57 protein-coding genes and 1 riboswitch (1 of these 58 running past the window's edge) are annotated in these 57,671 nt (G+C 33.2%); of the genes, 14 read left to right on the plus strand and 43 right to left on the minus strand.

Annotation, left to right across the window (positions count from 1 at the left end):
* Positions 1–86 precede the first annotated feature (86 nt).
* The 6 genes from fucO to ACI313_RS00630 all read right to left on the minus strand — a co-directional run bounded on the left by fucO (position 87) and on the right by ACI313_RS00630 (position 10,901).
* Positions 87–1,235: a lactaldehyde reductase gene (gene fucO / locus ACI313_RS00605; protein WP_320608549.1), complete on the minus strand. Its 1,149-nt coding sequence runs from the start codon at positions 1,233–1,235 to the stop codon at positions 87–89.
* A 120-nt stretch (positions 1,236–1,355) separates the two neighbouring features.
* The gene (locus ACI313_RS00610; protein ID WP_320608548.1) at positions 1,356–1,670 is read right to left on the minus strand and encodes a YbjQ family protein; all 315 of its coding nucleotides are present in this window, start codon (positions 1,668–1,670) and stop codon (positions 1,356–1,358) included.
* Complete coding sequence (locus ACI313_RS00615) at positions 1,651–2,289, minus strand: MerR family transcriptional regulator (protein WP_320608547.1); 639 nt, start codon at positions 2,287–2,289, stop codon at positions 1,651–1,653. The genes ACI313_RS00610 and ACI313_RS00615 overlap by 20 nt, the downstream gene beginning before the upstream one ends.
* Before the next feature lie 113 nt (positions 2,290–2,402).
* Positions 2,403–2,840, minus strand: a complete 438-nt coding sequence (locus ACI313_RS00620; RefSeq protein WP_320608546.1) for a GAF domain-containing protein — start codon at positions 2,838–2,840, stop codon at positions 2,403–2,405.
* A gap of 1 nt (position 2,841) precedes the next feature.
* On the minus strand, positions 2,842–3,927 hold the full coding sequence (locus tag ACI313_RS00625; RefSeq protein ID WP_439755039.1) for an ATP-binding protein: 1,086 nt from the start codon (positions 3,925–3,927) through the stop codon (positions 2,842–2,844).
* Between the two features lie 98 nt (positions 3,928–4,025).
* A complete protein-coding gene (locus ACI313_RS00630) occupies positions 4,026–10,901 on the minus strand; it encodes an InlB B-repeat-containing protein (protein ID WP_439755040.1) in 6,876 nt (2,291 codons plus the stop codon).
* Between the two features lie 220 nt (positions 10,902–11,121).
* Here ACI313_RS00630 and ACI313_RS00635 point away from each other — a divergent pair, with 220 nt between their 5' ends.
* Positions 11,122–11,442, plus strand: a complete 321-nt coding sequence (locus tag ACI313_RS00635; RefSeq protein WP_320608759.1) for a hypothetical protein — start codon at positions 11,122–11,124, stop codon at positions 11,440–11,442.
* Here the strand turns inward: ACI313_RS00635 and ACI313_RS00640 are convergent.
* The 6 genes from ACI313_RS00640 to ACI313_RS00665 form a co-directional block, all read right to left on the minus strand.
* On the minus strand, positions 11,439–12,179 hold the full coding sequence (locus ACI313_RS00640; RefSeq protein ID WP_439755041.1) for a sulfite exporter TauE/SafE family protein: 741 nt from the start codon (positions 12,177–12,179) through the stop codon (positions 11,439–11,441). The genes ACI313_RS00635 and ACI313_RS00640 overlap by 4 nt on opposite strands.
* Positions 12,180–12,227: 48 nt before the next feature.
* Positions 12,228–12,917, minus strand: coding sequence for a TatD family hydrolase (locus ACI313_RS00645; protein ID WP_439755042.1), 690 nt, complete (start codon positions 12,915–12,917; stop codon positions 12,228–12,230).
* The gene (locus ACI313_RS00650) at positions 12,910–13,641 is read right to left on the minus strand and encodes an ABC transporter ATP-binding protein (protein WP_439755043.1); all 732 of its coding nucleotides are present in this window, start codon (positions 13,639–13,641) and stop codon (positions 12,910–12,912) included. Before ACI313_RS00650 ends, ACI313_RS00645 begins: the two co-directional genes overlap by 8 nt.
* A 7-nt stretch (positions 13,642–13,648) precedes the next feature.
* A complete protein-coding gene (locus ACI313_RS00655; protein WP_439755044.1) occupies positions 13,649–14,656 on the minus strand; it encodes an ABC transporter substrate-binding protein in 1,008 nt (335 codons plus the stop codon).
* Positions 14,653–15,411 carry an ABC transporter permease gene (locus tag ACI313_RS00660; protein WP_439755045.1) on the minus strand — a complete coding sequence of 253 codons (759 nt, stop codon included), beginning with the start codon at positions 15,409–15,411 and terminating at the stop codon, positions 14,653–14,655. The genes ACI313_RS00655 and ACI313_RS00660 overlap by 4 nt, the downstream gene beginning before the upstream one ends.
* A gap of 43 nt (positions 15,412–15,454) precedes the next feature.
* Positions 15,455–15,551, minus strand: a riboswitch (TPP riboswitch).
* A gap of 61 nt (positions 15,552–15,612) precedes the next feature.
* Entirely contained in the window at positions 15,613–16,545 is a 933-nt protein-coding gene (locus tag ACI313_RS00665) for a DMT family transporter (RefSeq protein WP_320608761.1), read from the minus strand.
* Between the two features lie 90 nt (positions 16,546–16,635).
* Between ACI313_RS00665 and ACI313_RS00670 the strand changes: the two genes are divergently transcribed.
* Complete coding sequence (locus tag ACI313_RS00670) at positions 16,636–17,796, plus strand: iron-containing alcohol dehydrogenase (RefSeq protein ID WP_439755046.1); 1,161 nt, start codon at positions 16,636–16,638, stop codon at positions 17,794–17,796.
* A gap of 91 nt (positions 17,797–17,887) precedes the next feature.
* Complete coding sequence (locus tag ACI313_RS00675) at positions 17,888–18,238, plus strand: HD domain-containing protein (protein WP_439755061.1); 351 nt, start codon at positions 17,888–17,890, stop codon at positions 18,236–18,238.
* On the opposite strand, the gene ACI313_RS00680 is transcribed toward ACI313_RS00675, so the two are convergent.
* Genes ACI313_RS00680 through ACI313_RS00700 form a run of 5 tightly spaced genes read right to left on the minus strand, consistent with a single transcriptional unit; the run spans position 18,235 to position 23,461 of the window.
* The gene (locus ACI313_RS00680; protein ID WP_320608764.1) at positions 18,235–18,909 is read right to left on the minus strand and encodes a 2-phosphosulfolactate phosphatase; all 675 of its coding nucleotides are present in this window, start codon (positions 18,907–18,909) and stop codon (positions 18,235–18,237) included. The two genes, ACI313_RS00675 and ACI313_RS00680, sit on opposite strands and share 4 nt — an antisense overlap.
* Entirely contained in the window at positions 18,899–19,567 is a 669-nt protein-coding gene (locus ACI313_RS00685; RefSeq protein WP_439755047.1) for a methyltransferase domain-containing protein, read from the minus strand. Before ACI313_RS00685 ends, ACI313_RS00680 begins: the two co-directional genes overlap by 11 nt.
* Before the next feature lie 41 nt (positions 19,568–19,608).
* Positions 19,609–20,586, minus strand: a complete 978-nt coding sequence (locus tag ACI313_RS00690; RefSeq protein WP_439755048.1) for an asparaginase — start codon at positions 20,584–20,586, stop codon at positions 19,609–19,611.
* Between the two features lie 9 nt (positions 20,587–20,595).
* Complete coding sequence (locus ACI313_RS00695; protein WP_439755049.1) at positions 20,596–22,224, minus strand: putative manganese-dependent inorganic diphosphatase; 1,629 nt, start codon at positions 22,222–22,224, stop codon at positions 20,596–20,598.
* A 28-nt stretch (positions 22,225–22,252) separates the two neighbouring features.
* Positions 22,253–23,461, minus strand: coding sequence for a M15 family metallopeptidase (locus ACI313_RS00700; protein WP_320608768.1), 1,209 nt, complete (start codon positions 23,459–23,461; stop codon positions 22,253–22,255).
* A gap of 108 nt (positions 23,462–23,569) precedes the next feature.
* On the opposite strand from ACI313_RS00700, the gene ACI313_RS00705 reads away from it, so the two are divergent.
* Genes ACI313_RS00705 through ACI313_RS00715 form a run of 3 tightly spaced genes read left to right on the plus strand, consistent with a single transcriptional unit; the run spans position 23,570 to position 26,435 of the window.
* Positions 23,570–24,652: a PLP-dependent aminotransferase family protein gene (locus ACI313_RS00705; protein WP_320608769.1), complete on the plus strand. Its 1,083-nt coding sequence runs from the start codon at positions 23,570–23,572 to the stop codon at positions 24,650–24,652.
* Positions 24,649–25,218, plus strand: coding sequence for a flavin reductase family protein (locus tag ACI313_RS00710; protein WP_439755050.1), 570 nt, complete (start codon positions 24,649–24,651; stop codon positions 25,216–25,218). The genes ACI313_RS00705 and ACI313_RS00710 overlap by 4 nt, the downstream gene beginning before the upstream one ends.
* Entirely contained in the window at positions 25,215–26,435 is a 1,221-nt protein-coding gene (locus ACI313_RS00715) for a class I SAM-dependent rRNA methyltransferase (protein ID WP_439755051.1), read from the plus strand. The genes ACI313_RS00710 and ACI313_RS00715 overlap by 4 nt, the downstream gene beginning before the upstream one ends.
* A gap of 12 nt (positions 26,436–26,447) precedes the next feature.
* On the opposite strand, the gene atpC is transcribed toward ACI313_RS00715, so the two are convergent.
* Genes atpC through ACI313_RS00755 form a run of 8 tightly spaced genes read right to left on the minus strand, consistent with a single transcriptional unit; the run spans position 26,448 to position 32,820 of the window.
* Positions 26,448–26,846 carry an ATP synthase F1 subunit epsilon gene (atpC, locus tag ACI313_RS00720; protein ID WP_320608229.1) on the minus strand — a complete coding sequence of 133 codons (399 nt, stop codon included), beginning with the start codon at positions 26,844–26,846 and terminating at the stop codon, positions 26,448–26,450.
* Entirely contained in the window at positions 26,846–28,231 is a 1,386-nt protein-coding gene (atpD, locus tag ACI313_RS00725; RefSeq protein WP_320608230.1) for a F0F1 ATP synthase subunit beta, read from the minus strand. The genes atpC and atpD overlap by 1 nt, the downstream gene beginning before the upstream one ends.
* The gene (gene atpG / locus ACI313_RS00730; protein ID WP_320608231.1) at positions 28,218–29,123 is read right to left on the minus strand and encodes an ATP synthase F1 subunit gamma; all 906 of its coding nucleotides are present in this window, start codon (positions 29,121–29,123) and stop codon (positions 28,218–28,220) included. The genes atpD and atpG overlap by 14 nt, the downstream gene beginning before the upstream one ends.
* Positions 29,101–30,858 carry a F0F1 ATP synthase subunit alpha gene (gene atpA, locus ACI313_RS00735; RefSeq protein WP_320608232.1) on the minus strand — a complete coding sequence of 586 codons (1,758 nt, stop codon included), beginning with the start codon at positions 30,856–30,858 and terminating at the stop codon, positions 29,101–29,103. Before atpA ends, atpG begins: the two co-directional genes overlap by 23 nt.
* A complete protein-coding gene (locus ACI313_RS00740; protein WP_320608233.1) occupies positions 30,851–31,330 on the minus strand; it encodes an ATP synthase F0 subunit B in 480 nt (159 codons plus the stop codon). Before ACI313_RS00740 ends, atpA begins: the two co-directional genes overlap by 8 nt.
* 10 nt (positions 31,331–31,340) lie before the next feature.
* The gene (locus ACI313_RS00745) at positions 31,341–31,658 is read right to left on the minus strand and encodes an ATP synthase F0 subunit C (RefSeq protein ID WP_320608234.1); all 318 of its coding nucleotides are present in this window, start codon (positions 31,656–31,658) and stop codon (positions 31,341–31,343) included.
* A complete protein-coding gene (locus ACI313_RS00750) occupies positions 31,655–32,470 on the minus strand; it encodes a F0F1 ATP synthase subunit A (RefSeq protein ID WP_439755052.1) in 816 nt (271 codons plus the stop codon). The genes ACI313_RS00745 and ACI313_RS00750 overlap by 4 nt, the downstream gene beginning before the upstream one ends.
* Before the next feature lie 29 nt (positions 32,471–32,499).
* Positions 32,500–32,820 (minus strand): PTS lactose/cellobiose transporter subunit IIA, encoded by a 321-nt coding sequence (locus ACI313_RS00755; protein ID WP_320608236.1) that lies wholly within the window; start codon positions 32,818–32,820, stop codon positions 32,500–32,502.
* A gap of 142 nt (positions 32,821–32,962) precedes the next feature.
* Here ACI313_RS00755 and ACI313_RS00760 point away from each other — a divergent pair, with 142 nt between their 5' ends.
* From ACI313_RS00760 to ACI313_RS00770, 3 genes are read left to right on the plus strand one after another with little or no spacing between them, the layout of a single operon-like run.
* Complete coding sequence (locus tag ACI313_RS00760; RefSeq protein ID WP_439755053.1) at positions 32,963–33,562, plus strand: YigZ family protein; 600 nt, start codon at positions 32,963–32,965, stop codon at positions 33,560–33,562.
* Positions 33,563–33,574: 12 nt separating this feature from the next.
* Complete coding sequence (locus ACI313_RS00765) at positions 33,575–33,790, plus strand: hypothetical protein (RefSeq protein WP_320608238.1); 216 nt, start codon at positions 33,575–33,577, stop codon at positions 33,788–33,790.
* Entirely contained in the window at positions 33,787–34,698 is a 912-nt protein-coding gene (locus ACI313_RS00770; protein ID WP_320608239.1) for a GNAT family N-acetyltransferase, read from the plus strand. The genes ACI313_RS00765 and ACI313_RS00770 overlap by 4 nt, the downstream gene beginning before the upstream one ends.
* Position 34,699: 1 nt before the next feature.
* On the opposite strand, the gene ACI313_RS00775 is transcribed toward ACI313_RS00770, so the two are convergent.
* From ACI313_RS00775 to ACI313_RS00790, 4 genes are all read right to left on the minus strand, one after another.
* Positions 34,700–34,963: a hypothetical protein gene (locus tag ACI313_RS00775; RefSeq protein ID WP_320608240.1), complete on the minus strand. Its 264-nt coding sequence runs from the start codon at positions 34,961–34,963 to the stop codon at positions 34,700–34,702.
* A 38-nt stretch (positions 34,964–35,001) separates the two neighbouring features.
* Positions 35,002–35,388 (minus strand): inorganic diphosphatase, encoded by a 387-nt coding sequence (locus ACI313_RS00780; RefSeq protein WP_320608241.1) that lies wholly within the window; start codon positions 35,386–35,388, stop codon positions 35,002–35,004.
* 78 nt (positions 35,389–35,466) lie between these two features.
* On the minus strand, positions 35,467–35,961 hold the full coding sequence (locus ACI313_RS00785; protein WP_320608242.1) for a hypothetical protein: 495 nt from the start codon (positions 35,959–35,961) through the stop codon (positions 35,467–35,469).
* Positions 35,958–37,091, minus strand: a complete 1,134-nt coding sequence (locus tag ACI313_RS00790) for a glycerate kinase family protein (RefSeq protein WP_320608243.1) — start codon at positions 37,089–37,091, stop codon at positions 35,958–35,960. Before ACI313_RS00790 ends, ACI313_RS00785 begins: the two co-directional genes overlap by 4 nt.
* Positions 37,092–37,164: 73 nt before the next feature.
* Here ACI313_RS00790 and coaBC point away from each other — a divergent pair, with 73 nt between their 5' ends.
* Both coaBC and ACI313_RS00800 read left to right on the plus strand, forming a co-directional pair.
* Positions 37,165–38,367 (plus strand): bifunctional phosphopantothenoylcysteine decarboxylase/phosphopantothenate--cysteine ligase CoaBC, encoded by a 1,203-nt coding sequence (gene coaBC, locus ACI313_RS00795; protein ID WP_320608244.1) that lies wholly within the window; start codon positions 37,165–37,167, stop codon positions 38,365–38,367.
* Positions 38,361–39,128 carry a type III pantothenate kinase gene (locus ACI313_RS00800; RefSeq protein ID WP_439755054.1) on the plus strand — a complete coding sequence of 256 codons (768 nt, stop codon included), beginning with the start codon at positions 38,361–38,363 and terminating at the stop codon, positions 39,126–39,128. Before coaBC ends, ACI313_RS00800 begins: the two co-directional genes overlap by 7 nt.
* Before the next feature lie 28 nt (positions 39,129–39,156).
* Here ACI313_RS00800 and ACI313_RS00805 read toward each other — a convergent pair whose 3' ends face one another.
* From ACI313_RS00805 to mgtE, 8 genes are all read right to left on the minus strand, one after another.
* Positions 39,157–40,275, minus strand: a complete 1,119-nt coding sequence (locus ACI313_RS00805) for a BMP family lipoprotein (protein ID WP_320608246.1) — start codon at positions 40,273–40,275, stop codon at positions 39,157–39,159.
* Between the two features lie 112 nt (positions 40,276–40,387).
* Positions 40,388–41,335 (minus strand): ABC transporter permease, encoded by a 948-nt coding sequence (locus ACI313_RS00810; protein WP_320104417.1) that lies wholly within the window; start codon positions 41,333–41,335, stop codon positions 40,388–40,390.
* Between the two features lie 3 nt (positions 41,336–41,338).
* On the minus strand, positions 41,339–42,445 hold the full coding sequence (locus ACI313_RS00815) for an ABC transporter permease (protein WP_320104416.1): 1,107 nt from the start codon (positions 42,443–42,445) through the stop codon (positions 41,339–41,341).
* Positions 42,442–43,977 carry an ABC transporter ATP-binding protein gene (locus ACI313_RS00820; RefSeq protein ID WP_320608247.1) on the minus strand — a complete coding sequence of 512 codons (1,536 nt, stop codon included), beginning with the start codon at positions 43,975–43,977 and terminating at the stop codon, positions 42,442–42,444. Before ACI313_RS00820 ends, ACI313_RS00815 begins: the two co-directional genes overlap by 4 nt.
* Before the next feature lie 32 nt (positions 43,978–44,009).
* Complete coding sequence (gene udk / locus ACI313_RS00825) at positions 44,010–44,630, minus strand: uridine kinase (RefSeq protein ID WP_439755055.1); 621 nt, start codon at positions 44,628–44,630, stop codon at positions 44,010–44,012.
* 55 nt (positions 44,631–44,685) lie between these two features.
* Positions 44,686–45,630 (minus strand): TIGR03943 family putative permease subunit, encoded by a 945-nt coding sequence (locus ACI313_RS00830; RefSeq protein WP_439755056.1) that lies wholly within the window; start codon positions 45,628–45,630, stop codon positions 44,686–44,688.
* A gap of 8 nt (positions 45,631–45,638) precedes the next feature.
* Positions 45,639–46,721, minus strand: a complete 1,083-nt coding sequence (locus ACI313_RS00835) for a CobW family GTP-binding protein (protein WP_439755057.1) — start codon at positions 46,719–46,721, stop codon at positions 45,639–45,641.
* 61 nt (positions 46,722–46,782) lie between these two features.
* The gene (gene mgtE, locus ACI313_RS00840) at positions 46,783–48,180 is read right to left on the minus strand and encodes a magnesium transporter (RefSeq protein WP_320608251.1); all 1,398 of its coding nucleotides are present in this window, start codon (positions 48,178–48,180) and stop codon (positions 46,783–46,785) included.
* 215 nt (positions 48,181–48,395) lie between these two features.
* On the opposite strand from mgtE, the gene ACI313_RS00845 reads away from it, so the two are divergent.
* On the plus strand, positions 48,396–49,202 hold the full coding sequence (locus ACI313_RS00845; RefSeq protein WP_320104415.1) for a Cof-type HAD-IIB family hydrolase: 807 nt from the start codon (positions 48,396–48,398) through the stop codon (positions 49,200–49,202).
* Here ACI313_RS00845 and ACI313_RS00850 read toward each other — a convergent pair.
* Positions 49,194–49,907: a ZIP family metal transporter gene (locus ACI313_RS00850; RefSeq protein WP_439755058.1), complete on the minus strand. Its 714-nt coding sequence runs from the start codon at positions 49,905–49,907 to the stop codon at positions 49,194–49,196. The genes ACI313_RS00845 and ACI313_RS00850 overlap by 9 nt on opposite strands.
* A gap of 51 nt (positions 49,908–49,958) precedes the next feature.
* Positions 49,959–50,762: an HAD family hydrolase gene (locus tag ACI313_RS00855; protein ID WP_320608253.1), complete on the minus strand. Its 804-nt coding sequence runs from the start codon at positions 50,760–50,762 to the stop codon at positions 49,959–49,961.
* 29 nt (positions 50,763–50,791) lie between these two features.
* On the opposite strand from ACI313_RS00855, the gene pepF reads away from it, so the two are divergent.
* Together pepF and ACI313_RS00865 are read left to right on the plus strand one after the other, a co-directional pair.
* Positions 50,792–52,558, plus strand: coding sequence for an oligoendopeptidase F (gene pepF / locus ACI313_RS00860; protein WP_320608254.1), 1,767 nt, complete (start codon positions 50,792–50,794; stop codon positions 52,556–52,558).
* The gene (locus ACI313_RS00865; protein WP_320608255.1) at positions 52,548–53,090 is read left to right on the plus strand and encodes a rhomboid family intramembrane serine protease; all 543 of its coding nucleotides are present in this window, start codon (positions 52,548–52,550) and stop codon (positions 53,088–53,090) included. The genes pepF and ACI313_RS00865 overlap by 11 nt, the downstream gene beginning before the upstream one ends.
* 54 nt (positions 53,091–53,144) lie before the next feature.
* Here the strand turns inward: ACI313_RS00865 and agaD are convergent, their stop codons facing one another.
* The 4 genes from agaD to ACI313_RS00885 form a co-directional block, all read right to left on the minus strand.
* Positions 53,145–53,945: a PTS galactosamine transporter subunit IID gene (gene agaD / locus ACI313_RS00870; RefSeq protein WP_320608256.1), complete on the minus strand. Its 801-nt coding sequence runs from the start codon at positions 53,943–53,945 to the stop codon at positions 53,145–53,147.
* Positions 53,932–54,732, minus strand: a complete 801-nt coding sequence (agaC, locus tag ACI313_RS00875; RefSeq protein ID WP_320608257.1) for a PTS galactosamine transporter subunit IIC — start codon at positions 54,730–54,732, stop codon at positions 53,932–53,934. Before agaC ends, agaD begins: the two co-directional genes overlap by 14 nt.
* Positions 54,733–54,749: 17 nt before the next feature.
* Positions 54,750–55,217 carry a PTS galactosamine transporter subunit IIB gene (gene agaB / locus ACI313_RS00880; protein WP_320608258.1) on the minus strand — a complete coding sequence of 156 codons (468 nt, stop codon included), beginning with the start codon at positions 55,215–55,217 and terminating at the stop codon, positions 54,750–54,752.
* 79 nt (positions 55,218–55,296) lie between these two features.
* On the minus strand, positions 55,297–57,671 hold the 3' portion of the coding sequence (locus ACI313_RS00885) for a sigma 54-interacting transcriptional regulator (protein ID WP_439755059.1). The gene runs 343 nt beyond the window's last position; the window shows 2,375 of its 2,718 coding nt (coding positions 344–2,718); its start codon lies off the right edge, out of view; the stop codon is at positions 55,297–55,299.

The following is a 57,671-nucleotide window of genomic DNA, read 5'->3' on the forward strand; positions in this document are numbered from 1 at the left end:
TTGGCAAAATATAACCCCTCGAATAAAATAAAACGAGGGGTTTGTCAACAAACTGCAAGGAGATCGACTGATCTCCTTTTTAGTTATTACATTAATGATAAGAACATTTGTTTGATGTCTTCAACAGAAGCAGGTTTTGGATTTCCTGGCGCACATGCGTCTTTAGAAGCATCAGCACTCAATGCATCGATGTCTTCCATAGGAACAACACCTTTCAATGACATTTCAATTCCAACGTCTTCTCCTAATTGTTTAACAGCCGCAACAGCTAATTCACGAACTTCTTCAAGTGGTTTAGTGTAAGCTCCTTCTACATCAAAAGCAGCTGCAATGTCACGGTATTTTTCACCAGTCGCATCAGCGTTATAAGCCATAACAGTTGGAAGAAGAGTAGCACATGCTTTTCCATGAGGCATTCCATAGTAAGCTGATAAAGTATGAGCCATAGCGTGGTCAACACCTAAACCAACATTTGAGAATCCCATACCAGCAATGTATTGAGCCAATGCCATGTTTTCTCTAGCAGTTGGATCATTATTAACAGCTCCACGTAAGTTTTTCGCAATTAATTGAATAGCTTTGATATGGAACATATCACTTAATTCCCAAGCACCCGCTGTAATATATCCTTCAATGGCATGTGTTAAAGCATCCATACCAGTAGCAGCTGTTAATCCAGCAGGCATACTTGACATCATGTCTGGGTCAACAAAGGCAACAACAGGAATATCATGTGGATCTACACAAACGAATTTACGTTTGTTTTCTGGGTCAGTGATTACATAGTTGATAGTTACTTCAGCAGCAGTTCCAGCTGTTGTTGGTACAGCTAAAATTGGTGTACAAGGATTTTTAGTTGGACTTGCACCTTCTAAAGAACGTACATCCGCAAATTCAGGGTTTGTGTTAATAACACCAATTGCTTTAGCAGTATCCATACTTGATCCACCACCAATAGCGATGATTACATCTGCTTGTGCATCAGCGAATGCTTTCACACCTGTTTGTACGTTTTCAATTGTTGGGTTTGGTTGAATATTGCTGTAAACAACATATTCAATTCCAGCTCCATCTAATAAATCTGTTACTTTTTTAGTTACGCCAAATTTAATCAAATCAGGGTCAGAAGCAACGAATGCTTTTTTGAATCCACGTGCTTTAATTTCCGTTGGGATTTCGTTGATTGCTCCTTTTCCATGATAAGATGTTTCATTTAAAATAAAACGATTTGCCATATTATTTCCTCCTATAAGATTTACTCTATTTCATATTTTACAACTATTTATGTTAAATTCAATTAAAATGTAAGCGAATTCACAAAAGAGGCCATCATATTGACAACCTCTTTGTTTTTATTATTTTAATTTTACAGCCGTTCCATAGGCAATGATTTCAGCTGCCCCAGACATAACAGAAGACGAACCAAAACGAATATTAATAATCGCATCTGCTCCCAACGATTCTGCTTCATCAACCATTCGTTTTGTCGCAATTTGTCTTGCTTCTTTCAACATATCAGAATAACCAACTAATTCTCCACCCACAATGGTTTTTAAACCAGCTCCAATGTCTTTTCCAATATTTTTAGACTGAACTACTTGTCCTTTTACAATCCCTAATGCCTCTACAATTTCATATCCAGGCACATAATCAATATTTACTAGCTTCATCTGCTTCTCCTTTTTTAATTTCTTTAATTCTGCTTATCAACATTTTAGGTATAACTAGTATTGGTACAACAAAAATACTTAATACAACTACAAATAAAATCATAGGCATAGGTTCTTGCATCTGCGCATAAATCATCAGAGCCGCCATTGCCCCCATAAACAAACAAAATCCAATGCTTGAATAAATAGCTGCTTTTATTTGTTTATTGTGTTCTTCTTCTACTTTTCGCATTGAAAATCCCTCTTTGTTTAAAACATTCATGTCTTGAAAGTATTGATCAATTTGAATGGTTTCAAGTGATTCATTGGCATCAATGAGTTTATAACACATAGAACACACTTTTTGATAATTTTTCATTTCTTGTTCAATCGTCAACAACCTTGATTCAACACAAGCTCGTAAAGACAATTCATTACTAAGTACTTTTTTAATTTCTTGTACAGGAACTCCTAATTCTCTTAAAAATTTCACAATCTTTAATTGTCTTATATCAAATTCATTATATGTTCGATAGCCATTGGATTCACTTCGATCCGGATGAATTAATCCCATTTGTTCGTAATAACGAATACTTTTTTTCGATATTCCTACAATACTTTCAACGTCATTGATCAACATAGCTCCTCCTTTGTCTTTTTTATAAACTATTCCCTTATGGTAAAGTCAATAAAAAATGAAAAATATATGTTTTTTATTATTATAAAAAGAAAAAAGACCTATTCACAATAGGCCTATCCTAATTTCTTTACTAAAACATCCACAAAACTTTCAATTAATTCTTTGTCTTTTCCAAATCGATCAAAAGAAGTACTGTCTAAGTCTAATACTCCATATAATTTGTCATTCACTACAATAGGAACAACGATTTCCGAATTACTAGCGCTATCACAAGCAATGTGTCCAGGAAATTCATGTACGTTTTCCACAACCAAAGTTTCTTGTTTTAGAGCCGATGTACCACATACACCACTTCCCATTTTAATAATTGTACAAGCTACTTTTCCTTGAAAGGGTCCTAAAATTAATTGTTCGTCTTTATATAAATAAAAACCAGCCCATGATACATCTTCTAATTCATTGTAGATAAAACTAGCCATATTGGATAGTGATGTAATTTCATATTGATCGTCTTCGATTAAATACTTTAATTGTTGTGTTAATAAATTCATACTACTTCTCCTCATATTCATCTAAAAAATGAACTCTCTTGCCATCTTTTTTATACGCAATAACAGTATCCAAATTCACGTTTTCAACAGATTTAAATATATTAGCTTCTATGTAAGGATTAATTTCATGTAATTCTTTAATCAGATTCTTAATTTCCTTACGCTTAGAAACTCCTTCTTGTTCTTCACTCATTTCTGTTAACTTACATGCACAGCGTAAAAATTGTAAATGATTGTAATTCATCCAATGAATGATGTCATCTTCTCTAACTAAATACAAAGGACGAATCAATTCCATTCCTTCAAAATTTGTGCTCTTTAATTTGGGCATCATCGTTTGAATCTGTGCTCCATACATCATTCCCATTAAAATCGTTTCAATCACATCATCATAATGGTGTCCTAAAGCAATCTTGTTGCATCCTAGTTCTTTAGCCGCATGATATAAATGTCCTCTTCTCATTCTTGCACATAAATAACACGGTGCCCCAGATTGTGTTGAAACATATTCAAAAATATCTGTTGAAAATGAAGTAATGGGAATATCTAAGCGCTTGGCGTTTACTTCAATCATATTGTAGTTCATATCATTATATCCAGGATTCATCACAAGAAAAACCAAATCAAAATTAACTTTTCCGTGTCGTTTTAATTCTTGGAATAGCTTCGCAAGTAAAACCGAATCTTTTCCTCCTGAAATACAAACCGCAATTTTATCGCCTTCATTAACTAATTGATATTCATTGATAGCTTTCGTAAATTTTCGCCAAATTTCTTTACGAAACTTTTTAATAATGCTTCGTTCCATTTCTTTACAAGAAAAAGAATGAATCGCATCTACGTATCCATAATATCCACCATCAATGGCATAGCTTTCATATCCTTTTTGATTTAATTGTTCACATAATTGTTCACTTTTAAATCCCGTGTAATCACATAAATATAATGGTTTGTCTTTAGGTAAAGTTTCTAAGTCTTGTATCTTAATGTTTATAGCCCCAGGAATGTGATCTCTTTGATAGGTTCCAGCATCGCGTATATCTACAATACATTTATTTTCTAGCTTTAATATTTCTTCTATTTTCATGTATCAAGTTTATCAAAAATTATATTGAAAATAAATTTGAATTCCACAAAAAAAGAAAAACATGGGCAAAACCCATGTTTTTCAGATTAAAGACCTAATTAGTCTTTTTTATTTTTGTTTCTACGTTTTAATAACGCAACTGCCGCTGCTCCAGAAACAGCCATGCTTGTCATATAAGCAGTAGCATTTGTTCCAACACCTGTATTTGTGTCATTTTTAACGACTTCTTTAGCTTTAGTAACAGTTAATGTTCCTAATTCAAATGTCACATCGTAATTTGATTGAAGAGCTGTACTTTCTCTAGCTACACGAGACAATGGTTTAGCCCAATGAAGTTCTACTGTGTTTTCACTTGATCCAACTTCTGTTTGAGATCCAGTCACTGTAACAGATAAGATTTCATCATTAACTAATCCTTCAATTGCAACTTCAGAATTAGTCAATGGTTTTCCATCATATTCTTTAGTAGCACTACCTGTTTTAATAACCAATTTAGCTGGTGTAATATCATAAGTACGAACTACTGTACCTGTATAGTTTCCAACACCAGTAATTGTAACTGTTACTTCACCAACATTTGTCACATCTTCAGTGAAACTTACTGTGTAATCAGTATTTTCTACTAAGTCTTTTCCATCTTTGTCAGTAACACTTGGTTTTTGTGCTTGTTCTAATCCGTTATAGACAACATCTGTTAATGTTCCTACTGTAACTCCCAAATTATCAGGATCATTTTCAGTAATGGATTGTGGAGTAACTGTCAATGTACCTTTATCTACATTCACTTCATAGTTACCTTCCTTAGCAGTTCCATCCCATGTTAATGAATAATCATTATCAACTGTTCCTACATTTGTAATAGTTCCTGTTGTTTCAAATGACACTGTTTCACCATTTACTAATCCTTCAACTTTACCTTCTGCAGTTAATGGAGTTCCATCATATACTTTAGAAGCAGATTCAGTCGTAATTGTTAATGGAGCTTTCGTAATGTTGTATGTACGAGTTACAACACCAGTGTAGTTTCCAATACCTGTAATTGTAACCGTTACTGTTCCAACATTAGTTACATCTTTAGAGAATGAAACTTTGTAGTCTACATCTTCAACTAAGTCTTTACCAGATTTGTCTTGTACACTTGGTTTTTGTGCTTGTTCTAATCCGTTGTAAACAACATCACTTAATGTTCCTACTGTAACTCCTAAATAGTTATCATCTTTTTGATTGATTGATTGAGCAGTTACTGTTAATGTTCCTACACTTGGACTTACTATGTAGTTACCTTCTTTAGCAGTTCCTGTCCATTGTAAATCATAACTGTTTACACTTGATCCTACATTTGTTTGAGATCCAGTAGTAGTGAATGAATAAGTTTCACCTTCCACAATACCTTCAATAGAACCTTGAGCCGTTAAAGCCGTTCCATCATATACTTTAGAAGTAGATTCAGTAGTGATTGTAACTTCTTTTGGAGTGATATTGTAAGTCTTAGTAACTGTTCCACTATAGTTTCCTTTACCAGTAATTGTAACTGTTACTTTACCAACATTTGTCACGTCATCTGAGAACTTAATTGTATAGTCCTTACCAGCAACTAATTTACTTCCATCTTCTTTACTAACAATTGGATACCATTCTTGTTTTTGTCCATTATAAACTTTATCAGTTGGATTATTTACTGTTACACCTTTATAAGAAGGATTTTCAGGGACAATTGATTGTTCTGTTACTGTTAATGTACCTAAAGAAGTACTTAATGAATAGTTATCTTCATCAGCTGTTCCATCCCAAGTTAATACATAAGTATTTCCTGTTGTTCCAACATTTGTTTGTGTTCCAGTAACCTTGAATGTAACTGTTTCATTATTTACTAAACCAACAATTTCACCACCAGCAGTTAAAGCAGTTCCATCATATACTTTAGAAGCAGATTCTGTAGTAATTGTTAATGGAGCTTTGATAATGTTGTAAGTACGAGTTACTGTACCAGTGTAGTTTCCTGTACCAGTAATTGTAACTGTAACAACACCAACATTTTTAATATCGTTAGAGAAAGCAACTGTATAATCTGTATTTTCCACTAAAGCATTTCCATCTTTATTAATAACACTTGGTTTTTGAGCTTGATCTAATCCATTGTAAACAACATCTGTTAATGTACCTACTGTAACTCCTAAATTATCAGGATCATTTTCAGTAATAGATTGTGGTTTAACTGTTAATGTTCCAATTGTGTCAGATACTGTATAGTTTTTACTATCCGCTTTTGTCCAATCAATTTCATATGTATTCTTACTTGTTCCTACATTTGTTTGTGAACCAGTTAATTTTAATGAAACAGATTCGCCATCAACTAAACCACCAATATTTCCACCAGCTGTTAATGGAGTTCCATCATATACTTTAGTATCTGAATCCGTAACAACGGTTACTGTCTTAGGAGTAATTTGATATGTCTTAGTAACAACACCAGCATAGTTTCCAATACCAGTAATAGTTACTGTTACTATTCCAACATTCTTAACATCATCTGAATAAGAAACAACATAATCTACATCTTTAGTTAATACTGTATCTTTATCTTTAAGTTCAGGTGCCCATTTTTGTTCTTTACCATTGTAAACAACATCAGATGGATCATTAACTGTTACACCTTTATAAGCTGGATTTTCAGGATCAATTGATTGATTTGATACACTTAATTTTCCAATATTCTCACTTAATTCATAGTTACCTTGTGAGGCAGTTCCATCCCAAGTTAATGAATAAGTATTATCACTTGTTCCTACACCTGTTTGAGAACCAGTAGTTGCAAATGTAACTGTTTCCCCATTTACTAAACCAGTAATACTTCCTTCTGCAGTTAATGGAGTTCCATCATATACTTTAGAAGAAGTTGGAGTTGTAACCTTCAATGGAGCTTTAGTAATTTCATAAGTACGAGTGACTGTACCAGTGTAGTTACCTTTACCAGTGATTGTAACTATTACTTTACCAACATTTGTTACATCTTCAGAGAAATCTACTGTGTAATCAGTATTTTCTGCTAAATCTTTTTCATCTTTATCTTTAACAGTTGGTTTTTGAGCTTGTTCTAATCCGTTATAAACAACATTTTCTAATTCACCAACTTTAACACCAAGATAATTCTCTTTATCGTTTTCATCAATTGATTGTTGAGTTACAGTTAATTTTCCAATATTCTCACTTAATTCATAGTTACCTTGTGAGGCAGTTCCATCCCAAGTTAATGAATAAGTATTATCACTTGTTCCTACACCTGTTTGAGAACCAGTAGTTGCAAATGTAACTGTTTCCCCATTTACTAAACCAGTAATACTTCCTTCTGCAATTAATGGAGTTCCATCATAAACTTTAGATTTAGTTGGAGTTGTAACTTTAACAGGTGCTTTAGAAATCGTTAGTGTAACTTCTTTATTTAATTCACCTAAATAATATTGACTACTTGCTTTAACTTTTACTTTTACTTCTGTTACATCAGTATAAGCAATATCTTTAACATCACTTACCCAATTTGTTCCATCAACACTATATTGGATCTTAACTTCATCAACATTTCCTTCTTTTCCTTCATTTAAAGAAACAGAAGCGGCTTTAGGATTTAATACTAATCCATCATATGTCTTAGAACTATCTTGTGCATCCAATGTGAAGTAATCAGCAATTTGTTTTTCTTCCCAAGTCGCATTAAATGTTAAGTTTCCAGTAGAGCCTTTAGAAATGACTGTATTCATTCCATCATGAGTTCCAGCAGTAGTTACACCTACCAATTCCCATCCCTTGAAGTTATATCCATCTTTCTTAGGATTTACTAATGTAATATCAGGTGTTTCCACTGTATAAGTTGAAGGATTTGGATTATCTTTACTTCCATTATCCCAACCAGTAATATTTTCTAATCCAGTATAAGTAATGTCATAGTCAGCTAATTCTAAATCAAAGACAACAATATTTTCACCATCTACAGATACTGTAACTGTCTTATATAAATCCTTGATTGTATAACCTTGTTTATATAATCTAGTTGCGATGTCTTGATTTGGGTATACAGTAAACTTACTAGCCTTAGCTTCTAAAGCATTTTCACTTTCTTTAACAGTACCATTATATTTGTATTGTACTGAGTAAGTTAAATCCTCAATCTTAGTATAAGTAAATACGATTGTATTTTTACTAGTTTCTGGATTTAAAGTAAGCGTCTTAGAATATTGATCAACAATATATCCATTAATATTAACTGCTTTTTCATTTACATTCGCACCAACAGTACCTGTTACAACTTTATCATCTGCCAATTCAGTACCATCAGCATCTATATAAGAAACAGTATAACTTGTTTCGGTATTCGCATTCCATTTCGCATATAATGTAATATCTTCAGTTACTGGAGCATTTACATCATATTCTTTAGTGCAAGCAGCATCTTCATACCATCCATCGAATATATAACCTTCTTTATTTAATGTACTAGGAAGAGAAGCTGTTTCATGTTTTGTGACTTTGAAAGACTCATTTTCTTCACCATTATTTTTAACTAAAGTAACAGTTTTCTTAGGAGCTTCAAATTTCGCATACAATGCTAATGCATTACCTGGCATTGTAGTGAAGTTATAAGGATCACCTTGGCATTCTGGATTATCATACCAACCAACAAATTTGTAATCATCTTCTACACCAACAGTACCTGGAACTAAATAATAGTTGTAGTTCTTTGAACTAATATCAGCACCGAATTTAATATCTTTTACTGTCTTAACATTTTGAGATCCATATTTGTATGTAATATCAAATGCAGCACGATCATAGTAGAAACGATATGTAGTTACCGTTGGAAACCAACCACCTGTTTCAATATTACTTTCATGATCATATTTATAACCATATAGTTCTTTTGGATTTAAACCACCTGTCAAATAAATAGGAGACTCACTATATTCTTCACTCTTTTCATAGCCAGAACCATCTGGTTTTTCTAACCAGTATTCAACACTCTTTTTGCTTGCATTAGTTACCCAATTACCTGTTACATTAATAGTTGTACTACCTGCAGGAATCACTTCTTTTGATGCATTAAATCTCTTTGTGACAAAGGGAGCAGACCAACTGTCACTACTCCATGAATAGAATTGATAGTTTGTAGAAGTAGAAGAAACAGTAGCATTACTTGGCCAAATAGAAGTAATATCCATACCTAATTTAACTTTAATTGTATAATCATAACCATCTACATCGGCATAATCTTTACCATTGATTGTGATTTTGGCATCTGTTACCCTTCTAGGACTATGAATATTGAAATTAATTGTATATTCCTTTAAATCATAGTATTGATAAACAACTGTTGAACCATCTGCTTTTACTGTTTCAGTTGTAGGTTGTTTTGTTGTGCTAACTTGGTAATACGCTTTTTCATCTGTTTTAAGATTTCTTGTATCAATTGCTTGACCTGTTACAGATGATTCTGTATTTGCTTGTTTAGTTTGAGAACTATCAAATACATAATATGATTTATTATTGGCATCTAGTTTTTCAACCATGTGAACAACTGTGTAATTAACTTTAGCTGGAGTCCATTTCGCATAAACAACTTTGTTTCCATCTAATGTGATAGTTGGAGAAGCTTCTTGTGTACAATCTTCATCCAAATACCAACCATCAAATGTATATCCTTGTTTAGTAGGATTTGTTGTTGGTAAAGATACAGTTTGTTCATAAATACCTTTAATAGGTTTTACATAAGATCCACCGTTTGTATCAAATGATAGTGCATATGTATTACGTACATATTCCACATAAACAACTGCACCATCTTTAATTTCTTGTTGAGCAATTGCCTTAGCACTAAATCCAGGCTTAACAGCTGCTTCAACATTTGACATTTGTCCATATTTACCAGAAGCAGTTTCTGTTGTTTCTGTATAAGAAGCTTTATCATCTAAATCAACTTCTTTATATCCTTCATTAGGAACACGTGTAACTACTTTATATGTCACATCATTAGCTTGTAACGTAACAACTACTTCTCCACTTGTTGCTTCACTTGATAAAGTTGATGTGATTGTATTTCCTTCTAAAGTATATCCTTCACTAACCGTTGCGCTATATCCTGCTGGGATTTTTCCATCTAATGAATAAGTAAATGAATATCCATTATTTTCTTCATTTGCCATTACTGATTCCAATGAAGAAAGAGTTCCATCTTCATATTGAACTTTAACGGTTACTGGAATCTGTCCTACAGGAACAATATCAATATCATCAAAAGTTCCTACATAAATAGAGAAAGGCATAATAGCTGGTTCATTTTTCCAAACTGCTTTATATCCACTCTTGATAGAATAAGAAATTGTTTTGTAGATTGTTTCATTATTAAATTCATCTGTACTTACTGTATCCACTGAATCAACTTGTAAACCTTCAATTGATTTCGCATACATACTTAAATCCAATTGATCTTGGTTAATAGTGATTGTTTGTTCATCACGGAATGAACCTAAGTTAGTTGATACAACATGTTCTAAAACAACTGTACAAGATTGATTGACTTGTTCTTGTATTTTAGAAACTTCCACTTGAATGGTTTGGTTTTCATATTCTAATTCAATATTATTTAATTGATATTCTTTTTGATGTTCATTATCTTTAATAGAAGAAATGGTGTATCCATCTAATTGTAATGAATCAACAGAAATTTCATCGTTCACATATCCATTAATTGTTTTGGCATCTATTACTGTTCCATCTAATACATACTGAACGACTAAAGACGCACTTACTTTTTCTTCCACATCCGTGTTGGTTAAATCAACTCCTTGATACGATTCAATTTGTGAATCAGGTTGGGAAGTGTCGTCGTTGGCTAATACAGTTGCCACAGGACTAACGGCATTTGTCATTCCAATAGCGGCACTCAAAGCAACGGCTACAGTTTTCTTACTTTGCTTAGCTTTCATAATTTTTCCTCTCTTTTTTCTCTTCTTTTTTATTTTTTCTCTCCTTTCTGAAAAAGGATAAAAAAAAATAAAAAGAAATGCTTTAATAAAAATGAAATAAAAATTACATCTTTATGTTAAGCACATTATACCCCCCCCTGTAATTAAAAAGCAATTAAGGAATTCTTAAATCTAGGCAAAAAGATAATTTGTTTTATGATACAATGAATACGGTGATATTATGTTTTTAATCAAGAAAAATCCAGAAGCTGTGAAACAAGAGAAAATCGCAAGTTTATGGAACTACATGACTTCTATGAACAAGAAAGACAAACAATTATTAAATCAGTTAATGGAACAAGATAATGCCCCTTTAGAATATAAAGACGGTGAAGTTCCTAAGTCACAGTTTCTAAAAAACAAAAAAATCATAGAAAAATCCATCATTCAAAAACAAATCGATAGTCGTGTCTATGACTTCATTTGTTTTAAAATCAAAGACGATGTCTATGAATTACTGGATGAATCCTATGATCAATTTTACGCAATCATCGGTGGTTAACCGATGATTTCTATTATTGTCTTCACAAAGAAAATAACTAAGACAAAAATCATGATTGGTTTTACGGAAAAACTTCCTTTTTTAAAATACGAAGAACCAATATAATTTCCTAACATATTAAAGGCTCCTGCCAATAAACCAATTGGAATTAATACTTTGGCATTTAATAAATACACAATTAAACTTGAATAATTCGTAGTTAGATTGATGACTTTTGTGATTCCATTGGCTTGTTGCAGATTCAAATGTGCTAAACTAGTCAATAAAATCAATAAAAACGTTCCCGTTCCTGGTCCATAAAAACCATCGTATATTCCAATACCAAAGGCAACCACACTACTAATCGCAATTGTCATTTGTTTTGATAAAGGTTCTTTTTCCTTTAAAGATTTAGGATATAACACGTAACAAGCCGTTAAAGGAATCACAATCAACATGATTCTTTTAAAGAAAGTATCTTCAATTAATAAGGCAAGATGCGCTCCTAAAGACGATCCCATAATCGCAAATACCAAACAAACAATGGCAATATTCCATTGAATAAAACCCGCTCTGGCATAGCGAATGGTTGTAACAGTTGTTCCCATTGAGCTTGATAATTTATTTGTGGCAATGGCATTATGAACAGGAAGTCCAGCCATTAAATAAGCCGGCAAAGAAATGAGTCCTCCACCTCCACCAATGGCATCGACAAACCCAGCTAAGAATACTAAAACACATATCATTACTATTTCCATGGGATTTATTATATCTATTTGTTTTTATTTTGTCATCAAAAAAAGAGCTTACGCTCTTTTTAATAACTGATTAAAATTTTGATCAAGAATATCTGTACAGTCCATTTGTTTAATTTCATTTATTTGTTCTATTGAATGATTAAACATTTTTAGATAATCCCTTGACTGTATTGCCCATTCAATGGCATCAATGCCATCGCTTTCTAACAATAATTTATGAACATCTACATTTTTTACTAAATTCGTGACCGCTTCATCAATTCCTACAGAAGGACCTACGGTAAAATAGTCTACAACTTCATCGTATTCTTTCAGAAAGTCAAGACAAGAATACCAATGAACGATATATGTATTCTTATATTGTTTAATTAAATTTAAAGCTTCTTGTTCCATGCCCTTAACATGTAAGATTACTGGTTTTTGATACTTAGATGCAAATTCTAATTGTTGAATAAAAACCCTTTTTTGAATATCCAAGTCAATGTCACACCAAGTATTATCTAATCCTATTTCTCCTATAAATTTCGTCTTAGAAAATAAAGATTTCATTTCTTCAAAACTCATTTGATCTGCTTTCCAAGGATGAATGCCAACACTAAATTCAAAAGGATATTCTTTCAATAAAGATTGTATGCACTCATATTCTTCCACACTATCCACATTACAAATGCCCTTCATTTTATTTTCTTTAAACAAATCAAATAATTCTTTTGACATATGAAAATGAGCATCATGCATTGTTTTCACCTTTTAATAATTCATAAATCTCTTTTTTCAAATTTCCTTGTTCAAACAACCAATCACGACTCTTTTGGATTCCATGTAAATTGATTTCCTTTAAAATCGATGCCGGATGATGCGATAAAATTAAAATACGATCCGCTAAATACAATGCCTCATCAATATCATGGGTTACCAGTAAAGTCGTACGATTATATTGATTACGTAAATCCAATAACCAATCTTGCATATCATTACGCGTTATGACATCCAATGCCCCAAAGGGCTCATCTAACAATAAGATATCTGCTTTGCATAAAGCCGTTCTTAGAAAAGCCGCTCTTTGTCGCATTCCCCCTGATAACTGAGAAGGATAGGCATTTTGATATCCATCTAAGCCAAAGGTTTTGAACTCCTTTAGTGCATTTTCTTTAGCATTTTTATCATGATTGATTTGTCCATACAAAGTTACATTCTCTAGTATTGTCTTCCATTCCAATAATAAATCACTTTGTGGCATGTACGCAAAATGATCACTTAATCCTTCTACTAATTGTCCATCCACTTCAATGATTCCACTATCTTGTTTTAATAACCCTGCCAAAATATTTAAAATCGTTGATTTTCCACATCCACTTGGACCCAACAAAGCTACAAATTCACCTTGTTCAATTTGAAAATCAATGTGATTTAAAATAAGCTGATCAAATGAAATCGATAAATCCTTTACACAAAGCTTCATAATACTCCTATTCTACAAATTCATTGGTATATTGTTGTTTGGCATCAATTTTAGAATCAATTAACCCATATTCAAACATAAAATCCGTATAATTATCCCAGACCTCATCTTTCATAACACCCCAACTAGGTGCATCTAAAGCATATTGCTTAGATAAATATTCTTGTGATTTTTTAATAAAATCTAAATCTACATCCGATAAAGCAACATCATGTAAAATAGTAGCTGCTTCATCTGGATTATCAATGGCATATTCATATCCTTTTTTCGTTGCACTCATGAATTTTTCACAAATCTCTGGATTGTTTTCAATCATATCATTATTTGTGATGATAACCGGTGTATAGTAATCCAAGCGTTCATCTAATTCATTTAATGGCATATAATTTAAATCATATCCATCCATTAACGCACGAGTAACAGCCCATCCATAGAATTCCCAATTTAAATTTACTTTATTGTCTCCAGTTTCACTTGATAAACCAGCAACACCAGAACCATCGGCTCCCACAATTGTCAATTTTGAGAAATCCGCATTTTCTTTTTTCATAACCGCTTGAATGACCGCTTCTTCACTAGGAGCACCCCATCCCGCATATGTTTTTCCTTCAAAGTCCTTGGGACTATTAATATTGGCATCTTTTAAAGACACGAAACCAGATGTATTATGTTGAATAATTGTCGCAATCGCTTTAATTGGTAAAGCATCTTGAGCCGTTAGAGCATACGTTACATCTTCTTGATAAGACACACCAAAATCTGCTTTTCCAGTAGCTACCATACTTGTAGTGGCATTGTCTCCTGGTTCAATAATTTCAACATCCAATCCCATTTCTTCATAGTATCCTTTTTCCTTGGCAACATAGAATCCTGTATGATTGGTATTAGGTGTATAATCCAACATTAAAGTTACTTTCGTTAAATCTGAATTACTATCTTGTGTATCATTACTTGAACAAGCTGTTAAAGAAAAAACAAGAACACAAGATAAAACAGCTGTTAGTAGTTTTTTCATTTCTTTTCTCCTTTTTTTAAATGTGGAAATAAAATATATTCAATAAGTGTGACTACACCATTTAATAAAATACTCCACAAAATAATCACAACAACGCAAGCAAATACTTTATCTAACATATAACCATTCTTTACTCGTAACATGTAATACCCAAGTCCAGCGCTACTTGATAGCCATTCCCCTACAATGGCTCCTCCTATACAATAGGTTGCCGCTACTTTCAATCCTGAAAATAGACCAATGGCCCCAGCAGGAATTTTAACCATTTTATAGATTTGAAACGTATTGGCACCAAAACTCTTTAATAAATTAATTTGTTTGAGATCCACTTGTCCCAATGCATCACAAAACGAAATCGCAATGGGAAAGAAACACATAAAAATCACAATCAATACTTTAGGTGCCATTCCAAAGCCAAGCCATATTGAAAACAAAGGACCAAGAACCATAACGGGTACAGTTTGAGTCACAATTAAAAATGGATAGACACTGCTTTTAAATGTCTTTGATAAATCCATTCCTATGGCAATGAAAATAGCTAATAATGTACTTATGAATAAACCAATCAAAGCTTCTTTTAAAGTCACCATGGAATGCATCCATAAAACACTAAAATTAGAAATGATTGCTTGTAAAATCATTGAAGGAGCAGGAAGAATATATAAACTAATATCAAATAGTTTTACACATCCCTCCCATAGGAAAATGACACAAATAAATACAACCAAGGGTATCAAAATTTTTTTCTTTTTCATTTTTCCTCCTTTCAACAAAAAAAGACGTCAAAGGACGTCATATTTTCTTCTTGATATGACTCCCTACGCTAGCATTAACTAGATCAGGTCATAAGGGATTGGTAATCCATCTCAGCCTATTGGCACCCCTGTCATGACAAATTATTTACTTGTAGTTACATTATACAAAAAAATAAAAAAAAAGAACAGTGTTTTTACCCACTATTCTCTTACTTTTACTAAACTTGGAATAAACTGATAAATAGAATCCATTGGAAGCTGAGCCAATATGATAGCTATAAAAATCAAGATACAACCACCTATTTCACGAGAAGACAATACTTGTCCTAACAATAACCAGCTTGCCAGAACCGAGAACACCGATTCCAATGACATAATCATTGAAGCAATCGTTGGATTCAAATCTTTTTGACCAATAATTTGTAGTGTATACGCAATTCCACAACTACAAATACCTGCATACAATAAAGAAACCCATGCCGAAGCATTAAATTGATAAATCCAAGTACTATTAATTTCTAAAAAGAACATAGGAATAGCTGTAAACAATCCACAAAATAAAAATTGAATACAAGATAAACGAACACCATCCACTTTCGGTGAAAAATGATCAATCACTAATATTTGTAGGGCAAATACCGGGGCACAAAGAATCGTTAAGAAGTCCCAAAATTCTAATGAAAGAGTCGTATTAATACATAGAAAATATAAACCACATACACAAAGTATGACACCAATCCATATATTCCATCCACATTTCTTCTTTAAAAATAAACCAAATACTGGCACTAAAACAATGTAGCACGCTGTTAAGAATCCAGCTTTAGAAGAAGGTGTTCCAAAATACATTCCCAATTGTTGTAGATTGGTCGCAATGAACAATAACGATCCACTGCTCAATCCCGCTAACCAAAGTGTTTTTTTGTCTTGTTTGGTTTGTGGTTTTTTGGAAATGGATAAACGATCACAAAACCAAATAACAGGAAGCAATACCGCTGAGCCTATAAAACAACGAATACAATTGAATGAATATGGTCCAATCGCATCTCCACCTTCACTTTGAAATACAAAGCTAATTCCCCATAAAAGAGCGGCAAAAGCCAATAAAAATGAATTTCTAATTTGCTTGTTCATGAATGAATTTTATTAAAATTCATTCAAAAAAACAAGGACTTTTGAAAATTGATTACTATTTGTACTATAATCGAACTAGGAGGATTAAACATGAATAACTTTACCTATAGTGTTCCCACTATGATTCACTTTGGAAAAGGACAAATATCCCATCTAAGTGAATTAAAAGAAAGTGGAAATCGTTTACTTCTTGTCTATGGATCTGGAAGCATTAAAAAATCCGGATTATACGATGAAGCAATGAATATTTTAAAAGAAAATGATTTAACTGTTTATGAACTATCAGGAGTCGAACCCAATCCTCGCATTGAAACCGTAAGAAAAGGAGCTCAAATCTGTAAGGAAAACGACATTGATATGGTATTTGCCATCGGAGGTGGATCTACCATAGATTGTGCGAAAGTCATTGCCGCTAGTAGTTGTTACGAAGGCGATGCATGGGATTTAGTCCTTGATAAAACAAAAATCAAAAAAGCTTTACCTATTTATACAGTATTAACACTTGCGGCAACAGGATCTGAAATGGATGAATACGCCGTTATTTCTGATTTAACTTTAAATGAAAAATTAGGAACCGGAGGCCAATTACTAAAACCTAAAATGTCCATTCTTGATCCAACATATACTTTTACTGTTTCCCGCAAACAAACCGCAGCCGGTGTTGCCGATATGATGTCACATACCTTTGAAAACTATTTCAATAACGTTGAAGGTACTGAGATGCAAGCCGGTTTTGCCGAAACCATTTTACGTTGTTGCCTTCAATACGGACCTATTGCCCTAAACGAACCAACAAACTATCAAGCTCGTGCAAGTTTAATGTGGTGCTCAAGTTTTGCGATTAATGGAACCATTAAACGTGGATGTGAAGTCAGCTGGTGCATCCATCCAATTGAACACGAATTATCTGCTTATTATGATATAACACATGGCGAAGGCCTAGCTATTTTAACTCCAGTTTGGATGGAATACATCTTAAATGAAAAAACAGCTAAGAAAATGGCCACAATGGCAAGAAACGTCTTTGGCATCCAACAAAAAGATGATTTGTTGGCAAGTCAAATGGGAATTGAATCATTAAAAGAATTTTTATTCGATACGATGGAATTACCATCAACTCTTCGCGAAACTGGAATCACAAATAAAGATAACTTTGAAATCATGGCCACAAAAGCAGCTTCTAAATGTAAAGGAAGCTTTGTGCCTTTATCAAAAGAAGACATTATCGAAATATTGAATCGCGCTTTTTAATGAAATACACAAAATTAATTCAAAAATTTGGACACGACATCTTATCTAGCGATTCCATTCAAATCGAAAAAAAGCCATTCAACACGGAAACATAAGTGTTTATGATCACACTATAGCCGTGGCAAGAATGTGCTTATATATCAATGATTTATTTCATTTAAAACTCGATGAAGAAACCCTTGTTCGTGGTGCTTTACTACATGACTTTTTTCTTTATGACTGGCACGATAAAGAATCATGGCACCGCTTTCATGGGTTTCGACATCCTTATTTTGCCTTGAAAAACGCCAAAAAACAATTCCCAATCAATGAAAAATGTGAGGATATGATTGTGAAACACATGTTTCCTTTAAATCCCTTTCCACCTAAATACAAAGAAAGCTGGGTTTTATGCTTAGCTGATAAAATCTGTGCTTCTAAAGAAACAATTGGTAGAGCCTAGACTCTACCAATTTTAATGATTTTGCCATTTTCATATTTCAACACAAAATCAAATACATTTACCCTGGTACACAAATCAAAATCCCTTTGTGGAAAAACATCTTGTTGACATGGATCAAAGAACTTAGCCCCACTTGTTTGTTTTAATAAATCAAAATCCAATGTATATTCTTTTCCTTCAATTAAACTCTTAATATATTGCGCACACATAGTATCTTCTTGAGTAGGTGTACTCGCCATCCATCCCATACAAACCAAAGACACTTCCTCTGGATTTTTAGATTTAATATAATCCGCAATGGCTTTGGCATTCACAAAACTACCCGTTAAAATTTCATCAGCCTGACTAGCTGAAGTTAATCCTTGCGTTCCTGCACTTGTGGTATGGACAATCACTTTATCACTGAAATCCATTCCTTCAACTTGACTTGGACTATTACCAAAATCAAAACCAGGTAGTATTTTACCTTCTCTTTCCCCAATCAATAAAATTGAAGGATCTTTTTCTTTATAGTCATAAGCTAGTTGTTGACTTGCGACTGGAATAATCAATTTCGCATTTTGACTTATTAAATAAGCCTCTAAACTAAAAGCACGAAACACATCAATAATGACAGTAATTCCTTTTGCTTGTTTGGCACCATCTAATAATTGAAGAATATTAATCTTCATCAAAAATCACATCTCCTCGATCTATATAAATAGGTTTTAATATGTTTAATTCTGTCATCGGACCAATTTTCATTTTTACAATAAAACGAAGCGCAAATTTTTTCTTTTTATCATACACAAAACGAAGTGACATAAACTTCATTTTATATTTAATAGCCATTTGATAAAATTCCACAAAACGATTTGCCGGATACAACGTATATACAACACCATTGTCTTTACAAAACTTACGAAAACACTTAAACATATCTTCTAATGGCATTGATTCATCAAACATTGCTCGTTTATAATATTCATCTTCTTTAATGTCTCGTGTCATTTTAAAATATGGCGGATTACAAATCACTACATCAACAGGTTCAATTTCTAAGTCTTGTACCCGACAACAATGAAATTCATAATTATCCGTATATTTACTTAAATTCATTTCAGCTAAATCCAAAGCCTTTTGAAAAATATCACATCCAATGAATCGCTTTGCCCCTTTCATATACGCATACAACAATAACGATCCATTGTTGCACCCCATATCCAATACCGTGCGATTTTTCATTTCCTCAAGTGACATTCCAAGAGCCGTCGTATCCGAATTATATTTAAACATTTCTTCATCTTGATATAATTCAATATCTGTATATTTCAAATAATCTTTTCTCATGAAAGAAGTATATCACAAAAAAATAGTCCTGCCACGGACTATTAATATTGCGCAAAAATTTGACGAATCTGGTTTCTATCTTTGGTTTTCTTTAAAGCCAACATCAACAACACCCTTGCCTTTTGGCCACTTAATGTATTAGAAGAAATACAATAATGATGTGGATCAAATACTTCATCATCAAATACAATTCCCTCTTGTACACGCGAAGAACGAACAAAGATAATTCCTTTTTTTGATAAATCCTCGATAGCTTCTTTCCATTTTTCATTGTAGTTTCCAGAACCAGCTCCTACAATGACAATTCCTTCATTCGATTGTGCTAAATGATACAAAATATCAGCCGAAGCCCCTGCATAAAATAAAGCTACACCTACTTTAGGAAGAGAATTATAATTTCCGGCAAAAATGGAATGAATCGTATGTTTTTTGAAAGTATCTGAAAAGAAATAAGGTACTTCATCTTGCATATAGCCAAGACAACCAAATGTCTTTTGACCAAAGGCATCTACTTTAAAGTTATTTATCTTTTGAACATCTCTTCCCGAATAAATGGTATTTGAAAATAAGACCATAACCCCTTTTCCATATGCACTGTCATTGCTTGCCAAACTTACTGCTTGATATAAGTTAAAAGGGCCATCGGCACTTGTTGCCGTTGCTGGTCGCATAGCGCCTGTTAAAACAACGGGTTTATTCGTATTCAATGTAAGTGTTAAATAATACGATGTTTCTTCAATACAATCTGTTCCATGGGTTACTACAATTCCATCAATGTCTTCTTCTAATACTAAAGAATTAATCATATTCGAAAGACCCATCCATTTTTCTTCATCCATTTCATTGGAATCTACATTATATAATTGAAAAGTTTTTAAATGTGCCACTTCATTAATTTGAGGAATCGACTCTAAAATATCATTCACATCAATTTCTCCGGCATGATACACAACTGTTTTTCCATCTTTTCCCACTCCGGCAATGGTTCCACCAGTGGCAATAATCGCTATTGTTTTCATTCTGTCTCCTTATGCGTTTTTTTGGATAATTTGGGTAATCATTGGTACAATTTGTTTTTTTCTAGACACAATGTTTTCTAAAAACTTAGGATATCCATGTTCTATTTCCAATTCCTGATCAACCCATTGTGATATTTTTCCTTCATTATAGAAATAAGACCCATTATCCGTTACACTCGTTAAAACTAACGACACTAAGTCACATCCTTTTTTTCGAGCATAATGAACAAGTTCTTCTTGAATGGCTTCGTGCATTGTTTTCATACAATCACATGAAGGAATCACAACTTGAGCAATAATAACACGATATCCTTCAATATCAAATGATTTTACATCTTCTTTTAGAAAATCCGATATATTTTTAGATTCAATATTCGAATTCATAAATAAAATATCATACGCAAATTCATCCATATTTAATTGAGCAATGGCTTCTAGTTTTTCGGCAATACGGATGTCTTTGGCTGTAGTGGTAGGCGATTGAAAATTCAAAGTATCCGAAATAATAGCTCCTAATAAAAGCCCTGCTAAATTCTTGGGAATTTCTATTTCTTGTTCCATAAACATTGATGTGATAATCGTTGCCGAACTTCCTACAATTTCATTGCGAAAGAAAATAGGCTCACTAGAATAAAAATCATAAACACGATGATGATCAATAACTTCTTTTACACATGCTTTTTCAATATTTTTAACGGATTGCGAAAATTCATTGTGATCTACTAAAATCAAAGTTTTATTTTGATGATTCATCGCATGATCTTTTAAAATATATCCCACTAAATAATTTTCTTTATCAATAACAGGATACGCACGATAACGTTTACGCACCATTTTCTTAGCTACATCTTCTAAATATTCATCTTCATAAAAACACATCACATTTTCTTTCATCACTGATGAAATAGAAGGTGAAAAGAATAAATAACGCGATGTATTCATACTTCCATAGCCACTAATTAAAATAGGACAATGATATTCCTTAGCTAATTCGATTACATCTTCTTGTATTTCTTTGGCCCATACAACAACAAGTAGACCCGCTCCTTTTTGAATTAAGTGTTTTTGACTAATTGGATCATCTCCAATAATCACAATGCGATCTCTTACTTCATAATCTGCACTTAATCGCTTCGATAAAGCGACAATACTCACTTTCCCATTTAAGTGCATTTGTTCATCGCCTACGATAATTTTTCCTTGTAACGTTTTACAAATATTTGATAATGAAGCATTTTTAAGTAAATCAATTCCTAAAGCCGTATCCCCTAGACCAATATCAGCTAAATCATTTCGTGTAACCATTCCTTTTACTTTATTATGATGGTCAACTACACAAACATATGGTTGTTGATAATACTTCATTTTATCTAGTGTTTCAAAAATTGTTTCATCTTCATATACCGCAATTGGTTTTTCTAAATCTATTTCATTTAATCGAATTCGTGCATCTTCTAAAGCTACCGGTTCATCAAAATCAAAGCGATTTAATAAATACTTCGTTTCTTGATTCACTGGACCCAATCGACACGCAATGGCATATTCCCCTTGTCTTTGTTTCAAATACGAATACGCAATCGCACTAACAATTGAATCCGTATCCGGATGACGATGTCCACAAACATACACTTTTTCCATTTTCTTCCTCCTTAAAAAAGATACAGACCTAGCCTGCATCTTCGATAATTTTCATAGTATAATCTAATCCATGACGTAAAACATATTCTTCAAGACATAAACTATCTTCTTTTATTTCACTAGCCGCATCAACTCCTACATAACGGAATTGATTGGAAATACCTTCTTTTCCGGTAATATCCGATTTATTTGAAGGATAACGAAAAATAAATCCATATTCATGAGCATGTTTCTTTAACCACTTGTATTCATCACTATCTTCAAAGTCTTCTTCTCCATCGATTGCACTTTGACAAGTTAAATTGACTGTTGTGGCAAGTTGATGTTCATCACATCCTGGTTTAGATAATTGTAGAACATTTTCAACCGTCCATAAACCATAGTAATTTACACACTCATTGTATTCTTGTTCTTGATATCCATAAGAAATATATGCTTTATCTAATATAATGTTTAAATCTTCATCCTTAGCATCATTCACCATGTCCTCTAATGAATACGCTGCTTCTTCTACTAATTTACTTGATTTACACTCACTACTTTTTTCCACTTCCGCTTTTACTAAATCATCTGGTTTATAGTCTTCTTTTAATTCAAAGCGATCATTCACAATCGTAAATAAACTATTTTCTGGATTCACTTCATAGATGTAATCACATTTTTTTGATGCATCAATAAACCCATATGAATATTTCATAACTGCCTTAGTCGCACTCATTCCACTATTCACATACTTAGGCATATCTTCAATCACTACACCATTTACTTTTAGATACTTTTTAGCTGTATCATAGTCAATTTGATTATTCGCAAAGACTTCAAAGTCTTCAATCGCATAATCCGCATAGTGTTCCCGACAAAAATCACGTGTAAATCCTAAATTTATTAATTCTTCATAAACTTCATATAGACGATCCACATTTTTAATGATTGTCATATCTGATAAATCAGGGTTAGCTTGTTCATATAATTCATAATCATAGTAATGATGTCCATTGGAATATTCATCCCAACGATTCATATCAATTTTATCTTGCCCAAGATATTCATCAATTTCTTCTTGCGATAAATTCAATATAATTTTACATTGTTCATTTGTATACCCTTTTTTCCACAAAGAAATACGATCCCAATTAAAAAATACAACATTCCCTATTATAAATAATACAATGAACCCTACAATCATCTTTTTTAAACGCCGATAATTTCGTTTAACTTTTTTTCTTTTTTTAGCCATGTTTTCCTCTGTTTGTATTGTATCATAAATTGATATAACTTATCTTGAAAATTTATCTCAGTTTGGTACTATAAAATAAGTCAATAATTAATAGAAAAGTAGGACCAGATGAAATACACAATCACCAAAGAAAATCATGTCAATGCGTATATGCAACTATACAATCAAATTAAAAATGACATTATAAACAATACCCTGCACTATCAAGATAAACTACCATCTAAAAGACAAATGGCATTGGACATACAAACCAGTGTCATTACCGTAGAACATGCGTATTCTATTTTGATGGACGAAGGCTATATTGAAGCTAGACAACGCTCTGGTTACTATGTCATTTATCAAGATAGTGAATGGTATTCCAATCCAAGTGAAAACACTATTGAAGTGATGCATCAATCTCATACCCTCCAACAAGATACTTTTTCATCGCACTTATATGCCAAAGCCATTCGTAAAGTACTACAAGAAAACGAAGAAGCAATCATGGTCAAATCCCCAAATTTAGGATGTGAAGAATTAAAAAATGCGATTAGTCAGTATTTAAAAAGAAATCGAGGAATTGAAGTTGAAAATGCTCAAATTATCATCGGGTCTGGTGCTGAATATTTATATGGCTTAATCACCCAAATGATTGGGAATGAATACATCTATGCCCTAGAAAACCCTGGATACGAAAAAATCAGAAAAGTCTATCAAGCTAATCACATTCAAATTGATTTATTGAAAATGGGAAACGATGGTATTCAAAGTGAACAACTACTAAAGACAAAAGCCAAAGTATTACACGTTACACCTTACAATAGCTATCCATCAGGTGTTTCAAGTAGTATTTCAAAGCGAAATGAATATATTCGCTTTGCCAAAGAGAGAAATGGCTTTATTATTGAAGATGATTTTGATTCTGAGTTTTGTTTATCAACCAAAATTGTAGATACCATTTATTCATTGGAACCCAATAATTGTGTTATCTATATGAATTCTTTTTCCAAAACCATTGCGCCATCCATTCGAATTGCGTATATGGTTTTACCAAAGAATTACACCAAACAATTTTGTGATAAAATCAATTTTTATTCTTGTACAGTGCCAACATTGGATCAATATGTGTTAGCTGAAATCTTAAATAACGGTGATTTTGAAAGACACATAAATCGAATTCGAAGAAAACTAAGAAAGGAGCTTATATGAAACAATCTTGGAAACCAGGAAACATGGTCTATCCCTTACCGGCTGTATTAGTTACTTGCCGTCACAACAACATTGATAATGTGGTTACGGTCGCTTGGACAGGTACCATTTGTACCAATCCACCTATGGTATATATTTCCGTTCGTCCTGAACGATATTCGTATGATTTAATTAAAGAAAGTGGTATTTTCACCATTAACTTAACAACCAAAGAACTCGTCAAAGCCACTGATTTTTGTGGAGTCCGATCAGGAAGAAATGTCGATAAATTTAAGGAAATGAATCTTGAAAAAGAACCAGCCATTAAAATTGATTGTCCTGTTCTTGCCAAAAGTCCTGTCAACATTGAATGTAGAGTAAAAGAAATATTAGAACTCGGTTCTCATCATATGTTCATTGCCGATGTACTCAATGTACAAGTTGATGAAGCTTGTTTAGAAGAAAACGGACGCCTTGCTCTAGAAAAAACAAAACCAATTGTTTATTCTCATGGGGAATACTATGATTTAGGTAATTTATTAGGAACTTTTGGATATTCTGTTAGAAAGAAGAGAAAGAAAAAATGAAAACAATAAGACAATATCCTATTATTCAAATCACAAAAAAAGGAAAGAAATTCTTACAAGAAGGTCATCCTTGGGTTTATGAAGGAGAAGTTGTAGATGTGATCAATAATCCCGAAGATGGTCAATTAGTCGATGTCATGGCTAACAATACATATATGGGAACCGGATTTTATAACTCTCATTCTAAAATTCGAGTTCGCTTAATTTCTCGCAATGCCAATGATACGTTTGATGAAAACTTTTGGTATCGCCGTGCTAAATATGCGATTCAATATCGTCAAACGGTTATGCCTGATGAAGATTTTAAGTGTTGTCGCTTAGTTCATGGTGAAGCCGATCAATTTCCTGGACTTACAATTGATCGTTTTAATACTTTATTATCGGTTCAATTTGTTTGTTTGGGAATGGACAAAATTAAAGATGTGATTCTAAAAGCGTTCTATGATATTTTAACGGAAATGGGCGAAAACATTGAAGGTATTTATCTAAGAAATGATGTATCTATTCGTAAATTAGAAGGAATGGAAGAATATAAAGGATGGTATGAAGGAATTTCCCATCCCGATAGTGCTCTTGTTGAAATCATTGAAAATGGGATTATCTATCAAGTAGATGTCGAAAATGGGCAGAAGACTGGTTTTTTCCTAGATCAAAAATATAATCGTAAAGCCATTCGTCGTATTTCCAAAGATAAAACAATCTTAGATTGTTTTACACACACAGGTTCCTTTGGATTAAATGCCGCAAAAGGAAACGCTAAACACGTTACAAGCGTTGATATTTCAAGTTCGGCTATTGAAATGGCTAGAGAAAATGCTCGTCGTAATCACTTAGATAATATTTCTTTTGAAGTTTGTGATGTCTTTGATTTATTAACGCAATTAGATAAAGAAAAGAAACATCCTTATGACTTTATTATCCTAGATCCACCTGCTTTTACCAAAAGTCGAAATACCATTAAAGATGCGACAAGAGGATATAAAGAAATTAACTATCGAGCAATGAAAATTCTTCCTAGAGGTGGATACCTAGCCACTTGTTCTTGCTCCCATTTTATGAGTGATGAATTATTTAGAAAAATGCTTGCGGATGCGGCTAAAGATGCCAATGTGGCTTTGCGCCAAATCGAAGCTCGCCAACAAGCATGTGATCATCCAATTTTATGGAATGTCGATGAAACAAACTATTTAAAATTCTATATTTTCCAAGTATGTTAAAAAAAGGTGAAATCAATGCGATTTCACCTTTAATCTTGATAGTGCACGTGCTAAATGAGCTTGGGCTTCATGATATTCTTGAATACTCTTTTTTTGGAGCATTTCTTCTTTAGCGCGGGCAACCGCTTGTTGGGCACGCTTTTCATCAATTTCATCAGGTCGTTCAACACTGTCTAATAACACAAGGACATCGTTGTTTTCGACTTTCAACATACCCGAACCAATGGCACAAATTTCTCTTTCTTTTCCTGGTACTTGAAATTGAAGTTCACCAGGAACAATAGCCATAATCATATTGCTGTGATTGGCCATAACACCAATCAAACCATCATCCGTAGGAATAACTAATGACTCACATTCTCCTTGATAAAAAATACGATCACTGGCCACAATATGAAGCGTAAAAGTCATTATTTTTTACCTCGAGCAATTACATCATCAATGCTTCCGACATTAAAGAATGCACTTTCTGGATAATCATCCATTTGACCATCAATAATCATTTTAAATCCTTCGATTGTCTTTGATAAAGGAACATAAACACCTTTAATTCCCGTAAACTTTTCCGCTACATGGAAAGGTTGAGATAAGAAACGTTGAATTTTACGAGCACGTGATACTATTAATTTATCTTCATCACTTAATTCATCCATTCCTAAAATCGCAATAATATCTTGAAGGTCATTGTATTTCTGTAAAATTTCTTGTACTTTACGAGCTGTTTGATAATGTTCTGTTCCCACTACATCTTCTTCTAGAATACGACTTGTCGATTCTAGTGGATCCACAGCTGGATAAATTCCTTGTTCCGATACTTTACGAGACAATACCGTTGTCGCATCAAGGTGCGTAAATGTTGTTGCCGGAGCAGGGTCTGTTAAGTCATCTGCTGGTACATATACAGCTTGAACCGAAGTAACGGATCCATTTTTAGTCGATGTGATACGTTCTTGTAACGATCCCATTTCATTTGCTAGGGTAGGCTGATAACCAACGGCAGAAGGCATACGACCTAATAAAGTTGATACTTCAGATCCTGCTTGTACAAAACGGAAGATGTTATCAATAAATAAAAGAACGTCTTTGTTTTCATGGTCCCTAAAGTATTCAGCCATTGTCAATCCTGATAAAGCTACACGCATACGAACCCCAGGTGATTCATTCATTTGACCGAATACAAGTGCTGTTTTAGATGCAACACCACTTTCATTCATTTCATTCCATAAATCATTTCCTTCACGGCTTCTCTCTCCAACTCCAGTAAAGATAGAATATCCACCATGTTCCATGGCAATGTTATGAATTAACTCTTGAATTAAAACGGTTTTACCAACACCGGCTCCACCAAATAACCCAATTTTTCCACCTTTTGGATAAGGTTCCAATAAGTCAATGACTTTAATTCCTGTTTCTAAGATTTCAACACTTGGTTGTTGTTCAGAAAATGCTGGGGCCTGACGATGGATTGACCATCTTGTTTCTTGATTTGAAATAGCCTCTTTACCATCAATTGGCTCTCCCAATACATTAAACATTCGCCCCAATGTACATTCACCAACTGGAACTTCAATCGTTTTTCCATCCGCAACTACATCCATACCACGGTGAAGCTTTTCACTTGGCGCTAACATAATACAACGCACCATATGATCCTTTAATTGTTGTGAAACTTCCATAATGCGAACTTCGCCATCAACTTCAACTTTAAGGGCATCTTTAATTTTAGGAAGGGTACCATTTTCAAATAGTACATCTACGACTGGACCTGAAATTTCAACAATTTTACCTATGTTCATCTTGTACCTCCCTCTTTTTTCGTTTATCTCTTTGGGCTTTTGCACCCGCACTAATTTCAGTTATTTCTTGGGTAATAGCAGCTTGTCTTACCCGATTGTATTCCACTTTTAATTCCGCCAAGATTTTTTCGGCATTCTGATTTGCGGAATTCATCGCACTCATACGCGCATTTTGTTCCGAACAAAAACTATCTACAAGTGCACTATAAATGAAACCAGCAATATAGCTTGGCATCAATTTTTCAAGTACATCCTGCAAAGATGGATTAAATTCAAAATCCGTTGCGAGATCATCTTCTTCCATATATTCAAATCGATGGAAAGGAAGTAAACGGAATACCTTGGCTTGTTGTTCGATACCCGACATATCCGTATAAACAACATATATTTTTTCTAATTTTTCTTGATCATAGAAATCAAGAAGCATTGAACAAATCTCTCTGGCGCGATCCATCGTTGGATTTTGCGCAGTGTATAAAAATGATTGTTCAATAGGAATATGATGTTTCATAAAATAACGACGACCATATTCTCCTACCACAAATAACTTCGTATCTTTGTGTTTATTCAAAAGTTTTTCGGCTTCTTTGATGACATTCATATTATACGAACCCGCTAGTCCTTTATCCGCCGTAATAACTAAACATCCATAGGTTCCATCTAGAGGTGGCTCATCTTGAGATGGATAGAAATAACGCGATTGAAGATTGGGAGCTGTACGAAAAATTCGTTTAATTTCTTTTTGTGTATATTGGAAAAAAGGACGCGTATGATCCCATTCCCTTTTAGCTTTTGTTAGTTTAGTAGACGAAATCAAATACATCGCATTGGTAATTTTTTGAGTATCACGCACACTGTTAATGTGGTTTTTAATTTCCTTTGTTGATGCCATATTCTGGAACCTTCTTCATAAATTCTTTACTTAAAAGTAAGATTCGTTCACGATTTTCATCGGATAATACTTTGGTATGATTGATTTCAACACTAATTTCACTAGCAACGTTATCAATATATTCAACAAGTTCTTGTTTAACTTTATCAATTTTGTTTAGCGGAATATTCACAAATAAGCGATTTAGACCTGCTACTAAAACATAAATTTGTTGAGCTTGTGTTAAAGGTGAAAATTGTGGTTGACGAAGAAGTCTCATCAATCCTTGTCCATAGCGAAGTTGTTCACGCGTAGAATCATCTAAGTCACTCGAAAATTGCGTGAAGACTTCCATTTCACGATATTGCGCTAATTCAAGTCGAAGAGATCCAACGGCTTGTTTCATCGCTTTAATTTGCGCATCTCCTCCAACACGAGAAACCGATAAACCAACATTAACCGCTGGTCGTTGTCCAGAGAAGAATAAATTACTTTCAAGGAAAATTTGTCCATCGGTAATAGAAATAATATTAGTTGGAATATAAGCCGATACGTCTCCTGCTTGTGTTTCTACAATTGGTAAAGCCGTTAAACTTCCTCCACCTAATTCATCACTTAAATGCGCTGAACGTTCCAATAAACGTGAATGAAGATAGAAAACATCTCCTGGATAGGCTTCACGTCCTGGACTTCTTTCTAACAATAAGCTTAGTGTACGATAGGCAATAGCGTGTTTTGATAAATCATCATAAACAATTAATACATCTTTTCCTTTATGCATAAAGAATTCGGCAAGCGATGTACCTGCATAAGGGGCAATGTATTGTAAAGGAGCACTGTCACTTGCTGTGGCACAAACTACGATTGTATAATCCATAGCGCCTCTTTGTCTTAGGTTTTGACATAATTGTGCTACTGAACTAGCTTTTTGGCCAATCGCTACATAGACACAAATCACATCTTTTCCTTTTTGATTCACAATTGTATCTAGAGCAACAGCTGTTTTTCCTGTTTGACGGTCTCCGATAATTAATTCACGTTGTCCTCTACCAATTGGAAACATTGAATCAATTGCTAATAATCCGGTTTCCATTGGCTTGTTGACGCTTTGTCTTTCAATAATAGAAGGAGCTTGTCGTTCAATTGGATAATAGTCTTCCGCTTCAATTTCAGGTAAATCATCAATCGGATTTCCTAAGGCATCAACTACACGACCAATAAATCCTTCTCCAACTGGAATTCCAGCCATTTTTCCTGTTCGCTTAACAATGCTTCCTTCACTAATTTCACGGTCATCGCCAAATAAGATACATCCTATTTCATTTTTTCTAAGGTCTTGAACCATTCCTCGAATTCCATTTGTGAAAATTAGAATTTCTCCATATTCAGCTTTTTGTAAACCACTTACTGTGGCAATTCCATCTCCCACGCTTAATACATGTCCCACTTGATTGGCCATAACCGTTGGTGTCCAGTTTTCAAGGGAATCTTGTAAAAGAGGAATAATTTGATTATTGGATTTCTTTAACGATTTCATCCATTGATTTTGAAGTTGTTGTAGACGCGTTTCTACTGACCAGTCATAGAAATCATCTCCTATTGAAATACGAAAACCATTGACTAATTTTTCATCGCATTCATATTTCAATAACACTTCACAGTCATATTTCTTTTCTAAAAAATCAAGTATTTCTTGTTTTTGAGCTTCTGTAGGTTTTTGAGCGCTATAAAGAATGGCTTTTTTAGGACTATTCATCTTGCTCACCTTCATTAGCGGCTTTAACGAATTGAGAATACATATCTTCTTGTTCCATCATCTTTTTAGCAGTTGAAAGAGCTAAATCCGTAATTTCTTCTTTGGCTTGTTCAACCATCTTATCACGATGAATTTCAGCTTTTACTTGTGCATCCTTAACAATCTTGTCAGCTTGTTCTTTGGCACTTTCAATTCTCGCATTCACTAATTTTTCGCATTCTTTGATAGCCTCTGCTTTATGAGCAGCCATATCCTGGTCAAATTCATCTAATTTTTTAGTATATAATTCTTCTTTTTCTTGTGCTTGTTGAAGTGCTTGTTTCTTGTCAGATTCCAAACTTTCATAGTAAGCTTGTCGCTTATCCATAAATTCTACAACGGGTTTATACAACAATAAATATAGCCCGCCTCCTAAAAGCACGAAGTTAAATAAATGAAGAAAAATTTGTTGGAAATCAATATTTAAAGGCATAAAACCCCTCCTATAATACGAAGATAATTAAAATCGCAACAATTAATGCATAGATAATCGCAGTTTCAATAAAAACTAATCCTAACATCAACATAGTTTGGATTTTACCGCTTGCTTCTGGTTGACGAGATACACCTTCACAAGCTTTACTAATAGCCATACCCATGGCAATGGCACCAGCCGCAGCAGCAAGACCAATGGCAACAGCTGCTGGCATTGCTTTAGAAGATGCTTGTGATGCTTCTTGAGCAAATACATTCATTTGACTTAAAAACATCATTGTACTTAAACTTGTACTTGAAATAACGCTTTTCATTAATTTTTTCATTTCTTTTCTCCTTTTGGTTTTTTAGGTTCGCTAACTTCTCCATAGAATAGAGCTGTCAACATCGTTAATACATATGCTTGAATAAGGGCATGTAATAAAGTAAATAAAATTCCGACAATTACCGGTAGAACAAAGCTTAAATTAATGTAGTAGTACACTAATTCAGTTACCAATAATCCACTCAATAATGCTCCAAATAAACGGAAACTCATTGAAATTGGTAATGAGAAATCTTTTAATGCACTTCCAGCTCCTTTTAGACCATTACTGATAATTCCACCTGATAAAATCACAAAATATGAGAGGAACCCCATAGCGATAGCTCCATTTATATCAGATAAAGGCGCTGATAATTCAATGCTTATTCCTGTTGTTGTGATCAATTGAATTCCAAATAACTCGGATAAAGTACCCACAAAAATATAAACTCCAGCCGCAAATACATACGCTCCAAGGAATTTATTTCGATGAGGACTATTTGACTTAGCTAAATCACGGAAATACCCAACTGCCATTTCAATCACTACTTGGGCTTTTGATGGAACATAGCTAAATTTAGGAATTAAGAAGATGCGAATAAATACACAAATCGTTAATATAATTCCTGTTACTACAAAGCCTGAAACTAAACCAGGATTCACTTCAAGTCCAAATAATGAAATTTTATTGGCCTCATGTAATACGCCATCTTTCATTACTTCTTGAATGGTTTCACTAGCCGGTTGACTAGGAACAATCAGTGCCAATACAAAAAATACAACAGCTAGTAAAAGAATCACAACAATACTCTTTTTTCTTTGTGTTTTAGTCATAATCTCTCCTTTCTACTAAACAAAAACCATTATCGGTTTTGATCAACTTTTTTATACAGTTCTATCATTTCTTCAATTAATTCAAGAGCTAACATACTTGTCATTAAATGATCTTGCGAATGAACCAATAAAACATTTACTTTACTTTCTTTACCAGCCATTTCATCAAATAATAGATCTGTTTGCGCCTGATGTGCTTTCACATCGGCGTCTTTAGCTTTTTGCAGCAATTCATCTGCTTTTTCATAGTTTTGTTTCTTAGCTTCATTTAAAGCTTGAAACGCAAAAGAACGAGCATCTCCTGAATAAGCTATAATTTCAAAAGAAATTTCATTAATATCTTTTTCCATATTCTTCCTCGCTTTTCTTCTATTGTAGTCCTATTTATGAATAAATAAAAGTAAACATTTGATGCTCATTTTGTAAAAAGAACTTTGTAATAATAGCACTAAAATGATAGAAATCAATCATTTTATTCTATATAATACAAATATGCCTAAAATTAAAGAAGATAGTTCAAACACAATTGAAATAAAAAAAAGTAAATTCATTACATATCTTCATCGCACCAACGACGAAGAAGATGCCAAAGAATTTCTAAAAATCATCAAAAAAAGACATCCCGATGCCACGCATCATTGTACAGCTATGGTTATAGGAAACATTGTTCGTTCTAACGATGATGGAGAACCTGCCCAAACAGCCGGACACCCTATGTTGAATGTATTGCTTCATGAACAGATGCAAGATATATTTATCGTAGTTGTTCGTTATTTTGGAGGAATCAAATTAGGAACAGGTGGACTTGTCAAAGCCTATAGTTCTAGTGTTCAAGAAGCCTTAAAAAAAGCCACATTAACGGAAGTTAGCTTATTTCATGAATATGAAATTACTTTTGGTTATGATTGGATTGGAAAAGTCGAAGCTTATTTTCGTAAAAATAATATTGAAATCACATCAATTGACTATAACGAAATGGTAAAATATAAATATATTAGTGAACAAGATCTTTCTAAAGATTTAATGGAACTATCAAATGGAGCAATTACCCCCATTTGGATTCAAGACATAGAAAAAGAAAAAGTTATTTAAACGGAGGACACAATGGAATTTTTCATTTTATTACTTATTATATTAATCTTATTCAGCATTATAATACCTATGCTTTCTTATTTACTTCCGGTATTAATTGTACTGTGGATTGTTGCCTTATTTATTCGTAAATATAAAATACATAAAAATGATTCCACATCAAGTTCTACTCAAGATGATAATGTGATTGATGTTGAATACACAGAACATGAGGACAATGAACAATGATTTTGCACAATGCCATTGGGCTAGAAAGTGATATTCAATCTTTATTGGAGAAATCGATTCTTCATATGGATTCCATACAAATACGAGCTTGGATGAAATACGAATTTGATCCATCGAGTATGTTTTGTATGATAGTGGATAATCGCGTTGTTTCTTGTCTACAAACAAAAAGAAAAGTATTCTACAATGGCAACAATAAATGTATGGCTACCGTATTTACTATGGCTGCTACTTTACCCGATTATCGTCAACGAAAATATTTTTCAAGTTTATTAGAAGCAGCCCTTAATAAAAGTTCAGCTAATGATTTATTAACAATTGTATACACAACTTTTCCCAAATTATTTGAGTCTCGTAGTTTTTATCCTATTTCAAAAACATTGAAATACTGTATTCCAGCATATAAATGTGAAAAAGGAAATGATAAGAATGTATTTACTTATCATGAAGAAATGGATTTATTTCCAGTTTATGAAGCTTTTCTATCTAATTTTAATGGATGTATCCATTACACAAAAAAAGAATTAGATACTTTCCTAAACTATCAAATCGCATCCAATAAAAAAATCATTGTCACTAAACATGACAATGAAATTACGGGATTTCTAATTTATAAAAACCTAAAAGACTTTATTCGTATTGATTACATGATGTATTTAGATAGTGCTAGCGTATATGATGCCTTCCATTATCTTTCTTTACGAACAAGTGCCCTTTCTTTTGTCGTAAGTGAATATGAACGCTTTGAAAAATTATTCTTATTGGATTATCCAAGACAAGAAGGAACGATTCTTGTACGTTTAAATCACTATAAATTGTTTTCACAGTGGACTAATATGGATATCACAAATGCGAAACAATATTTTGAACAATTGAATCAGGCAACCTGGATGCACATGATAGACTGACTTATTGATGATGAAAACGCCATTGGTAGTATTCATCATCTTTTTCTTTAGAAATAAATTCTTCTTTACTTTTTTCAATCAATTGAAAATGAGAATCCGAAAAAGAATTTATAAAATCAGATTCATTGATTTTAGAATGCCAATTTTCATGGTGCAACACAATCATACTATCTTTAATAAATAAAATCGTCTTTGCCTCAAGGCAATACAATACATAATTTTGTTTCAAATAAGCGAGTGCTTTGTTTATTTCAAATGTTTCCATATACTCTATTATATAAAAAAAACGATGCGATTGCACCGTTAATCCTCATTTGCCCAAGCAGGAATTTGATTTCCTCTATGAATTAGAATTGCCTTTTGAAATTCTGTCTGATTTAAAAATTCCATGATTGATAACATTTCATCATCCGTACAACCCAACAACAATTTTACTTCACAGTCTTTTTTCAAAATATCGGCACTAATCGCAATAGCTTCTACCGCATTGGAATCCTTACTTCCCACAAAAATATCAATAGGAGCTTGATCCGATCCTAATGTGTCTGCTAAAAATCCATAGTCAACTGGATAAATTAAGTTTTTATATTTGAAATGGCATGTTCCCTTAGGTCGATCAATCGTAATATTGCTTGATAATAAGATTGTATCGATTTTTTGCCAAAATGTCGCATTATTTTCTATAGCCATACTCTAACCTCCGTAAGAGTATTATAATCAATAATAGTTACATTTTCAAATTTGTTTTCAAAAATAATGAAAAAAGTTTCAAGAAATAAATTCCCAAAACTCAATTTCCTCTGCTTCATTGAAATCAATGAAAGAATCTAAGTCCCAAATGGAAACACATTTATTCAAATCATTGAAACCAATCCCGCTATTCACAATTGTTCCTTGTTCAACTACATATATCGTTGGTGTGTATAAAAAATAAGGACAAAGTTCCAATAAATACTGTCCTTCTTCAGTTGAAGAAGACAATACATCTTCTTGGCTTTCTCGACTAAAAGAAAAATCAGTAGAATCTAATGTATATAAAATAACACCATCGTGTTCTTGTGATGTTTGATCAATGTAGTTATACAACGCATTACAGAATTCACAATTATCACGAATCACCATAAATTTAAATGTTTCTTTATTATCCAGTTTTTCTTTTAATTCTTCTGTTGTGATTTCAATTTGTTGGTAAGGCTCTTGTTTAGCACAAGAACAAGACAGCAACATCATACAAACTGCTACAATGCATTTTATAAATTTCATATGTCCCCCTTAATCGCATCAATTAAATGAATAATCGCATAAGCTAAATTTTCTATTTTTTCTTCCCCTTTGTCAATCGCAACCTGAAAAGTCATGGCACGATCACTACTTGAAAAAATACCAGCCATCCCGTGTTTATACAATTGTTGATAACCAATTCCCAAGGCCCCACTTAAACAAATCGTAGGAACATGATAACGGTTGGCAATTTGTAGAATCTCAAAAGGAACTTTACCAAATTCCGTTTGACGATCGGTTTGACCTTCCCCGGTAATTACTAAATCACAGTCTTGAATGCGTTGTTCTAGTTTACTTTTTTGGGCAACTAAATTGGCTCCCGGAAGCATTTTCGCATCAAAAAGTCCCATTAAACAAGCACCAATTCCTCCGGCACATCCACCACCTTCAAATTGATCTAAATCAACATGGAAAGTTTTCTTTATACAATTATTATAATTGGCCATCCATTTATCGACTTCTTTCATCTGAGATGGATAGAATCCTTTTTGTTTCCCAAAGAAATGCGTTGTTCCATTTTCTCCTAATAAATGAATATTCACATCACACACAACGATAATATCCACATCTGGTTTTTGAAATTTCGTTTTATCGATGTATCTTAGCTTTTGAAGTCCGTAGGGATTCGCTTTTAATTTTTCCATTTTGTTGTTATAGAAATCAACTCCAAATTCTTGAAGAATTCCCATTCCTCCATCAGTGGTACTGCTTCCTCCTAGTCCAATAATCAATTGTTTACAACCACGATTAACGGCATCTTTCATCATGATTCCTACTCCTCGAGAATTCACAATAAAAGGATTACGATGAAACTTATCCACCATGCTTAACCCAATACAACTAGCTACATCTAATATAGCTATTTTATCTTCGGTAATATAATAATTTGTTGTGATACGATTGCCATAAGCATCAAGTGTTTGTACAGCTTGTAAAGTCGCATTTAAACAAGAACCCAATACATAAGCGGTTCCTTCTCCACCATCTGCCATTGGAATGCATTCCACTTCATGATGGGGATTGCTTTTATGGATTCCACGTTCAATGGCTTGATTGGCTTGTTCACTTGTCATACATCCTTTAAAAGAATCACATGCTACAATTATTTTCATATCCTTATTTTAGCACATTGTCTTGAAAAGCTAAAAAGAATATAATAAAGTCATTCAAAAGAGGAAAAAAACAATGAAAAAACATATATGTATTGGTGTAAGTGGTGGGATTGCCGCTTATAAAGCTTGCGACATCGTAAGCAAACTATCAAAAAAAGATTATGAAATCAAAGTGTTAATGACAAAACACGCTACTGAATTTGTTGCCCCATTAACATTTGAAACACTTTCTCATAATCCATGTTACTCAGATTTATTTGATTCAAATATTGAAGACCCTATTGAACACGTAGAACTAGCACGCTGGGCTGATTTATTTGTGATTGTTCCATGTAGTGCTAATGTACTTGCCAAAGTTGTTCATGGCTTAGCCGATGATTTTGTCACTACTTCCTTTTTAGCGTGCCATTCTAAAAAAATGATTTGCCCTGCTATGAATGTTCACATGTACGAAAATGAAGTGACCCAACAAAATCTAAAGAAAGCCAAAGAATTAGGTTATATGATTGTTGAACCCGAAACAGGAATGCTTGCGTGCAATGATGTAGGCAAAGGAAAGCTTGCTTCTGTTGATACAATTGTGGATGCGATTGATGCTTGTTTTGAACAAGAAAAGAAATTAACTGGAAAAAAAGTATTAATTAATGCCGGTCCTACCCAAGAAGACATCGATCCAGTTCGTTTTATCACAAATCATTCAAGTGGTAAACAAGGATATGCTATTGCCAAAGCTGCAAGAGACATGGGCGCCAATGTGACTTTGGTCATGGGTCCTACGCAATTAGATGACTTAGAACACGTTAATACAGTTCATGTCAAAAGTGCCAATGACATGTTTGAAGCTATGAAAGACCATTTAAATGAAGCCGATTATGTCATTATGTCAGCTGCAGTAGCGGATTATCGACCTGAAATTGTTTCGGATCAAAAGCTAAAAAAAGACGATGAAACAATGACCATCAAAATGGTTAAAAACCCAGATATTTTAGCTTATGCAGGTGCTCATAAAAGAGAAAATCAATATATTTGTGGATTTGCCATGGAAACCGAAAATTTAGAACAAAACGCTTATAAGAAATTAGTAAACAAAAATTGTGATATGTTGATTGCCAATAACTTGTTCACCAACGGTGCTGGATTCAATGTAGATACCAATGTAGTAACTTTATTTAAAAAAGATGAAAAAATATGCCTTCCTAAAATGACAAAAGAACAATTAGGTGTTAAAATTCTTGAGACTCTCAAAGAGATAGAAGAAGGAAATAAATCATGTTAGTTGCGATTGATATTGGAAATACAAATATTACAGTAGGAATTTTTGATGGCGATATTTTTGTTGCGAATTATCGCATGACAACCAAAGTAAGAAGAACATCTGATGAATTTGGTTTTATGCTTCAAACATTCCTATCAAATTCAAATGTAAAAAAAGAAGACATTGAAGCGTTTATTGTTTCAAGTGTTGTTCCTAAAGTTATGTATTCTTTTGTGAATGGAATAAAAAAATTCTATGGAATGGAACCTATTATTGTAGGTCCAGGTGTTAAAACAGGAATTAGTGTTCAATTAGAAAATCCAAAGAGTGTAGGAGCCGATCGTATTGCTGATGCAGCCGGTGCTTTCTATACATACGGTGGTCCAGTTCTTATTGTGGATTTTGGAACGGCTACAACATATGATTTCGTAGATGAAAATGGATGCTTTAAAGCAGGAGCTATTTCAGTTGGTATTGAAACAGGGGCGAACGCTTTATGGGGACAAACTGCTCAGCTTCCTGAAATTGAAATTAAACAACCCAAAACCATTTTAGCGAAAACCACTAAAACAGAAATGCAAGCAGGTGTTTTCTATCAATATTTAGGTGGCGTTGAATATACAATTCGTCAATTTAAAAAAGAATGTAAAACGGATTTCAAAGTGGTTGCCACTGGCGGATTGGGAACCGTTGTATTCAAACATACAAATTTAATTGATTATTATGATCGTGAATTAATTTTCAAAGGTTTAAAAGCTATATACGAAAAAAACAAGGAGTAATCATCACTCCTTGTTTTCATTTTATTAACTATTTAATTGATCCTTGATAATCAACTGTTGTGAATTCACTTACTGTTGGTTCATTTTCAGTATCATTAGAAACTTTAATTTCACCGTTGTAAATCTTAGCAGTTAATGCTTTGTAGTCATCTTCTGTAAATGTATCACACCATTGTGTAGAATCAGATAATCCTACATAGTTTTCAGCAGGATTTTCACTAACTAATCCTAAGTTATCTACTTTACCAGCATATGAATCAAATTCACCATCAACAATAGCTTGTAATAAAGTAGTTACTGTGTTAGCTAAACCTTTCATAGCAGAAGTAATTGTCATACCTTCAGCATATGTACCATCGATAATAGGAGCTTGGTCAGAGTCAACACCGATTAATTTACCATTAACTTTGTTTGCAGCTTCAGCAGCACTAGTGTAAATACCACCACCACAAGCAAATACAACTTGTGTACCTTGTGAATACCAAGTATCCATCTTAGCTGTGATATCTGCATCACCATAGAATTGTCCACCATATACATATTTAATGTTGATTTGAGTGTTTAATTCTTTAGCCGCAGCATCCGCACCTTGTACATATCCATATCCATAACGAATTACAGCAGGAACAGCCATACCACCTAAGAATCCTAATTCAGTGTATCCCATTTTAACAGCTGCATATCCAGCCATGTATCCTGGAATTTCTTCTTGGTAAACTGTTGAATACAATGCATCCATATTAGCTTCTTCACTAGCACCTTGTAAATCGTATTCACTTAAGTCTAAAGCGATAAATTTAACATCTGGATACGTGTTAGTTCCATAAGCTGCTGCTTCGGCAAATAAGTAACCTGGCATTAAGATAACGTTATATCCGTCATCAACAGCTTTATCAACCATAGCAATACGAGCAGAATCATCATCTGAAGCTGGTTTGTAGTAATTGAATTCCAAATCATTTTCTTCACAGAATGCTTTACCTGCTTCATAAGTTGTTTGGTTGAAGGATTGGTCAGTAATATCACCTGAATCGGTAATCATAGCTACACGGATATCTGCTTCTTTTGAATCATCTGAACTTGATCCACAAGCAGCTAATCCGAAGGCCATACTGAACGCAACAAATAACTTAAGAATTTTTTTCATTTTGTTTCCCTCCGTATGTATTCTTATGGCAATATTTTAACACTATTAATTTTTATCTTCAATATTGTAACAGCTTACATTTCCTATGAAAAAAGCTTGCATAAAACGCAAGCTATCGACTCGATTTATCATATGGAATTCCATCGGCTTTTGGTGCATGAGAGTTCTTGGATGTAAAGGCAAGAATAACCAGACACACAATGTATGGAAGCATATTATAAACAGTACTAGGTAATTGAAGAGCTACTAAAAAATCAAATCCTGTATACACAGAACCAAGTGCTCTAAAGAATCCAAACAATAAAGCAGAGACTCCAATGCGAAGTGGTTTATATTGTCCAAAAATCATAACGGCCATGGCAAGGAAACCAAAACCAGCGACTCCGTTTTCAAATTTCCATTCGGAAACACCAGCTAAAATATAAACCAAGCCCCCAAGACCACCAAGCATACCAGAAATTAAAACCCCAGACCAGCGCATTTTGTATACATCAATTCCAACCGATGCAGCTGCTTGTGGATGTTCTCCACATGCTTGAAGACGAAGACCAAATTTTGTTTTATATAAAACAATAAAGGCAATAATTAAAATAATAACCGCAATCAACATGAACCAGTTGAATTCAAAGGCTCCAAAACGAATAATGAAATTCTTTTTCTGATTGACATAAACCATTGTACTTGAAACGTTATTTGGATTTTCTGCCATATTAATGGCTTTGACAATAACGGTTGCTAAAGCTAATCCAAGCATATTCATCGCTGTTCCTACAATTGTTTGATCGGCTTGTAAGTTAACAGCCGAGAAAGCTAGTAAAACCGAATAAATAACACCAAAGATCATAGCTCCTAACATAGCCGCAAAAACCATCGTCATTCCTGTTAATTGTGGGAAGAAACGCATAACCAAGGCACCACCTAAAGCTCCCATAACCATGATTCCTTCTAATCCAATGTTAATAACTCCGGAGTGTTCTGAGTAACATCCACCTAGGGCAACTAATGATAAAACCGATGCAAAGATTAATGTATATTGAAGTAATAATAGAATTGTTGTCATATTTTATTGTTCTCCTTTCTTTGCCTCTTTTTTATCAAGCCATTTATTTAAAATTAATTTAAAGAAAGCTACAAATCCACATAAGTAAATAATGATGGCTGACATTAAATCCGCAACTTGAGAAGGATAAACAGATAAGTTAATAGCCGTTCCTCCCAATGTAATGTGTTGAATGAAATAAGATGAAATAATAGTTCCAATTGGATTTAATCCACCTAAGAACGCAGCCGCAATTCCATTAAATCCCATACCAGGAACACTTGTGGATCCAGTTGACCATTGCGTAATTCCTGTTAAATATAAACACGCTGCGGCAAGTCCAGCTAATGCCCCTGAAATTGCCATTGTTAAAATAATATTACTATTTTCTTTCATTCCAGCATATTTAGCCGCATTTTTATTTAACCCGGTTGCTTTTAATTCATAACCCAATTTTGTTTTTTCTAAAACAACCCATACGACAAATGCCATAGCAATCGCAATAAGAATAGCGATTGTAGCATATTGGAAATTGTTAAATAATTTTTCAATACCAAGTGATGGTAAAATTGCTTGTGGTGCATTTTGAGCTAATTTCAATGTATACGTTGAAGCCGGTTCTTTGACATTAGCCAATACCATATTAGCAACATACAATAAAATCCAGTTCAACATAATTCCCGAAATAACTTCTGATACATTGCGATACGCTTTTAATGCCCCTGAAATAGCTCCTACAACGGCTCCAGCAATCACAGCTAATATTAAACATACAATCCAGTTACAATGCCATGCTAAAGCGGCATACAAAGCTACAGTCATACCAGCTGTATATTGTCCTGAACATCCAATATTGAATAAACCTACTTTATAGGCAAACAATACCGAAAGAGAACACAACAATAACGGTGACATATAAACTAATGTTTGTCCTAAGTTCTTTAATCGTAATGGTGAACTAGATGCATTCATCCAGTTCTTTAAAATAGCCAAGATGGCTTCTCCTGCTCCAGATGGATTAATTAATAATAAAACTAAATATCCAATGATAACTCCAATTAAAATACAGATAAGGGAACAAATCAAAGCTTGAATACCATCGTTTCTTAACCAATTTTTCTTTGATTTCATAGTTTCACCTCATCTCGTTTGGCACCTGCCATATATAGACCCAATTCTTCTTGGGTAGTCTTTTTCGGATCCAATTCACCAACAATTTGTCCTTCAAACATAACCAAAATGCGATCTGGGATATCCATAACTTCATCTAATTCCAACGAGAACAATAACACAGCTTTTCCTGCATCTCGTTGTTCAATTAATTGTTTATGAATTGTTTCAATGGCACCTACATCAACACCACGAGTTGGCTGAACGGCAATTAATAAATCCGGGTCTTTATCAATTTCACGAGCGATGATTGCTTTTTGTTGATTTCCCCCAGACATAGAACGAACCGTTGTTATAGCGCCTTGTCCAGAACGAATGTCGTGTTCTTGAATTAAACGGTCGGCATATTCTCTAATGGCTTTTCGATTTAAGAAGCCTTTGTTTGTGAATTCCGGTTCAAAATAGCGTTGTAAAACTAAATTATATTCCAAAGAATAATCTAGAACCAATCCATGTTTATGACGGTCTTCAGGAATATGACTCATTCCATTGATTGAACGATGACGAATTGATTTTTTCGTAATGTCTTCGCCTTTATAAATAACAGCACCATTTTTTAATGGTTCCAATCCCGTAATTCCATAGGCAAGTTCGGTTTGTCCATTGCCATCAATTCCAGCAATACAAACAATTTCCCCTTTTCGTACTTCAAAAGAAACATGATCAACTGCATCTTTTCCTTTTGTCTTCGATGCCACTGACATATCATCAACTTTTAAAATCACATCTCCTGGTTCGTGTTCATCTTTTTCCACATGGAAATTCACATTTCGACCAACCATCATTGCGGATAATGCTTCCATAGATGTTTCATTGGTATTTACTGTTCCTACACATTTTCCTTTACGAAGAACAGTACAACGATCACTTACTTCCATAATTTCTTGTAGTTTATGCGAAATAAATAAAATTGATTTACCTTCACTAGCCAAGTTCTTCATTATTTTCATAAGTTCCTGGATTTCTTGTGGTGTTAATACCGCTGTTGGTTCATCAAAAATTAAAATTTCACTGTCACGATACAACATCTTTAAGATTTCAGTACGTTGTTGCATACCAACCGTAATGTCTTCAACCTTCGCATCCGGATCAACCATTAATCCATATCGATTCGATAAATCAATTACTTTTTGTCTTGCTTCCCTTTTTTGAAGGAAACCATATTTTGATGGTTCCACTCCTAGAATGATATTATCTAAAACACTAAAACAATCAACTAATTTAAAGTGTTGGTGAACCATTCCAATTCCTAGTTCATTGGCATCATTAGGATCTTTAATTTGTACTTCGACACCATCTTTTTTTATAATTCCTTCTTCTGCTTGATAAAGCCCAAATAACACACTCATCAAAGTCGATTTTCCAGCACCATTTTCTCCTAAAAGAGCATGGATTTCACCTTTTTTTAAGCGCAATGTAATATTATCATTGGCAACTATCCCAGGAAATCGTTTTGTGATATTGAGCATTTCAATCGCATATTGATCTGCCATTTTCTTTCCTCTTTTCTATTTATATTATTTTACTATAAATTCGATTCATTTAGTATTTTTTTGATATAATTACAAACCACATCAAAAGCGACATCATTCATTCCCGAATTAATCACAACATCCGCCATTTGTCTTGTTGGTTCTACATATAGAGCATGCATAGGCTTAACAGTATTCAAATATTGAGTAATAACGCTATTTAAATCTCGTCCTCTTTGTTCTACATCACGAAGAATTCGTCTTAATATTCTTTCATCGGCATCAGAATCTACATATATTTTCATATCAAACATGTCTCTTAATTCATCGTTTTCGAACAACATGATTCCTTCTACTAAAATAACGGGTTTACTTTTCACAAGCACCGTTTCATTACTACGATTATGATCCACAAAATCATAAACAGGACAGTAAATGTCTTGTCCTTGTTTCAAAGCTTTTAAGTGTTGAATTAATAATTCTGTTTCTAAAGCATCAGGATGATCATAGTTTACTTTTACTCTTTGTTCATAGGTTGTATTATCTTGTCTTCGATAATAATTATCATGATACACAATGGAAATATCATCTTGAAAATAACTTTTTAAGCGATTGGTAAACGTTGATTTACCAGAGCCAGATCCTCCTGCTATTCCTATTAATGTTACATTCATAATATCACTCCACATCTATATTTATTATAAACTAAAAAAAAGCTAAGATTCAATCTTAGCTAAAATAAACATATGCATCTTCTAAAGGAGTTGTGACATTTACTTCTTGGGCATCTAATACAATGAAATATTGATTGTATTCTGTGTTCAAAATCACATGAACAACACCTTTCACTGTAATCCAATCGTTTTGATTAAATTTAGAACGATCCACATTACGAACTAAAATTCCACATAAAGACAAGTCTTCGGCACAACATACCATGGCATATCGTCCCATAACCATCGCATTTTTATCACCCTGAACGGCACTAATCGCAATTCCTTTGACTTCAATTACTTTATTGTTGTATTTATCTGGATTATCTAGCGCATCCATATAAAATAAACCATAGTCATCGTCTTCAATATGAATTTCATCGGCATTGATATCAAATGGAAGTTCATCACTGGATAATTGGTCGGTTACACTTCCATCTAGTGATTCATAAATAATTTGGGCATTGTGGTTAATTGCTTTTACGTTATTACGAATAAAGCGTTTATCCGTATTTTCATCACATCGATTAAAAATAATTAAGTCGGAATAAACTAATTGATTAAAAATCATTTGTTTCATATTTTGAGCATAAATCATAAATGTTGATGCATCAACACAACTCACAATCTGAACAGTTAACCAACCAATTGGCATTTCCATTTCCATGAAGGCTTTAGTATCCCATGTTCCATTGAATTCAATTAAAATACGATCAGGTCGATATTTTTTATTTAATTCAATAAATAATTCATAACTTAAGTCTTCAAAGTTATCGACATAGAAAATTTCGGTATTCCATTTTTTTAATTCTTTTTCATTGTATTCTTCTAATCCTTCTTCACAACAAATTAATAATGACTTTTCATTTTCAGTAAAATCAGGAGAAGCCAATGTATCTTTAATTAAAGTGGTTTTCCCACTTTCCAAAAAACCAGTGAAAAAATAAACAGGAACTGTCATAGATTCACCTAAATTTCAAATAAAGAAGCTAATTTATCTTCTTTTAAATTTGATCCAATCACACATAAACGACCTGTATATTGTGGTTTACCTGTACGAATTTCACATTCTTGAGGAACCATATCAAAATAGAACCAGTCATCGGCATCACTACTAACGATTCCTTTACAACGTAAAATCGTTCCATATTCATCTGTTTGTGATAACACATTTAAAATATTGTTTAATTGTTCTTTTGAATACTTATGAATTGTTTCACATCCCCAGCTAGTGAATACTTCATCAGCATCGTGATGGTGATGATGATGTCCACATCCACATTCTTCATCGTGATCGTGATGATGATGTCCACATTCGCATTCTTCATCATCATGGTGATGGTGATGTCCACATTCACATTCTTCTTCATGGTCATGGTGATGGTGATGATGTTCACATTCTTCATCATGATGATGAGCTAAATGTTGTTCTTCTTCTAATAATTGTTGTAAGCTTTCTCTTGATTCCATTACATCCAAAATTTCTTTTCCCGTAATTTTATCCCAGCTTGTTGTAATAATAGACGCATGATCATTGTGTTCTTTCAAAATATGAATGACTTCTTTTATTTTATCTTCACTCATATCTTGGCTACGACTTAACACAATCACATTTGCGGATTCAATTTGATTGTTATAGAATTCGCCAAAGTTCTTAGTGTACATTTTTACTTTTTTGGCATCTACAACACAAACAAAACTATTCATTTGTAAGTCCACATGCGCTTTTACTTTTTCAATTGCCCCAATCACATCAGATAATTTTCCAACTCCAGATGGTTCAATTAAAATACGATCCGGATGATAGTCTTCTACGACTTTAGTAAGAGCTTGTGAGAAGTCTCCTACTAATGAACAACAAATACATCCTGAATTCATTTCACGAATTTGAATTCCAGCTTCTTCTAAGAAACCTCCATCAATTCCTATTTCTCCGAATTCATTTTCAATCAAAACAATTTGTTCATCTTGAAATGCTTCTTTAATACATTTTCTAATTAAAGTTGTTTTTCCAGCCCCTAAAAACCCAGAAAAAATATCTACTTTTGTCATGATAACCCTTCTTTCGTTCTATTAGTATAGACTAATTTATTCATAAATGCACGTAATTGACTTAATACAAACCAAACACTTTAATCAACAATAACCAAGCCATTCCATAATATGTAATAACGGCCACTAAATCATTCATCGTTGAAATTAATGGTCCAGAAGCTACAGCTGGATCAACATGGATTTTATGGAAAAACATAGGCACCAATGTTCCCACTACACTCGAAATAAGCATAGCCACAACAAGGGCAATTCCTGCACAGCCACTAATCCCAAAGCCATAAGTGAAGTTATATCCTCTGAATACGATTAAATACAATCCAATAATGATAAAAGCCAATAATCCTAGTAAACAACCATTTCCTAAACCAACTCTAGCTTCTTTAAAGACAAGCCCGATTTTTTGTTTACGTGTTAAATTTTCATCCATCAAAACACGAATTGTTACCGCTAAAGATTGCGTACCTACATTTCCAGCCATCCCTAAAATTAAAGACTGGAAACAAATGATAACAGAAATCTTCGATACAACCGATTCAAATAAACCAACTACACTACTTACTAACATTCCTAAAAACAATAGTGCCACTAACCAAGGCATACGTTTTTTCATGCTTTCCTTCGTTGTTTCATTTAAATCTTCTTCACTTGTCAAACCAGCCAATTTCGCATAGTCTTCTCCCATTTCATCATCAACGACTTCAACAACATCTTGGGAAGTAATGATACCAATAATTTTCATTTCATTATTTAGTACGGGATACGAATCTTCGGCATAGTCTTTAATTCGTTCAATACAATCCGCAATTTTTTCATGATCCAATACATATGGATACGAAGTGACAATCAAGTCTGACAACAAGTCATCTTTTCGAGCACAAATTAAATCCTTTAAATCAATGGCACCACAAAATACTTCTTTGTCATCAATGACATAAATGGTCATAATATTATCATTTTCACCTGCTTGTTCCACCACCGATTTCATAGCCTGACGAATTGTGGCATTTTCTTGAATAACCACAAAGTTCGTTGTCATGTAACTACCAATTTCATCGTCTTCATACGATTGAATCAAACGAATATCTTCTTTCGAATCTTCATCGATTAACTTGATTAATTGTTCCTGAACCTCTGGATCCATTTCTTCAAGTAAATCAACCGCATCATCGGCATCCATATTTTCAATAATCTTGGCAACATTATTAATCTCTAATTCACCTAAATATAAATCTAAGTCTTCAATATATGAAAATACATCCGATACTTGTTCCTCATTTAATAAAGAAAGTAATTTTTTACGAAGCTCTGGTGTTACATCTTCAAATGCCTGAGCAATATCATTTTCATGATAATCTTCTAATTGTTCTTTGATTTCAATATCACTGGCATTACTTTTTAATAACTCGATAATTTCTTGAACATAATCATGTTCTTCAAATAATTCTTTTTCTTCCATATTTGCCTCCTTTTATTATTTAATTTTTGGGGCATTTATAGAAATTGTTGTCAGAAAAGAACAGACAACGCTATTTCATATAAACTCGGCCCACAACCATCACAATTGTCCATTCTTTCCACCTCCATTTAAGACAAAATTATTATAAATTCCAAACCGTTAAAGTCAACCAATTTTACTTTACTTTTACTAAGTTTTTCCCATAAAATAAACATATGAAAAAATTATTCGCAACCGATTTAGATGGAACTCTATTAAATTCAAAACACGAAACTGATGACATTATTTTAAATGGATTAAAAGAACTTATGGAATCTCATTATTTTTCCATTTCAACAGGAAGAGGCCTATCAAGAGTACGACATTTTAACTTTCCTAAAGGAACCTTTTACATATGCTTTAATGGAGCTTTAATTCTTGATGACAATCAAAATGAAATTGCCAAACACCCCATTCCTAAACCATTAATTGAAGAACTATTAACGATGGACTATATTCCTTTTGAATTTTGGGGATACGATACAAGTTATTCCACACTATCAAAAGAAGACTTCATTAACTACGATGCCTTGCGTTTTACTGCCTTTAAAAACGGAAACCGTGATTTAGATAAATTCTTAGATGCCAATATTACTTTTAATACTCCTAAAGAGTTCATTCTACAAAACGATATTTTAAAAATTAATATCCATAAACGATTTGATATTCCTGAAATCGAAGACATATTAAAAAAACACAAAGACAAATTAGTCAATGCTCCTAGTAAAGATGAATTCTATGAAATTACGGCTATCAATGCCAATAAAGGAATTGCCGTACAAGAATTAGCACAATATCTAAATATTGATTCTAGTCAAGTCTATGTATACGGAGACTCTGATAATGACATTGAAATGTTGTCAAGATTTGAACATTCGTATTGTCCTGCAAATGGCAATGAAAACGCCAAAAAAGCTTCCCATTATCAAATAGGAAGCAATGTTGACTATAGTGTTATTCATCACATGTTACAATCAAAATAATTGATCTAATACAAGCATTAAACTAAATCCCATCATAAACATAATCGTTGGGATATTGGAATGTTTTCCTTGGGCCATTTCAGGAATCAATTCCTCAATGACTACATACAACATAGCCCCACTTGCCATACTCAATAAAAAGGGAATATAGTTACCTAAATACTTTGAAAAATAAATCGTAACTAAAGAGGCAAGTGGTTCTACAATTCCACTTAAACTCCCTATTAAAAAAGCCTTATGCTTAGATACATACTTCTGAAACGGAAGCGATAAAATAGCTCCTTCAGGAAAGTTTTGAAGCGCAATTCCAATAGCCAAGGCAATACTAGCTGGTTTATACCCAGAAGCATAGACAATTCCCACTGCCATTCCTTCCGGAATATTATGAAGAACCATTGCCAATACTAATTTCGTTACTCTTGATAAATGATTGGGTTTTCCTTCTTCTTGTTCAAAATGAACATGAGGAATAAAATGATCCAACGACCACATCAATATAGCACCTACCCATATTCCCAATACAACCATTAGAAAATGACTTTGTTCCAATGCCGGAAGTAATAAACTAAAAATACTCGCACTCACCATTACTCCTGCCGCAATTCCACTAAAACTTCGTGACAACATTTCATTTTCTTTTTCTTTAAATATATATACACAACTTGCTCCTAATACCGTTCCGATAAAAGGAATCCATATACTCATCATAGTATCACCTCATAGTTAGTTTAAACTAACTATGAGAAAAAAGAAAGTTTAATGCTCTAATACATAGTGTTCAATCCCAAAACACACACCATTGTCATTATTCGTTGGTACAATCACATCGGCTTTTTCTTTACATTGACGATGCGCATTGGCTACTGCCATGGAAATATCCGCAACTTCAAATAGCTCTAAATCATTTTGTCCATCCCCAATACAATAAATCTTCACATCCTCTAATTTTAAATACTCAACTAAAGCCAATAACGCCTTTCCTTTATTTGTACCCGATGCGAATATTTCAGTATAACGATTTTCTGGAGCATTGGTATTTGCCTCACATAAGCTTGGAAAATGAGAAAGTACATTTAATAATTGTTTATGTATTCTTTTAAATAATGTATACATTTGAAAACACTCAACATTCTTATTTGTTTGTTTCAAATACAATTCGATAGAGTTGACTTTTAAAAACTTTGTCTTATTATTTTGTCTAAGAGATTGATAAATTGTTCCTATCAAACCTTTTTGAAGAACCATTTTTCCATCAATGTTGGCACTAAAATAAAACTTAGGAAGAGAATGAATAAAAGATAGAGCCAATTCATTAGAAATTGTCTTTTCATATATTTTTTCATTCGTGGAAAAATCATAAATGACGGCTCCATTACTTGAAATCACATAAGAAACAAGTCCCTTTAAACAAGCAGGAATCATATCTAGACTTCTTCCTGTACTTACCACAACTAAAACACCTTGTGTCTTAGCTAATTCAATGGCTTGTATATTTTCTTTAGAGATTTTATTTTGATCATTTAAAGTTGTTCCATCTAAATCCAGTGCCAATATTTTCATGAAACTATATTAACACAAAGGAGAAACCCATGATAACTCGTGACCAACAAAAAATAGAAAATACTTGGAAATTAGAAGATATTTACGAAAACGAAACCCTTTTTGAACAAGAATACACTTTAGTTCAAAGTTATTGTCAAGAATTTAAAAGCTATGAAGGTAAACTAAGTGATGTTTCTTGTTTAGTTAGTGCCATTCAATGTTATGAAAAAATTAATTATTACTTTGGAAGAGTTTATGTCTATGCCAATCAAAGAAACCATCAAGACGCTAGCAACAGTAAATACCAGGCAATGAGTGCTAAAGCTCAATTATTAGCTGTAGAATTAAGTCAAAGTACATCTTGGTTTGAACCCGAAGTATTAACACTCAATAATTTAGATGCTCCTGAATTAAAACCATATACTCGTTTTCTTCAAAGCATTATTCGTCAAAAAGACCATGTCTTAGATGCCAAGACCGAAGAATTACTTGCCAAGGCAAGTGATTTAGCAAGCAGTCCCGATGACATTTTTTCCATGTTTAACAACGCCGATATTCGCTTTGAAGATTGTGTAGATGAAAAAGGAAATACATATCCTTTAACACAAGGAACTTATATTTCCTATATGGAAAGTAAAGATCGTACACTTAGAAAAAGTGCCTTTGACAATTTATATAAAGTATATGGACAATTTAATAATTCATTAAGTGCTATGTACTATGCCAATTGTAAAGCTAGTAATTTCTTTAGTAAAGAACATAAATTTGAAAATACTCTTCAAAGTGAATTATTTTCAAATGAAATTCCTTATGACGTATATGACAATTTAATTTCAACGATTCATAACCACTTTGATTCTATGCATGAATACGTATCTCTTCGAAAAGAAATACTAAGCTATGATCAACTTCATATGTATGACTTCTATGTACCACTATCAAAATGTGATTCTCACTATACATTTGAACAAGCTAAAGAAATTGTATTAAAAGGATTAGCTCCTTTAGGACAAGATTACTTAGATTTACTACAAGAAGGATTTGATAACCGTTGGATTGATGTCTATGAAAACCAAGGAAAACGTACTGGTGCTTATTCTTGGGGATGTTATGGTACCCATCCATATGTTTTACTAAACTACAACAACACTTTAAATGATGTATTCACTTTAGCTCATGAAATGGGGCATGCGTTACATACATATTATTCCAATTCAAATCAATCTATTTTAGATAGTGATTATCGTATCTTTGTAGCCGAGGTTGCTTCAACTTGTAACGAAAGCTTATTGATTCAATATTTATTAAAAGAATCTAAAGATAAAGATGAGAAAATTTATTTATTAAATTATTTCTTAGATCAATTTAAATCAACAATGTATCGACAAACTATGTTTGCGGAATTTGAGAAAATCACGCATGAAATGGTCAGTCATAATGAAGTATTAACAGCCGAAACTTTAAATACCATTTACTTAGATTTAAATAAAAAATACTATGGAAATGATATTGTTGTGGATTCACAAATCCAATATGAATGGAGTCGTATTCCTCATTTCTATACACCATTTTATGTTTATCAATATGCCACTAGTTTTGCAGCCGCTATTGCGATTAGTACTAAGATTTTAAATCACGAAGATGGAATTGTAGAAAAATATAAAACATTCTTAAAAGGTGGTTGTTCTCAAAGTCCAATTGATTTATTAAAAATTTGTGGCATTGATATGTCAAAACCAGATGCCATTGACCAGGCTTTACTAGTCTTTAAAGATTATATTCATCAATTAGAGGATTTAATCCATGAAAATTAAAAACAATGCCCCTGTTACCGTTGGTTTTGTATTAGCTTGTTGCCTTGTCCTTGTTTTAAATGCTGTATCCAACAATAAATTAATGCCCTATTTTGTGACATATCGCTCAAGCTTAACCGATCCATTTACATATATTCGCTTGTTTTCATATATACTCGGACATGCGGATTTGTCACATTTGACAAGTAATATGACTTTTATTTTATTATTAGGTCCTATGATTGAAGAAAAATATGGTTCTAAAAAATTATTAAAAATGATTTTGATTACGGCTTTAATTGGATCTTTACTAAATACATTATTATTTTCGAATCAAGCTTTATGTGGAGCCAGTGGCATTGTCTTTATGATGATTGTGGTTTCAAGTATTACAAGTGTACGACACAAAGAAATTCCTTTAACTTTAATTTTAGTGTTTGTGTTCTTTATTGGAAAAGAAATTTATAGTGCTATCTTTGAACAAGATTCAATTTCACAACTAACACATATTGCCGGAGGTTTTTGTGGAGCTTATTTTGGCATGAAAAAATGAGATGGACAACCATCTCATTTTTTGAATTGGAGAAATAATATTATTATCTTTTTTTTACAATAATCCGATCCAAGAACAAAGAATCGAAACGATGATGACACCAACAATTAAAACAATTGGGCTCACTTGTTTTTTCTTCAATAAGTAGAAGAACAATAGTGTTACTAACATTGGTAAAATGTTAGGGAAAATCATATCAAAGAATTGTGATTGTACAGCAACTTCAATTCCACCATCTACGGTAATAACAGGTAATAAGTTAATTGATACATATGTTGCGATTAAAGCACCAATAACAGTAATACCTAAAATAGTAGCGGCATTGGCAATGATATCAGAGTTTTCTGTAATCATATCAATTGATTTCGTTCCTAATGTATATCCTAATTTAGTCCATACAATACGTAAAACCCAAATCACAAAGTAGCACGCAAAGAATAAGATTGGACCAATAATTGATCCTTGTGAGGCAAAGGAACAAGAAATCCCAGCAATAATTGGTAATAAAGTAAACCAGAAAATAGCATCTCCAATACCAGCAATTGGACCAAATAACGCTAATTTTAATCCATTAACTGTTTCTCTTGGTGCTCCTCCTTCTTCTAAGGAAACCATTAATCCCATTAAGAATCCAACTAAGTTTGGATGGGTATTGATGAATCCCATGTTATCTTGCATTGCTGCACTTAATTTTTCTTTATCGTCTCCATAAATTTTTTCTAGAGCCGGTAACATAGCCCATGTGAATCCACATGATTGCATACGTTCATAGTTAAATGACGCTTGTAGGAATGATGAACGAATTCCAAGCATCGTAATATCTTTTGAAGTTAGTTTTTTATTAGATTCCGACATCCTGTCCACCTCCTAAAGATCCTTCTTCCATAGCTGCTTTGATTTCTTCTTGTCTTTGTTTAGCTCCAAAGTAATCAATTAAAGCGAATACTAATCCAAGTAAAGCAACTGGTAATAAGTTTGACATTTCACAATAACATGCCATTAAGAATCCAGCGATGAAATAAGGAATATATTTTCCTTTCATCATAACTCTTAACAACATACCAAATCCAACAGCTGGTAAAATACCACCGGCAACTTCAAGTCCATGTGTAATAACAGCAGGTAACCATTCAACAAAGGCTTGCATAGGACCTTGGGCAACGTATGAACATAAGAACGCAAGCACTCCATATGTAACAGATACAATCAACATACATAATAAGTTGATATTACGAATGGTAGTTGTATCTGCTTCTTGAGCTGCTTTATCCGCTTTTCCCATAAAGAATGAGAATGCTGAATAGTAGAATAAAATAATATATTGTCCTAAAAATGAAAATGGTAAAGATAAAGCCAATGCTTGTTCTGGTGTACAACCAGTTGTATAAGCTAATACCGTTCCCATCAAACCAGCCATAACCGGGTTAGGTGGCTGTGTACCACCAGCTGGTGTTAAACCTGCGAAAGCCAATTCAATTAGGGCCCCAACTTTCAATCCTAAAGTCAAGTCACCTAAAATCAATCCTGTTAAAGTTGAAACAATTAACGGACGAAATAAGAAGAAGGCTTCCAAAAAGAAATCAAGACCCACGATTATCGCCATAATCGCAAGTAATAAACCTTGAAATAATGTGATTTCCATACTTTCTCTCCTTGCTTTTAATCAATCATTGTTTTTATGTCACCAGGAACATCTTGTGCATACACTTCAATTCCTTGACTAGCCAAATAATGTAGATCTTCCATATCTTTATCGTCTACATACACCTTCGCTGTTAATTGACGTTTTCCTTCTGAAAAATGCATGTTTCCTACATTGACATTTTTGATAGGAACACCAGCTTCTACTAGACGTCTAACATCACTAGGTGTCTTACAAATAATAAAGATTTTTTGACTTGGGGCAGCTTTACTTATGATAGCTGCTGTTTTTTCAATTGTGAAAAAACGAATTCCTACACCACTTGATTTAGCTGTTACAGCCATTAATTTTTGTTGAAGCGGATCATTGGCTGTTTCATCATTGGCAACCAATAATAAATTTGCTCCAATGGTTGTTGTCCAAGTTACACCAACTTGACCATGAACCAAACGATTATCAATTCGTGTTAATAAAATATTGGGCATAAGATTTGTCTCTCCTTTCTCTTTTCACCTATTATTACAGCAAAAATCGTGCCCGCTATTGGCGAACACGATAAATACGCTATTCTTGGAAATAATTTAAGATATACATGATTTCAGGATCCGGTAATTCGACACTATAATGTTCCTGTACGCCACTAAATGCTTGTCGAATCAAATCCATTTGTTCCTTATTTTCAAGCGAATACGTTTCCATTCCCTCTACTTCATCAATTCCTTGTTTCAACATCAATCTTTCAATCAAACAAGCCACATGCACATATAAACCTAATCGTGATGTTGAATCCATTTTCTTATCCAATAATCTTTGTGCTTCTAATACAAATTCTTCTACATCATCAATTACTTTTTGAGCATTTAAAATCGTTAGATGATTCACAATATTCGAAAGCGCAAAGTTTTTCATCACATTTTGTCTAAATTCACTTAATTCTTCTTCATTAAAATATTGGCCAACATAATCCACAAGAACTTGAATTTGATCGTTATCAATTAAATTTTCAAGTGGTAAAAAAGGAGTTCCCTCAACTTTAGGATCTAAAGTTCCTACAAGCATCAAAACATTATATTGTGAATAAATAGAATCATTTACTCCATTTTCAACAATGGAATGATAATCATATGGAATAATCTTAGCCGGAATGGGTTTAGGAAGTGAATTCGTTAATAATTCACTAATCTTTTTGGCAACCCCAATTCCGGTTGCACAAATAGTTAAGATGGCATCTTGTTTCTTGGCCTCTTCAATTAAACGCGTCGAAATATTAAAATTATTCTTTATTTCTTCTAATATATCTTTGACAAGATGTCCTTGTTGGATATGATTTCCGACTTCCAAGGCAACTGGAGTAGAAACCATATCAATAATACCAATATTACACTTAGGAAGACGAATTCGCTTATAAATTCCTTCTAAGCTTCCCATATCTACTAAAATCATCAATTCTTGAATAGGTTCCTTATGTTGAAGATAGTCATCCACTAATTGGGCAATGCGGTCAATGGAAATCTTTAATTCCATATCAATTCCATCAAAAATATGTTCCCCCAACAATTGATTCACAGTATCGGCAATACTACTTGCTGTAGAATATCCATGACATAAAATTAAGCCCATCACATTTTCTTTTTCTTCTTTCTGGGTCTTAATCATTTCAATGGTCATAATCACATCCATAAACTTATCCATTTTAATATCTAAGTTTAAACACGCATTTTCTAATAATTCATTGGCAATTAAGTAATCACGAGGATATTGTTCCTGTAACAGTGATAAAATCCGTTGTACTTCTTCTTCATGGAAGGAATACCACATTTGTGCATCTGTTACAATCTTAGTGTATTCCACAAATACCTTGGAATAAATTTTTATTTGGGTATTGGGCATTGTGAAAGAATATTTATTCATGATGATTGAACAAATTTTATCCAACATCTTTAATAAATAATTTTCATTGGAACTCTTAAAACTATTCTTTTTCTTAAAGAATAACCAATCGAAAAAATTCTGAATCAATAATTTACACCGCTCAATAATTTGTTCCAATGTCTCTTCTTCTTTTTCCAATAACTTAAACGTATTCAATAAATTATCGTATAAATCCATTAAAGGTGAATCCGATTTAATTTCCTTATTCAAATCTAAAACCGATACAATTTTTTCATTTTGATCAAAGTTCTTTAAAATATTAGTATCCATGGATTCAAACATATAATCCGGTAAATCCAATAAACGAATACAATAATTATCTTTATTTTCATGCAAGAATGTTCGCGCACAACTTGCCTTAATCACATTCTGAAGTTGACCAATATTGCCTTTATAGTCATAACTTAAAATCGTTTTATACGCATAGTTTGAGATACAAAGACTCTTATTTAGATTTAAGCTTTCTTTCATCAACATCGTATAAATGAGTTCCATTTTTTCAATTTGCGGACGTTCACTTAAAGAAGGAATATGAACCACAATCGGAATTCTTCTTAGTAAAGTGTGAACCAATACTTGATCTGGGTTTTCCGTTGTCGCAAAGATTAAACGACAATTCGATTGATACCATTTTTCATTGTCTCCTAAACGATGAAATATCCCTTTATCCATAAATAAAAATAACTTTTCTTGACATTCGGCTTTTAAACAATGAACCTCATCTAAAAACAAGACACCACCATTGGCAAGTTGAATCAAACCAACCTGGTCTTCATCTGCTCCTGTATAAGCTCCTTTGACATGTCCAAATAAGTTATCCACTAATAATTCTGGATTATCTGCGTATTCTGAACAATTCACAGAAATAAATTTGGCATCTTTTTTAAGAATGCCTTGATGACTAGCGTATTCATACATTAAACTGGCAATCATGCTTTTCCCTGTTCCCGTAGGTCCACAAATTAAAATAGGAAGACCATTATCTGGATAAGACATAGCTGCTTTAC

It is taken from the genome of Floccifex sp. (assembly GCF_051873495.1).
Lineage (GTDB): Bacteria > Bacillota_I > Bacilli_A > Erysipelotrichales > Erysipelotrichaceae > Floccifex.

Coding starts and splice junctions, on each gene's coding strand:
- fucO (WP_320608549.1), bottom strand. CDS start 1,235: ATGGCAAATCGTTTTATTTTAAATGAAACATCTTATCATGGAAAAGGA.
- ACI313_RS00610 (WP_320608548.1), bottom strand. CDS start 1,670: ATGAAGCTAGTAAATATTGATTATGTGCCTGGATATGAAATTGTAGAG.
- ACI313_RS00615 (WP_320608547.1), bottom strand. CDS start 2,289: ATGTTGATCAATGACGTTGAAAGTATTGTAGGAATATCGAAAAAAAGT.
- ACI313_RS00620 (WP_320608546.1), bottom strand. CDS start 2,840: ATGAATTTATTAACACAACAATTAAAGTATTTAATCGAAGACGATCAA.
- ACI313_RS00625 (WP_439755039.1), bottom strand. CDS start 3,927: ATGAAAATAGAAGAAATATTAAAGCTAGAAAATAAATGTATTGTAGAT.
- ACI313_RS00630 (WP_439755040.1), bottom strand. CDS start 10,901: ATGAAAGCTAAGCAAAGTAAGAAAACTGTAGCCGTTGCTTTGAGTGCC.
- ACI313_RS00635 (WP_320608759.1), top strand. CDS start 11,122: ATGTTTTTAATCAAGAAAAATCCAGAAGCTGTGAAACAAGAGAAAATC.
- ACI313_RS00640 (WP_439755041.1), bottom strand. CDS start 12,179: ATGGAAATAGTAATGATATGTGTTTTAGTATTCTTAGCTGGGTTTGTC.
- ACI313_RS00645 (WP_439755042.1), bottom strand. CDS start 12,917: ATGCATGATGCTCATTTTCATATGTCAAAAGAATTATTTGATTTGTTT.
- ACI313_RS00650 (WP_439755043.1), bottom strand. CDS start 13,641: ATGAAGCTTTGTGTAAAGGATTTATCGATTTCATTTGATCAGCTTATT.
- ACI313_RS00655 (WP_439755044.1), bottom strand. CDS start 14,656: ATGAAAAAACTACTAACAGCTGTTTTATCTTGTGTTCTTGTTTTTTCT.
- ACI313_RS00660 (WP_439755045.1), bottom strand. CDS start 15,411: ATGAAAAAGAAAAAAATTTTGATACCCTTGGTTGTATTTATTTGTGTC.
- ACI313_RS00665 (WP_320608761.1), bottom strand. CDS start 16,545: ATGAACAAGCAAATTAGAAATTCATTTTTATTGGCTTTTGCCGCTCTT.
- ACI313_RS00670 (WP_439755046.1), top strand. CDS start 16,636: ATGAATAACTTTACCTATAGTGTTCCCACTATGATTCACTTTGGAAAA.
- ACI313_RS00680 (WP_320608764.1), bottom strand. CDS start 18,909: ATGAAGATTAATATTCTTCAATTATTAGATGGTGCCAAACAAGCAAAA.
- ACI313_RS00685 (WP_439755047.1), bottom strand. CDS start 19,567: ATGAGAAAAGATTATTTGAAATATACAGATATTGAATTATATCAAGAT.
- ACI313_RS00690 (WP_439755048.1), bottom strand. CDS start 20,586: ATGAAAACAATAGCGATTATTGCCACTGGTGGAACCATTGCCGGAGTG.
- ACI313_RS00695 (WP_439755049.1), bottom strand. CDS start 22,224: ATGGAAAAAGTGTATGTTTGTGGACATCGTCATCCGGATACGGATTCA.
- ACI313_RS00700 (WP_320608768.1), bottom strand. CDS start 23,461: ATGGCTAAAAAAAGAAAAAAAGTTAAACGAAATTATCGGCGTTTAAAA.
- ACI313_RS00705 (WP_320608769.1), top strand. CDS start 23,570: ATGAAATACACAATCACCAAAGAAAATCATGTCAATGCGTATATGCAA.
- ACI313_RS00710 (WP_439755050.1), top strand. CDS start 24,649: ATGAAACAATCTTGGAAACCAGGAAACATGGTCTATCCCTTACCGGCT.
- ACI313_RS00715 (WP_439755051.1), top strand. CDS start 25,215: ATGAAAACAATAAGACAATATCCTATTATTCAAATCACAAAAAAAGGA.
- atpC (WP_320608229.1), bottom strand. CDS start 26,846: ATGACTTTTACGCTTCATATTGTGGCCAGTGATCGTATTTTTTATCAA.
- atpD (WP_320608230.1), bottom strand. CDS start 28,231: ATGAACATAGGTAAAATTGTTGAAATTTCAGGTCCAGTCGTAGATGTA.
- atpG (WP_320608231.1), bottom strand. CDS start 29,123: ATGGCATCAACAAAGGAAATTAAAAACCACATTAACAGTGTGCGTGAT.
- atpA (WP_320608232.1), bottom strand. CDS start 30,858: ATGAATAGTCCTAAAAAAGCCATTCTTTATAGCGCTCAAAAACCTACA.
- ACI313_RS00740 (WP_320608233.1), bottom strand. CDS start 31,330: ATGCCTTTAAATATTGATTTCCAACAAATTTTTCTTCATTTATTTAAC.
- ACI313_RS00745 (WP_320608234.1), bottom strand. CDS start 31,658: ATGAAAAAATTAATGAAAAGCGTTATTTCAAGTACAAGTTTAAGTACA.
- ACI313_RS00750 (WP_439755052.1), bottom strand. CDS start 32,470: ATGACTAAAACACAAAGAAAAAAGAGTATTGTTGTGATTCTTTTACTA.
- ACI313_RS00755 (WP_320608236.1), bottom strand. CDS start 32,820: ATGGAAAAAGATATTAATGAAATTTCTTTTGAAATTATAGCTTATTCA.
- ACI313_RS00760 (WP_439755053.1), top strand. CDS start 32,963: ATGCCTAAAATTAAAGAAGATAGTTCAAACACAATTGAAATAAAAAAA.
- ACI313_RS00765 (WP_320608238.1), top strand. CDS start 33,575: ATGGAATTTTTCATTTTATTACTTATTATATTAATCTTATTCAGCATT.
- ACI313_RS00770 (WP_320608239.1), top strand. CDS start 33,787: ATGATTTTGCACAATGCCATTGGGCTAGAAAGTGATATTCAATCTTTA.
- ACI313_RS00775 (WP_320608240.1), bottom strand. CDS start 34,963: ATGGAAACATTTGAAATAAACAAAGCACTCGCTTATTTGAAACAAAAT.
- ACI313_RS00780 (WP_320608241.1), bottom strand. CDS start 35,388: ATGGCTATAGAAAATAATGCGACATTTTGGCAAAAAATCGATACAATC.
- ACI313_RS00785 (WP_320608242.1), bottom strand. CDS start 35,961: ATGAAATTTATAAAATGCATTGTAGCAGTTTGTATGATGTTGCTGTCT.
- ACI313_RS00790 (WP_320608243.1), bottom strand. CDS start 37,091: ATGAAAATAATTGTAGCATGTGATTCTTTTAAAGGATGTATGACAAGT.
- coaBC (WP_320608244.1), top strand. CDS start 37,165: ATGAAAAAACATATATGTATTGGTGTAAGTGGTGGGATTGCCGCTTAT.
- ACI313_RS00800 (WP_439755054.1), top strand. CDS start 38,361: ATGTTAGTTGCGATTGATATTGGAAATACAAATATTACAGTAGGAATT.
- ACI313_RS00805 (WP_320608246.1), bottom strand. CDS start 40,275: ATGAAAAAAATTCTTAAGTTATTTGTTGCGTTCAGTATGGCCTTCGGA.
- ACI313_RS00810 (WP_320104417.1), bottom strand. CDS start 41,335: ATGACAACAATTCTATTATTACTTCAATATACATTAATCTTTGCATCG.
- ACI313_RS00815 (WP_320104416.1), bottom strand. CDS start 42,445: ATGAAATCAAAGAAAAATTGGTTAAGAAACGATGGTATTCAAGCTTTG.
- ACI313_RS00820 (WP_320608247.1), bottom strand. CDS start 43,977: ATGGCAGATCAATATGCGATTGAAATGCTCAATATCACAAAACGATTT.
- udk (WP_439755055.1), bottom strand. CDS start 44,630: ATGAATGTAACATTAATAGGAATAGCAGGAGGATCTGGCTCTGGTAAA.
- ACI313_RS00830 (WP_439755056.1), bottom strand. CDS start 45,630: ATGACAGTTCCTGTTTATTTTTTCACTGGTTTTTTGGAAAGTGGGAAA.
- ACI313_RS00835 (WP_439755057.1), bottom strand. CDS start 46,721: ATGACAAAAGTAGATATTTTTTCTGGGTTTTTAGGGGCTGGAAAAACA.
- mgtE (WP_320608251.1), bottom strand. CDS start 48,180: ATGGAAGAAAAAGAATTATTTGAAGAACATGATTATGTTCAAGAAATT.
- ACI313_RS00845 (WP_320104415.1), top strand. CDS start 48,396: ATGAAAAAATTATTCGCAACCGATTTAGATGGAACTCTATTAAATTCA.
- ACI313_RS00850 (WP_439755058.1), bottom strand. CDS start 49,907: ATGAGTATATGGATTCCTTTTATCGGAACGGTATTAGGAGCAAGTTGT.
- ACI313_RS00855 (WP_320608253.1), bottom strand. CDS start 50,762: ATGAAAATATTGGCACTGGATTTAGATGGAACAACTTTAAATGATCAA.
- pepF (WP_320608254.1), top strand. CDS start 50,792: ATGATAACTCGTGACCAACAAAAAATAGAAAATACTTGGAAATTAGAA.
- ACI313_RS00865 (WP_320608255.1), top strand. CDS start 52,548: ATGAAAATTAAAAACAATGCCCCTGTTACCGTTGGTTTTGTATTAGCT.
- agaD (WP_320608256.1), bottom strand. CDS start 53,945: ATGTCGGAATCTAATAAAAAACTAACTTCAAAAGATATTACGATGCTT.
- agaC (WP_320608257.1), bottom strand. CDS start 54,732: ATGGAAATCACATTATTTCAAGGTTTATTACTTGCGATTATGGCGATA.
- agaB (WP_320608258.1), bottom strand. CDS start 55,217: ATGCCCAATATTTTATTAACACGAATTGATAATCGTTTGGTTCATGGT.